The organism is Desulfovibrio sp. TomC (genome assembly GCF_000801335.2).
In the GTDB taxonomy this organism is placed as follows: domain Bacteria; phylum Desulfobacterota; class Desulfovibrionia; order Desulfovibrionales; family Desulfovibrionaceae; genus Solidesulfovibrio.
This window is the reverse complement of the sequence record NZ_JSEH01000017.1, coordinates 57,672-115,342: the sequence shown is the minus strand read 5'-3', so window position 1 is coordinate 115,342 and position 57,671 is coordinate 57,672. Positions and strand designations below refer to the sequence as shown.

Sequence of the window (57,671 nt, the reverse complement as noted above, 5' to 3'; positions counted from 1 at the left end):
CGACAACGGCCAGCCGGCCGGCTTCAATGTCGATCTGTCCAGGGCCGTTGGCGAGGCCATGGGCGTTCCCGTGCGGTTTGTGCTCATGGACTGGTCCCGCCTGCACGCGGCCCTGGCCGACGGCACGGTGGACGCCCTGCAGCGCACGCCCTATTCCAATCTCTGGCTGCGCGAGGCCGAGCTCACCCCGCCCCACACCACCATCAACCATGCGATCTTTGCCCGCAAGGACACGCCGGCCGTTGCATCCCTGGAAGAACTGGCCGGAAAAAAGGTTATCGTCCACCCCGGGGGCAGCATCAACGATATTCTGGACGGCCTGGGCTTTGAAAAGGACCTCATCTTTTCCAAAACCCCGGTCGGAGGCCTGCGTCGTCTGGCCTTGGGCGAAGGGGAGTACGCCGTGGTGGCCATGTTGCCCGGACTCTTCGCCATCGAGCAGGAAAAGCTCGACAATATCCGGGTCGTGGCCAAAAGCGTGACCAGCCAGCCCTACGGATTTGCCGTCATCCACGGCAACGAGGGCGCCCTGGCCCTGCTTGGCGAAGGGCTCACCCTGGTCAAGCAGTCGGGCCAGTACCAGGAACTGCGGCGCAAATGGTTCGGGGTCATGGACACCGAGGCCTTTTCGCCCCGGATGGTGCTCCGTTATGCGGCCGTGGTCCTTGGGCCGCTTTTGCTGTTGCTTGGCGGGGCGGCCCTTTGGACGCGTTCGCTCAAAAGGCAGGTCGACCAGCGCACGCGCTCGCTCTCCGATGCCTTGGCGTTGTTGCGCGACAACCAGCAGCAGCTCGTGCAGGCCGACAAGATGGCGGCCCTCGGCGTCCTGGTGTCGGGCGTGGCCCATGAGATCAACAACCCCAACGGGCTGATTCTGCTCAACGTGCCGATCCTTAAAAAGCTCAACGCCGAGGCCATGCGCGTGCTGGACGAGGTGTACCGGGAGCGGGGCGATTTCCCGCTTGGCGGCGGCGTCTATTCGCGCATCCGGGACAAGTTGCCGCGCATTGTCGACGTGGTCGAGGAAAGCGCCCAGCGTATCCGGCGAATAGTCGACGACCTGCGCGATTTTTCCCGCGTCGCCCCGGCCAGCGCCCATCAGGCTTTCGACCTCGGCGAGGTGGCCGGCAAGGCCGTGCGCCTCGTCGGCAGCTCCATCAACAAGGCGACGTCCTGTTGGCGCCTGGACATCGCCGCCAGCCTGCCGCCAACCTGGGGCAATGCAGCGCGTATCGAGCAGGTGGTGGTCAACCTGCTTCTCAACGCCTGTCAGGCCCTGACCTCGCCGGATGCGGCCATTGCCCTGACAACGACTGTTTCCGACGACAGCAAGGCCGTGGTCCTGACGGTGGCAGACGAAGGCGCGGGAATCAGCCCCGAAGACCTGCCCCGCGTCACCGACCCCTTCTTTACCACCAAACGCGCCACCGGCGGCACCGGACTCGGCCTTTCCGTCTCGGCCGGCATCGTCAAGGAACACGGCGGCAGCCTGGAATTTGCCTCCGAACCGGGCCGTGGCACAACGGTGCGCCTGGTGCTGCCTGTTGCCGCCAGGGAGACCCCATGACCGAAGCGTGCGCCGACGGCCTTGGCATCCTGCTCGTGGACGACGAGGCGGACTGGCTGCAATCCATGACCCTGCTGCTCGAGGTCTCGGCCGGCTTCACCAATGTGCGGGCCTGCCAGGACAGCCGGCAGGTTTTGGATATCCTGGAGGCGGGCGGCGTTGGCCTGGTGCTCCTCGACCTGACCATGCCCCATGTTTGCGGCACGGAACTGCTGGCCGCCATCACCGAACGCCACCCGGACGTGGCCTGCATCGTGCTGTCGGGCCTGAACCAGCTGGCCACGGCTGTAACCTGTATGAAACTCGGAGCCTACGATTACTGCGTCAAGACCGACGACGAGGGCCGCATCGTCGGGGCCATTGTCCGGGCGATGCAGATGCTTGAGCTGCGGGCCGAAAGCCAGGAAGTGGTCAGCCGGGTGGTTTCGGGCAGCCTGCGCCATCCCGAGGCCTTTGCCGCCATCCGTACGCACAGTCCGGCCATGCGGGCTGTTTTCGCCTACATCGAAGCCGTGGCCAAAAGCCCCAGGCCCCTGCTGGTCACCGGGGAATCCGGCGTCGGCAAGGAGGCCCTTGTGCGCGCCGCCCACGCGTTGAGCGGCCGAAGCGGCCCCCTGGTCGCCCTCAATGTGGCCGGGCTGGACGATACGGCCTTCACCGACACGCTTTTTGGCCATGTCCGGGGGGCCTTCACCGGGGCCGAGGCCACGCGCCGGGGGCTGGTCGAGGAGGCTGCCGGAGGGACCCTTTTTCTCGACGAAATCGGCGACCTGGCCGTCGCCTCCCAGGTGAAGCTGTTGCGTCTGCTCCAGGAGGGGGAATACTACCCCCTGGGCTGCGACCAGCCCAGACGGCTGTGCGCCCGGGTCATTGCCGCCACCCATGCCGATCTGGCGGCCCGGGAGCGCGAGGGAATTTTCCGGCGGGATCTCTATTTCCGGTTGCGCACCCACCACGTGGCCGTGCCGCCCCTGCGGGAACGCCCCGAAGACATCGAACCCTTGCTCGACCACTTCCTGGCGGAGGCGGCTGCGGCGCTTGGCAAACGCAAACCCACGCCGCCCCGGGAACTGGCCCCGCTTCTTGCGACCTATGCCTTTCCCGGGAACATCCGGGAACTGGCGGCCATGGTCTACGACGCCGTCAGCCTGCACACCGGCCGGATGCTCTCCATGGACAGCTTCAAGCGCTGCCTCGGAGAGGCCGAAGGCCCGCCCGCCATAGCCGATGACGAGAATCCCTTTGCCGGGCTGACCAGCCTGCCAAGCTTCGCCAAGGCCGAAAAGCTCCTGCTGGCCGAGGCCCTGGCCCGGTCGGCCGGCCGCCAGACCCTGGCCGCCCGGCTGCTTGGCGTCACCCAATCGGCCCTGTCCAAGCGCTTAAAGGCCCTGCGCCAGGGCAACGACTAGCCGTTTTCCCCGCTGCTTCTCCTGCCCAAAGGGGTATGCCGACAGGCACATCATGCCTTTGGGCATGTGCTGCCCAAGCGCCGTGTTTCCGTGCCTGGCGGTCCAAGCCCCCGGGGACTTGCCGTCCGGCATACCCCTTCCCCAGGTCCTTTCCCCTCAGGCAAACGTAATTTCCTATTTTATACAGCCCGTTAAGCGACAAAGCCCGTCCTGGCATCACTCCTGCTCTGGGAACTGCGTCACGAACGAGGGACGGCCCCGCCTCGGAGGCGGCAGCCGGTTCGCGACGCATGTTCGCGGCCCCCGCCGCCTGGTTTCAAACAGAGGAGCGAGTATGAACGGATTACGCAGCATCAGGCTTTACAGCCTGGCCGGCCTCCTGGCCCTGACCCTGTACGCCGGCCAGGCCGCCGCCGCCGATCCCCTGACCTACGAAGGGGCGAGCACGATCGGCCATATGGTCCTGCCCGAGGCCACCAAACTCTTTACCGCCAAGACCGGCATTCCCTTTGGCGTTATCGGCACGGCCGGGGCCGGGGCCGGCTTCAAGGCCGTGGTGGCCGGCCAGGTATCCTTGGGCGGATTGGCCAGCGAACCGACCGACAAGGAAAAGGCCGCCCTCACCGACATTGAGGTCATCGGCTACGACGTCATGGGCATTTTCGTGCATCCGAAAAACACCACCAAAGATCTGACCATGGCCCAGCTCAAGGACATTTTCTCGGGCAAGGCCACAAACTGGAAGGAATTCGGCGGCCCGGACCTGCCCATCACCATCTACAGCGAAAAGCTCGACGGCGGCCGGGCCACGGTCAAGGCCTTCAAGGCCATGGTCCTTGGCGAGGCGGCCTACGGCCCGGTCAAGGAACTCGACGACGCCACCGACTGCGTGGCCGACGTGGCCAAGGACCCCAGCGGCATCACCGCCGCATCCATGTCCTTTGCCGTTCCCGGCGTGGCCGCTGTCTCCGTCGGCGCAGCCAAACCCGAGGCCGCCGCGGTCCAGTCCGGGGCCTACCGCCTCAAGCGCCCCCTGTCGCTCATTGCCGTCAAGCCTTCCCAGGAAGTCCTGGCTTTTTTTGAATTCATGCTGACCCCGCCGGCCCAGGCCATCGTGGCCAAGAGCTTCGTTCCGGCGAAATAGCCGGCCTGCGGGCCGTCTGCTGCAACAACCGACAAACCCAAAGGCTGTTCCGATGACCAAAGACATACACGAGACTGAATCCCCGACCCGCCGCAACTTTATCAAGGCCGGCATGGTGGCCGGCGTGGGGGCGCTGCTCACGCCGCTGATTGTCAAGACCGCCCAGGCCGCAGCCGAGGCCGCCCCGGCCGCCGCTCCGGCCGCTGCCGCCGCCGGAGGAAAGCCCAAGCTTCAAATCGGCGACGTGCTGCGCGTGGCCCGGGAAAAGCTCTACCCCATCTGCCGCGTCTGTCCGGAGTGCGACGGCGTGGCCTGCGCCGGCGAGGTGCCGGGTATGGGCGGAATCGGCTCCGGCCAAGCCTTTAAAAACAACTACAACACGTTAAACAAAATTGACTTGGTCATGCGGACCTTCCATGACGTGAAAAAGCCCGACCTCTCCATCACCCTTTTCGGGCAAAAACTCTCCATGCCCGTGACTTCGGCAGTCACCGGCGGCGTCAGCTACAATATGGGCAAGAAAATGACCGAGGAGGATTACGTCATTTCCATCCTCGGCGGCTGCCAGGATGCCGGCACCATCGGCTGGGTGGCTGACGGCATCGGCGACCAGATGGACGTCTTCGAGCGCCGCATCGCCGTGCTCAAGCAACAGTTTGGCGGCCGGGCCATCGTCACCATCAAGCCCAAGACCAACGAAGAGATCATCAAGCGCTTTCGCATGGTCGAGGAAGCCGGCGGCATCGCCGTGGCCATCGACATCGACTCGGCCGGCCGGGCCGCCCGGGCCGTTCCCGGCCAGACCGTGGAACCCAAAACCCCAAAACAGTTAGCCGAGCTGGCCAAATCCACGAGCCTGCCCTTTATCATCAAGGGCATCATGACCGTGGAGGAGGCCAAGATCGCCGTGGACATCGGGGCCAAGGGCATTGCCGTGTCCAACCATGGCGGCCGCGTCCTGGACTACACCCCGGCCACGGCCACGGTGCTGCCGGCCATTGCCGACGCCGTCAAGGGCAAGGCCGTCATCCTGGTGGACGGCGCGGTGCGCCGGGGCCAGGACGTGCTCAAGTACCTGGCCATGGGCGCGGACGCGTGCCTGTGCGGCCGGCCGCTGGTCCGCGGGGCCCATGGCGGCGGCCGCGACGGCGTGGCCCTTATGATGAACATCATGAAGGACGAGCTGACCGTGGCCATGACCCTGACCGGCGTTCCCAGTGCCCGCAACGTCCCGGCAAACGTCATCACGAAGGTGCAGGCATGAAACGAGCCTGGAGTCTTCTGCTCCTGGCTCTCCTGACCGCCTGGCCGGGGACAGCCCTGGCGACCAGCGGCGGGACATCCCTGCGCTACGGCGGCGGAGGTCAGGGGACCGTCATGTTCGACGGCAGGCTGCACGCGTCCAAGGGCTTTCGGTGCGAGGACTGCCACACCAAGCTTTTCGACACGAAGAAAGTGGCCCATATCACTATGGCCGACCACTTCACGGACAAGGCCTGCTTCAAATGCCATAATAATACCAACAAAACCGATCCGATGGCCGCTTCGAGGGATTGCGCCACCTGCCATCGCAAGGTGGCCTCGAATTACGAGACGTCCACCGACGCCATGGCCGGAATCATTGCCACGGCCTTTACCGGCGACGACACGGCCAAGGCCGTGCTGCTCACCGGCAACCAGGGGGCCACAGCCCAGAGTACGGCCTGCCTGTCCTGCCACGGGGCGGCCACGCCGCCAAAGCCGGTAACCGAACGCGGCAAGACCCTTGATCTGCACGTGGATGTGGCCGACTACCGGCACGGCGCCCATGCCAACCTCCCCTGCGCCACCTGCCACACCGGCCAAAAGGGCGCGGAGAGCTTTACGCAGGCGCCCCACGCCGTGGTCAGGCCCGACAACGCCACCTGCCTGTCGTGCCACAACGTGGGCCTGGCCCATCAGATCAAGGCGTTTGGCCAGAGCGCCCATGCGGAAAAGCTCAAGGACAAGGTGTCCTGCGGCAATTGCCACAACCCCCACGCCCAACCCCAAAAGCCGCAGCAGGTGGCCTATGCCTCGCTGACGGCCATGTACAACGCCCAGTGTCTGGCCTGCCACGACAACGCGGCCAAACTCAAGGAACTGTCGGGCAAGGACGTGCCCGACGCCAAGGCGGCCCACGCCTTCCTGACCAACTGGAGCGCCCACAGCCGGTCCGTTATGTGTGTGGAATGCCACACGCCCGTGGCCGATCCCAACGACCACCTGATCGGCGAGAAGAAGACCGCCGTGCGCGACTGCGCCACCTGCCACACCGACCCGGGCAAGTCGCTGATCGTGGTGCGGGCCACGCCCCATACGGGCGGCGCGGCTCCCGTCACCTCGGGCTACTTCCCGCCAAACCAGGTGGCCCCGGTGCTCAGCGCCGTCGGCGGCACGGCCGTCTCCGGCGTGTTCGCCCTGGCGCTCCTGCACGGCCTTGGCCGGGCCTTGCCCCGCCGCCGCCATACCGGGGCGCTCGTGTCGGAGTATATGTACCCGGCCTTTGTGCGCGCCACCCACTGGGTGAATGCGGCTCTGTTCCTCCTCCTCGGCTACACCGGGCTTTCCGTGCGCTTCACGGAAGCCTCCTGGGCCCTTGGCCTTGAGGCGGCTACGCGCATCCACAACGTGTGCGGCGTGCTTTTGGCGTTAAACTTCTTCGCCTACGTCATCCGGGCCGTGGCCACGGGCGACATCCGCCAGTATCTGCCGGGCGAACAGGGAGGCCTTCGGCCGCTGCTCCTCCAGGCTCGCTATTACTGCCGCGGCATCTTCCGAGGCGAGGCGCATCCCTACCCGGCGACGCTGGAGCGGCGGTTCAATCCGTTGCAACGCATGGCCTATCTGGTCGTGTTCCTCGTCGGCATGCCGGTGCTTCTCGCGTCGGGGCTGCTGCTCCTCATGCCCGAGGCCGCAACCGCGATCATCGCGCCGCGCCCGTTTCTGGTTGCGGCCCATCTGACCATCGTTATCGGCTTTGCCCTGTTTTTCGTAGGCCACCTCTATCTGGCTACGACCGGCGCAACGCCGCTGAGCCTTATCAAGGGCATGATGACGGGCCGGCATGAACATCCGATGGACAAGCCCCTTTCGGAGGGGAAGCCGTCCGGGGACTGAAACACTCCTGATCAACAGATCCGAAGTTGATCGAAAACGGATTGCAGGGCGCTGGGGCAATGGCTCCAGTGCCCTGTGAACAGCCAACCGCCCAACCGCACATTTTTTATTCATTGACAAATTGTCCCGGCATGCCATCACCTTTTGCCTTCCCGGCTGACGCAAAAGAACGACATTCCCCACAAGGCCGGACAGAAACGACTTTATTCCCCCAAAGAGGTCCCGGATGCGCTCGAAACTCGCTTTCAAATTTCTTTCCCCGGCTTTTCTTGTGGTCGTCGTAGGCATGAGCGTTTTGTTCATTGTCAACTCGGTGACCCAGCGCAATGCGTTCGAAAAAATCTTCAAAGAAAATATGGCCCTTCTTGCGCAGTCCATGATCGAAGGCGTTTCCGACGACGTCCGCACCCGCAAGGACCTGCTGACCTATCTTGCAACAACCCCTGAAGTTACGGCCGCGCTCCTGGACCATGCCCAATCCCCGGAAGCCGGAGCATACTTGGACCGTTTTCTGAATTCCGTAAAAAGTTCCGGACTCGGCTACGTCAATCTCTTCGACACCAAAGGAGATCTGGTCATCTCCACGATAAAGGGGACAGGCAAGATCAACGTCGCGGATCGTCCCTTTTTCCAGCCGATCATAAGCGGCAAAAAAGGCCTTTTCCTCAGCTACCAGATCAGCCGGGCCACCCAAAAACCTGTTGTCGCGTACTCCGTGCCCATACGGGGAGCGGACGGCTCCGTCATCGGCCTTATGCTCTCCGGGCAGGAGATGGCCGACCTGACCAAAAGCCTCAACGCCGTGAAGATCGGCACCACAGGCTTCGCCGCGCTGTTGGAAGGGGAAGGCGGCACGGTCCTGGCGCATCCGAACGCCGAACTGATCCTGAAAACCGATTTTGCCAAGACCCCCCAGGGGCAGGCCGTCATGGCGGTGAAGGATCAGGCCATCGTCGAGGCAGACGGCAGGCTGCTGGCCGTCAGCCGCGATGCGGAGACCGGACTGCTGCTTCTCATCTCGGCCCCTGTTGAAGACATGAATGTCCATGTTGCCGCCTCGACCCGGGCCAATCTCCTCATCGGGGCCTGCGTGACCCTGGTCTTGCTGGCGGTTCTGTTCTGGCTGACCAGACGGGTGGTGCTGACGCCGCTTTCCGTTTGCTCGGCGTTCGCCCTGGCCGTGTCCCATGGTCGCTTTGAAGAATCGCTGGCCCTCAAGCGGACCGACGAGATCGGTTCCCTGGCGGATGCGTTGCGCGAAATGCTGCGCAAACTGCGCCAAAGCTTTGAAGAGGTCACGGCTGAGAGAAGCGCGGCCCAACGCCACGCCGAAAAAGCCAACCAGGCCTGCCAGGAAGCCGTTGAAGCGAACGGACAGGCCGAGCGGGCGCGCCAGGAAGGAATGCTGGCGGCTGCGTCCAGGCTGCAAGATGTGGTGGAAGCCATGTCTGACTATTCCCAGGAGCTTTCCAGCCGCATCCATCAGGCCGGACAGGGCACTCAGGATCAAATGGACCGCACCCGAGAAACCGCAACCGCAATGGAAGAGATGAACGCCACTGTCCTTGGGGTGGCAAAAAACGCGACCGAGGCGGCTGCATCCTCAAACGACGCCCGACACAAGGCCCAGGATGGCGCTGGGATCGTCGGAAAGGTTGTCAGCGGTATTGCCGAGGTTCAAAGGCAGGCCCTTGGCATGAAGGAAGATATGGGCGTGCTGGGAAAACAGGCCGAGGGAATCGGCCAGATAATGAACGTCATCTCGGACATCGCCGACCAGACGAATCTGCTGGCCCTCAACGCGGCGATTGAGGCGGCCAGGGCCGGTGAAGCGGGACGCGGTTTTGCCGTGGTGGCCGATGAAGTGCGCAAGCTGGCGGAAAAGACCATGAGCGCGACGAAAGAGGTCGGAAACGCCATCCAAGGCATCCAACAAGGCACCCGAAAAAACATGGACAATGTGGACCGTACGACCAGGACCATAGAAGAAGCCACCGCCCTGGCGAAAATGTCGGGAGAAACTCTCGATGAAATCGTCCGCCGGGTGGAATATGCTTCGGATCAAGTTCGCTCAATCGCAACGGCCTCTGAAGAACAATCTGCCACCAGCGAGGAAATCAATCATTCCATGGAGCAGGTCGCCGCCATCTCTTCGGATACGGCTCAGGCAATGGAGCATGCCTCGCTGGCGGTATCGGAACTCATCAAGCAGACCGAAGTACTTCAAAATCTCATTGTAACCCTGAAATCCGAAGGTGGAATAGCGGCAATTGGCGCTTGAACACGCGGCGTTTGACGAAACTTGCCTCCGTTTGACAGGGATCGCCGTATCACGCTGTGAAGCACAGCTGACAAGCCGGAATCATGCAGCCAACTCTGCATGATTCCGGCTTTTTCTCATGACTATCGTGAGCAAAAGGGCCTCGCCGCTTTGACCATGAACACTTCCAGACCCCAGAATGTCAACCTTCAGCCGGTTCATCAGGGACCATGCCTAAGTCGCCGACTGAGACCTACTTTGACGCACTGAGAGCGTATTAGACACGAGGGGGGGCCGAGAGGCCTCCCTATTTTTTGTTTGTGGCCTACCTGAAAAATTCGATAAGCTTCTGCCGCCGGAACTCGAAAATCTGCTCCAGTCGTTTCGGGACGATCAGTTTTCGGCCATTATTACGACATCAAGCTTATGCCATCGCTCTAATGTGTCCATTTAAATGCATGACAATATTATTCAAGCCAGTAAATATATGACCAGACATAGATTCGATATCGGTTACTAACTTATTTCTACACGCCATGGAAAACGAGCACTCTCCGTGTGCCAATTTATTCCGCAAAGTTTTCACCTCTAGAAAAGATCGCCCATAAGCCTTATCAACGGAATATCGCACGCCATAGACTGCCAAAATCTTATTAATTCTTCTCGCATCAAGATTTCCTGAAAATATCTTTTCTCCATCGGAATAACTTTCAAAACTAGGAAATTTCAATTCCCCTGAAATTGTCAACTCTATATTTTCTTTATACCTTTTCGATCCATTTTTACCAAAATGCATAAGCGCAAATATTTCTTTTTGACAATCACTTAATTCATTAAAATGCTTTGCTTGACACTTTTCGTGTAAAATTTCTAAAACAGAATACATCGTTGATTCAACTGTATTATATAGAACTAAAACTATTGACGACTTCAGAACAGTACATAGCAGGGCATTTCCAACACCTTTTTCTTTTTTTTGAATTTCGGAGAGAAGTATTTCGGCCTCTGCCTTTTTTCTTGTTAAATCAGAAACAACAGAAGCAAGTGGCATCTTCTTACTCACATACCCAAAAAAATATTCTTGATATAATCTATCCGAGAATTAATCTTTGCCTGTGTATGCGTTTTATACTTTCCAGACATATGTTGATAAAATTCAGTATCAGATAGTATTTCAGACGAAGGAATCCTCCGAAAATTCAGGCTACCTTTTTCAGCTAACGCAAGCGCAGCACCGACTGAAAGTGCCTCAAAATACACTCTAGAAACTTGCGGCTTCTCATCCTTAGCAAAACCAAACTCAAACACCTTCTGAATTGCACCTAACATCGACTCAAACTGTGCATATTTTACCTCCTCCTCGTCGTCCGTTAAGGTTTTGTTCTTTTCTATGACATAAGAGTCTAGCAGCCTAGCAACTCCTTGATGTTGTGTGTCGTATTTTGGATACATTTCAAAGAAGGCAAAAAACCTTAAAATCAGCTCTTCCCCTTCTTGCCTAGTTTTCATCATCTTACATATAGGAGTGAGCTGAAGAAAAAGTTTATTCTTTGCACACCTATTATATATAAAATCAATAAACTTTCCTCTAAGTATTCCTTTTCGCTTCTCCATTTCTTTTAATAGGTCACTTCCTTTATTAATCCTTTCAAACAAGTCATTCTTCACATCTTCAGTGGCACTGTCAGATAAAAAGATTAATTTTAAAGCAGTATTCTTTATTTTTCTTTGCCGCGATGCCGGAAGCTCTGAAAAGCGCACCCCATTCAATTCTGTCAACCTTTGAAGATGAGCCAAAGACAACTCGTCAGACAAAAAGGCGGCAAGAGTTCTCACCCTTTGTGATCCATCAACAATCTCACATCGACCATCTTTATTTTCTGCGAAAAACATACTTGGGATAGGAAGCCCAAGTATTATGGATTCGATCAACTTTGACTGCCTATATTCATCCCAAACAAATTCACGCTGATAATCAGGCACAAAAAACTCATTAGTGCCTCTTTCACTATTTTTAATATATTTATCAACTAAATATTCAATAGTAAATTCACGCGTATCATAGTCTACCATTGACTGCTCTCGTTCTATCTCAGCTTCTATACGGCCGTGCTTACCCTCTTGCATACAAACCTCAACAGATAGAATATTATGATCAAAAAAAATCTTACCAGCATTCAACAACAATTTCATGTACAACTATGATTTGCTACCCAAAAACCTATCTGTCTGTCAATACTTATTTCTTGTTTCATAGCTCTAAAGAAGGGTTCACCCACCACCTCAAATTGCATCTCCACTGAGTCGACCTCAGGAAGGATGGCGCTGGTTTGCCACTACCGTCCTTACCCTCAACATCACACCGACATCTTCGCATCTAGCTAAATTTCCAAGATCCTTACCGACCCCCTGACCTCAGGGCAAGGGGTCGTCCCGGATAACCATTCCCCTGGAATCCCAGGCCAATAGGTTATCCACCCGGTTATCCAACAGAAAAAGGGCCTACGATTTTCACCGTAAGCCCTCGAAATCACTGGTCGGGATGAGAGGATTTGAACCTCCGACCCCCTGAACCCCATGGGCCAGGTCCGAAACGTACCCATTGGAATCATTATCCATTTTTGCTTTTTCTGATAACATAGACCCGACATGCTCTGCCCCACTACGAAGGGGAACGGTGATCCAGACGTTATCCAATTTCAGCGCCGGCCCCGGGGGAAATTGTGCGAAGCAGCACAAGCCCAAGAGTCTACTTTGCCTGGGTGTGCTTCATGATTTCGCCAAACAAGTTGACTGCCTCTTTGTATCCAGGCTGGCTTTCGATCACTGGTCGCAGTACTTGGAGCGCCTGATCGGGGTCCTTGGCTCGATACAGAAACAGCGCCAGCGTGTAGGCGTACCTGGGGTTGTCAGGACGAAGCTGGCTCGCTTTGCGGCTCCAGGCGACGGCTTCTATAAGATCAGCTTCGCCGAGCAGCAGACTCAGGTTGTAGGCGGCCTCGGCCATGGCCGGATTGCTGGCCAGAGCCGCACGGAGATGTTTCTCTGCCGCAACCCTGTCCTGGCGTTCGGCCATGACCAGACCGAGGTTGAAATGTGCCGGGCCATCGTTCGGGGCTAGACGCAGCGCTTCCAGCAGTACGCCCTCGGCTTTGCCCGTCTCGCCCATCTGGCTGTAAGCTATTGAGGTGTTGACGAGCGGCGGTACGGCAGCAACATCCAGACTGCGGGCTTTTTCATAACAGACCACAGCCTGTTTGGGGTCGCCTTGCCCAAGATAGTAATTCCCCAGGTTGTACTGGGAGGTCCACAAATCCGGCCGGGCTTGCAACGCCTCCAGATATTCAGCAGTCGCCTTGTCAACAGCCGCCAGATGCTCTTCAGCCAGGGCCTTGCGGGGAATGCCGGACAAGGCCGCCGCCGCCCGGATGCGCACCAGTCGGGAGTCATCGGACACGGCCACAAGCAGGGCATCCAGAGCCTGACGGGACGGCACCTCGCCCAGGGCTTCGGCCGCTGCGGCCCGCACAAGGGGCGACGACGATTTGCTGGCGGCAATGATCGGCCCCCACTTACGCGGGTCGGGACAACTGCGCAGCAGCCGAATCAGCGAGGTTGTGGAGACGGCGTCCGGGTCTTTTATTCCCAGGTACTCCAACATACCCGAAAGATTGCTCCAGTCCCGACGGCGGGCGGCATCGATCAAAGCGGCTTGGCGCACAACCGGGGCCTGATAGTCACGGGCATGCCATTGCCGCACGTGCGTATTGGCCCAGGCAGCGTCCTTGTCGGCATGGCAGAGGTTGCAGGCATTGGGTGAATTGTAAGCCAGGGTTGTTGCCGGGGTCGGCGGCAGCATGGAGTGGTCGCTGCGGCGCATGCGGGCAAACTCGGTCATGGGCATGTGGCAGGAGATGCAGCGGTTGCCGGGGCTGCCCTCGGGGTGATGGGTATGGCTGGAAGCATTGGCCACCCGCTCGGCATGGCAGGGATTGCAGGCCTCGTTGGCTTTGGCTGGATCGTTAAACTTATAGCGGCCGCTGGAGGTGTGGCAGTGCATGCAGTCGAGTTGGCCGGAGAGCGCGCAGGGACTGCGCGACCAGGAGGTCTGGGTGTAGTTTTCCCCGAGATCGCGCCCGTCAGGGTAAAAATCCGGGTTCTCGTAGGTAATGAGGTCGTAGTGGTCGAAATAGCGGTCCCCGGGCGTAAACGAACTGGTGAGCGGCACGGCTTTGGCGTGGCAGGTGGCGCACAGGTCGTTTTGCTGGGCATGGCTGAAATCCCGGCCGCCCCGAATGAGTTTTAAATCCTTGGGCGGCCGGTCCTTGGGGGCCGCCTCGCAGACCCGGACATGCTCCTGGCCCGGTCCATGGCAGGTTTCGCAGTTGATACCGGGCTCGGTCCAGCTGGAGCGGTAGGTGTCGGTCTTGGGATCATAGTTGGTGGCGAATTGGCTGACGTGGCAGCCGTAGCAACCGGTATTAAATGTATAGGGCCACTCTTTCCAATTGACAGCGGCAGTGGCCCCGGTTGGAAAATGGCGCACGCCGCTCCCAGCCATATCGAACCATTCTTTTTTACGGACATCATAGGCCAGGGGCAGGGTCTGGAGGCGGCCCTTCTCCAGGGGCGTGAGGAAATAAAAGACGTTTTTCCCGCCGAGCACCTGGGCGATACGGTATTTCTTTTCAATCTTGCCGGTCTTTTCCACTATAAAACCCTGGCCAAGTCCGATATCGACCCGGTAGGCGGCATCTCCGATGGCTATGGACTGGACTTGGGGCGTCAGAAAGGATTTGGCAAAGGCATCATTGTAGGGACGCATGGCCAGACCGTGGAAGGACGTAGACCAGAGTTGGTAGAATTTCTCATGGCAACTACGGCACCCGGCGGAGCCGGTAAAGGCGGTGGTCGTAGCTGGGGGCGCAGCAACAACGGTTTTTTTGGCAAGAGCCGGGGATCCCGATCCGATCACGAGATACACCGCAGCGCAGGCAAGGCCGACTAATCGTATCATGCTACCGCCCAATTGAAAGAGTTGGGTACTGGTTCGATTCTGTTTGCTTCTGCTTTAGAACTGCTTGGATGTCCCGAACCGCTTATTCCGTCAAGCAGCCGGCCAGGATGCCTGACACGTGCCCCAAGAAGCGTCGCGCTTGCCAGTGTTATTGTCGGGCAAAAAACGGGCGGTCCTTTCGAACCGCCCGTAGCTCAGAAGCACTGGAGCCTATTGCCCTTCGTGGTTCTTGATCGCCTCGTCAACCTTGGCCTTTATGGCGCTCAGATTGAAAGAAGCCGGATCCTGCATTGGCGGATACTCCAGCGCCGTCATGGCCAGCTTGCCAACATATTGCTGCACCATGACGAAACGCCAGAATTCGCGCGAGTAGAAATCGTTGACGTAGCCCATCCCCCCATTGTTCGTCGTCTCGCCGCGTGTGGTCGGCGTCCGTTCAAAGGGATCCTGGCGCAGATTGATGATCGTCGGCATGTCGGTTGTGACTTTCTCACCCGGCCAGCCGTAAGGCTGCTGGATGAACTGAAACTTCATGTCGTTAATGCGTAGCGCCCCGAGTTGGGCTCCAGCGAAGTAGAACAGTTCCTGCCGATTGGATGGCCCCTTGCCGGTCAGGAGATCCATCTGATTGTAGCCGTCGAGGTGGTTCTTGTAGGTCCGGTCGCCAAGCTTCACACCCTTGAGGAGCTGTTCGGTGATGTCCGGGTTGCCGGCAGCAGCGGCAAAGGTGGGGAGCCAGTCGAGGCCGGAGAAGATTCCGTTTTCCACCGAGCCCGGCTTAATCTTGCCCGGCCATTTGATGATGGCCGGTACGCGGAATCCGCCTTCGTAGGCTGTCCCCTTGGTGGCTTTAAACGGCGTCATGCCGCCGTCCGGCCACGTGAACACTTCAGCGCCGTTATCGGTAGTGAAGACAATGATGGTATTGTCCGCTTCGCCGATTTCTTCAAGATGCTTGATCAACGCGCCGACGCTGTCATCCAGCTGTGCCATCCCGGCTTCTTCCAGGTTATAATTATCTTTGGGGTTCATCATCCCCTGATACTTCTGGGAAAGGAACGTAAAGACGTGCATGCGCGTCGTATTGTGCCAGACAAAAAACGGCTTGCCGTCTTTTTTTGCCTTGTCCATAAAAGCCTTGGAGCTTTCGACCAGCACCTCGTCGAAGGTCTCCATGTTGTACTTGGCCGGACGTCCCACTTGCCAGTTTTGACGGTTCTTCATGTCGGCAAACGGGGCCAGCGGCCCTTCGTCCACGATCTTTTGCTTTCCGACCTTGCCCCACCGCGGCATCACAGTCGGATCGTCCACATCCGTGGCATAGCAATGGACCAGATTCCGGGGGCCGGTCTTATCGATCCAGTCCTGCGGATAGTCAAACCAGTACGGGTCCGACATGGCGTCGAGGTGGTACAGGTAGCCGAAGAATTCGTCGAAACCATGGACGGTGGGCAGGTATTTGTTCAGGTCGCCCAGGTGGTTCTTGCCGAACTGCCCGGTAGCGTAGCCCTGGGCCTTAAGCACCGTGGCCAGGGTGACAGCCTGATCCGGCATGCCCACGTCGGCCCCGGCCTGTCCCACCGTGGTCAAACCGGTGCGGATCGGCAACTCTCCAGTGATGAAGTTGGCGCGACCCGCCGTACAACTGGCTTCGGCATAGTAGTCGGTAAACCGCATGCCGTCTGCGGCCAATTTGTCAAGATTGGGCGTCTTGCCGGACATCATGCCCTGGTGATAGGCCCCGATATTAAACCAGCCGACGTCGTCACCCATAATAAACAAGATGTTCGGTTTTTTCTGAGCGGCGGCAGGACTTGCAGCAATGGTGAACGCGGCCATCAAAGTGATCAGCACGGAATAAATTGTTGCGCGACTGTTCATTTTCGCCCTCGACTTGTTGTCAACTTGGCCAAATAATCCAATAACTTTGGCCTTTATAATGCCATCTTCTACTGTCGGATCAGCCTCCTTGTCAAATGCATACAGACCGGACGCATTGGTCTTCCTCTCCGTGCAACTATTGCTCCCAGGGAAAAATGCGCTTCCAGTCGTTCTTCATGCTGATAACCACCCAGTTTTGTTGCTTGGCTTGCGCCATGAGCGCATCGGTAAAGGTTCCAACCTTGGATGCCGGACCATAGGCGTATTCACGCCCAGCGTCGTCATGATGCACCAGCATCATGAGCCTCGCGCCGCTGCCGGCCTGGGTGTATTCAAGCATTTCCCTGTCGCCGACGGAGTTGCCAAAGGCCGCGACCGGACGTCGGCCGATCATGAGGTGGATTCCCTCAGGCTTGCCCGGCCCGTTGTCGTCAAGCAGTAACCGGGGTTCCTCGGTGAGCTTCGGGCGGCCGGCCGCGTCGTAACCGAACGTGGTCGCCCCCATGGTCCCGACCACTTGCTCTGGCGGAATGGCATAGACGGACTGGGCGAATGCGCGCACGAAATCCTGACTGCCGCCGGTGACAAAATAGGTCTTGTAACCGTTTGCGCGCAAATACTGCATCACTTCCAGCATGGGCTGATAGACGAGTTCGGCATAGGACCGTTTCCACCGAGTATCGCGGGCTGTTTCGAGCCACTGTTGCACTTGCCCGGTCAGTGCTTCCACAGTCATGCCGGTCATGGTTGCGCCAATAATTTTTTCCAGATCCGCCATCGGCAGCCCGGCGATGGCCGCTTTGTCCCCGGATAAGACTGTCTTGAAGGGCTTAATATCCTTAAGCTCCGGCTTTTCCTGAGCCAGAGTTGCCACCCGGTCGAAACAATAGCGCGCCTGGGTGTACACGGGATATTCGACCCAGGTCGTGCCATCCTGGTCAAACGTGGCGATACGGGCCTCGGGCGGGACATAGTCCGGGTGGGATGTGTCGGTCGTCGTCTGCACGAAGGCGACAATGGCCTGCTTGGCCGGCCCGTCGTTCCAGGAGGGCAAGGGGTCGGCCTGGGCCAGGACACCCGGCACAGCCAACAGCAGGGAAACAACAACCAGGGAGGCGAAACGGCCAGCCTGCTGCGCTTCCTGAAAAAATAGTTTTATTGTGGATTGTTTACGCATAAAATATTCCTTGGAACTGCCCTGAATGCTGTCGCGCGCGGCGTTACATCGCCTGGACGACAGGGTGGTATGTTGCTCATTTTGCTCTCGGTGCAGCCTGTCCTGTCCACGAATGCAAGCCGTATGCGCGTTCGCGGGGGGCAACGAAAACTCCTTGACGATCTGGTTTGCCCCAATCCTACACGAGGCCTCCAAACCTGCCTATGATTTTCAGCGGGAATGCCCGCGACGTCGGCCGCACGTCCCAGTTCCAAACCTTTGTCACACCTCCCCAAAAAAGATCCCGTTCCTGCTGGAAAGACGAAGTCCGGCGCGGCTTGCGACCCGCCGGCCTTGTGCGTCACGGCAGGCTTATTCGCTTACCTTGGTACTGCCCTGGGCCTGTTCCAGTTTCTTCACGTCTTCCGGCGACAACTTGGGCCGATCAATAGTCAATGTGATCTTGTCGATCTTGCCGGTAAAGGCGAATGGCGGCTCATAGTCGGCGTCGTTGACGCCAGTCAGGGTGTCCAAACCGACGTCCAGGGCCTCGTCCCATTGCAGGATAAACGGCAGGGTGTGCTCCATCTTCTGGGAGTCAACGGTTTGGCCGTCCACCTTGAGCACGCCCGTGCCGCCGCGGCCCACGCCCGAGAAGTTGTTGAAAGCCAGCGTTCCGATGCCCAGGCCGTCGTAGGCGAAATCGAATTCCAGCACATGCTTGCCGGGCGTCAGTTCCGGGCCTTCCCATCGCACGCGCTTGAGATCGACCAGATTCCACAGGAATACGGGTTTGTTTTTGAGCACATAGAACCCATATTCGGCTTATAATAGAGAATATAATCGGCGCGTTTCCCCTTGCCTCGAGACACAAGCTTCCCACGAACGATAATGCGACCTTTGGTAAAGCTCACCTCTTCCCGAACTTGTAGCATCTTATCCCAACCAGCTTTGACCAGATTGGGAGTAATGTACTTCGTACAAATGTCACGTTCGCTCAGGGATTTCTTGTCCATAGAGGAGATCGCCTTTACGCACCAGCGTCTAGATGACGTGCTCGACTTCACAAAATGCCAGATCTCGCGATACTTCCGTCCCTCCGAGTCCTGGGCATCGTCGCCAAGGCGCGTCAGGAAAGGAAGTTCCACCTGCTTGCAAAAACAGTATTAACTATCCGTTTTCCCCGATATTCCGCAAGGAAAACTGAAGTCTGCTAAAATTGAAGCAGTTCTTCGCAGTGCAGACTTCGAACGAGCAAGAGCTTCTGGCATCTCTGCCCCTGTGTCCCAGCCCCAAAGCCCCTCCCCCGGACAGCCCCCTGGTATGCGACCTCCGCCCCCTCCTGGGATTTTTCCAAGGCCCCTGGCTCAAATCCCCACCCCATCCCCAAAATCGCAGGGCGGCCCCGCCCCGGCCCAAAGCCTGATTTTCACCGACGCCCCGTGACCGGGATCCTGGCCCCGGCTATCCTCCCTCCATGGACCCAATATCCCTGGTCCACGAGGTGAGCATGCCGACCGAAGCAGAATCCAACGACAAGGCGCTCGAACTGGTTGAGCAAATCATTCAGCGGTTTCGCCCGATCGAACAGCTTTTTGACGTTATGGGAGCGGCGGACTCTGGAGTGCAGGGCGTCTTTGTGCGCCGGTGGGCCGAAATAGGCATGCAGCTCACGACAAGTTTTCGGGAATATCTCGAACAAATAGCAGCTACTTCCAAAAACGACGACTGAAGTCCTGGTCATTAAACCAGCTTCATGGAGGTCAAAGACATGTGGCTTTTCAAATTATTATCCGGAGTATTCGTCGGTGCTGTAGCTGGTGGAGTCCTCAAGATGATCCTTAGCGGTGGTGGTGTGATCGTTGGCAGAGAAAATGTTCGAAACGCAATTAAAAAAGAAGAACGGAATCTTCGTGGTCGATTCGACAACTTGAAAGTCACCGAAAACGACCCGAAGTTCTACGAGTAACCGCAACCATACCATACAGGAGGACTTCCCATGGACGACTGGCCGATCATTTTCAGCTACACCCGCGCCCAGGCCATCGCGGACGGCGTCTTGGTCGACGTCACCACCCAGGCGGCACAGATTGGTTTCAAGGTGCACACGGTGGTCACCGACCATCTATATAATGAATACGTGGCACCGCCGGCCGGACTGGAGGGCGAAGGGCAATCTGTCGAAGGACGCCTCCAGGACTTGCTCTTTCGCACCCTGCTCGCGGCTAAGGCTATCAGGGATAGTGACCGCGCCGAATTTGACGTCCTGTTTCTCATGGCACCGGGGCGGTGGGACACGGCCCATGTTGTGGCAGCCATCGGCCCAGGCGACCAGGGCGAGCCGGTCATGACTATCATGCTGCCCGAAGACGATTAGCTCAGGCCATCGCAATCGCCTATAACCGCCTATTTTAAAATCATCTTTCTGCCTAGAGGAGATAGTGGAGATATTTTCTGCACAACCTCCACGGCCGCACGGCTGATAGGCCTGGGCGATGGAGCACGGCCGTCAGCAATCCAAAATCCTGAAAAAACACCTCCACCATCTCCACCACCTTCTCTGGTTCGGTCGCCCTTCGTCCGGCTCTAAATCGAGACAGACCAAATCTCTTGTCAATTGTGGTGAAGTTGGGCAAATTAAATTCCTAAAAATTTATTGACGTCATCCCGTGGCCGGCGTAACAGAGATTCGTCGAAACAATACCCGCCCGGATTGCTCCATACTGTTGGGCCATCATTACACGCCCGGCAACGAACGAGACGGCCTATCTTTGGCCCAGATGCCCGATCGTTACAGCCGACCCGAAGCACGATGGAGTTTTCCCATGAGCACCGACCAGAAGCCCGCCTCCACTGACCAGACGCCCGTCCCCACGCCTCCTCCCGCTCGCTCGGCCAAGTCGACCAACAAAACCTCCAAGCTGGACGCTTCCACCAAGAAGGCGAAAAAAATCCGCAAGCTGTCCAAAGAGCAGATCGCCGAAGAGGCCGATAAGTTGGTAGCCGCCGCCAATGCGGATGCGTTCCCTGACAAGATGATTTCCGCGTCGGCCTGGGCCAACAAGATGAACCTCTCCCTCGCCATGGTCGACAAGGTCTTCATTAGCTCCAAATTGGCCCGTGGAGGATATGATCTCGACGACGACGTCAACGTGAAAGCTACCGACAACCGCCCCTATATTGATACGCGCGGCATGCTCATGATCGCGAAAAGCATCTTCACCGCACACAACGCCGGTGCGGCGGCTGACAAGCAGTTCGCCCCCGGACAGCAGTTTGACGTGACGCTTGAAGACGACCGGATCATCCTGACCCGGGCCAGCTAACCCACTCCACCTAGCCACATCTTCCCAGGGAGCCGACAGGGCTCCTTGGGATTTTTTTATCCACCGACTCGACGACCTTGCGTTCTTTGGTTTTGAATCGCCACGCACAGATTGCATACTAAATTAGTCTAGAATAGCCGCGAGTCGCAGCGAACCAGACTTGCGCACAAAAACAGAACGTCGAACAATGGAACTGCCACGACACGCAGGATTTGTGGAGACGTTTCAGCACGCCAGATCGCGGAGACTCCTGCTGCCAAGGAGCCAGCCCTGAAACAGGGAAGATCCATACTGCGGGTCATGCCAAGCACAGGCATTTGCGCGGGGCGGCATCGGCCCAGGCGACCAGGGCGAGCCGGTCGCTATGATCATGTGGCCCAAAGAGGATTGACCAAACAGCAGCCCCGATACTTCTGCAACGCCGGAAATCCTTGGCAATCAAATGTCCGAACCCCGGGGCGTAAGACCATACAATGATACAGATTGTCAGGGCTAGAGCTATTTGCAAAAGAGGGAGCTCTCCCAGCCATGTGCTCCAAACATATTTTTTCCGGAGATGAAAAAAAATCTCGCATGACCCTTGACGGACGGGATATATCTCGTTAAAAATTTAGCCCTGGTTTTGGCAGCACCCCGTTGACCGTTGATCTTTGACATCTACCCAGAGCGCAAGAAGCTCAACGCCACGCACGGCCTTCCAGGAAGCGCCATGCGAAGGGCCTCCTTGGCCGGCGGGAGTACGGACTGATGCTTTGTGTAGCCATATCGGGATGTTGAACATGACACGGTAGCGTTTTAAACTGCCGGTTTCCACAACCTCTAGCATCCGAGGAACGTCAATGCGTTTTCACGTGTTGAATCTCGTCCCTCGACCAAAATATAAAGCTGTCGACCTGTCCTTCGCTGACAGGTCCAGCTATTAGCCTACCCCAATTATCGGGCACTTCTCGCCCACCTTTCCTGAAAAAACGTCTATTTTTTGTTGCCCTTGGCACATGGCCCACTTCGTGCGCCCGCGATATCCGATAGCCAGTCCGTCTTCAGCCGTCATGCCTGCTGATGCCGGGGACGCTCTCGGAAATCTTGTCAAAACCAGTTTGCCGGCCATAGCTGCGTCCTGCGCTTGGCCCAGACCCTTCCCCTCAGCAGTCCACCGAGGCCTCCATGGCACAGTATAACGCCGCCATGGGGGTCTAGCGGCACGGCCTCTTGTGGGACGGCCTGAATCTGGTGCTCACTGTGAGGACGCTGTTATTGGCTTGGCATGGCTAATGCCCTGCTGCACCGCCCTTGGCGGCAGCGACATGCCACCCAATAATGGAGCAAGATATGAACTCGACCGATATGACGCGTACCGTGAGCAAGAAAACGTTAAACAACCTTGCGAATTTGTTCATCCATAAATTCCAGAGCAACAACGGAACAAAGCGCAAAGTTGACGCGAAGGTAGTCAGCAAAGAGCTCAACGTCACAACTGCTCTGGTCGACAAGATATACATTGAAGCCATTCGAAAAGGTTTGGTTGACGTCATTCTCATCTCGGCCAAGCCGGACATTGACAAGCACGGACAACCGTACATCAATAGCAAAGGCAGTCTCGTCATCGACAAAGCTACTATAGCTAGCCTCAATAGAAAGCTTCGAGCCAATGATAAACTTAGCGAGAATGACAAGTTCGACATCGAAGTCGAAGGTAGCTTGATCATACTGAGGAAGAGTTACAGCTAGTGCTGGTCGACCTTCCTATTCCCCTTTGAGCTTCTCGCTAGAGACAGACTGGCAACGTGTGAAGTGGCAGGATTGATAACTACCTGTCACCATACATAAAACATAGCCAGACAAACAAGGAGAGACCACCATGAGCGACGCCCAAAAAACCACGCGTAAGGCCCCGACCGCCAATTCCGGCAAGCAACCGTCAACCCCTCACGGCGAGCCCGATGTGCTTCTCCCGCTGTTAGGCGCGCCGGCCAAAAGCGTCGACGACGACGGCACCGGCAAACCGCTTTCCTCGCTCCCGTGCGACGAAAACGGCAATGTCCTTCTCCCGCTCCTTGGCGACGCGGAAGAGACTCTGGCCCCGGGCAGCTGAGAACACAACCGCAACCATCCTCTATGATTCCTCCCTGTAGCGCGTCGCTCCAGGGACCCGAACCCAAGAATCGGTGGCAAGCCCGCCGACACATTAGGAGACATTATGAACCGAGGAAGCTCACTCCGATGGAGGGGGAGAAATGTCCGAAAACTTACCGGCCATCCACACACCCAGCCAAACGTTCCTGCAAGCCCTTTGGCCCAACTATCAGGGAACCGGGTATCTTAACCTCTGGACCTTACCAGCCAGAACCACGCATCCTTTCGCGCTCGCCGAGGGATTAGATGCGGTCGAGGCGAAGGTCCAGGATCTCACGCGGCAAGGGCAGCACGTCTACTTCCAGATCGGGCTGCAAGCTACGAATGTTGGTCCTCATAGCCGGGGGAAAGAAGCTACGACCGTGGCGATCCCCGGGCTCTGGCACGACACCGACATCGCCGGCCCCGGCCATAAGCAGCCAAACTTGCCGCAAGACCTCGCAGCGGCGCGGGATCTGATCGATTCTCTTCCGCTCCGGCCCACAATGATCGTGCACAGCGGAGGTGGAGCCTACCCTCTGTGGCTGTTCAAGGACCCGTGGAAACTTGCGGACGACGCTGATCGGGAGAAGGCCAAGGCCTTGTCCGTCCGCCTTCAGGCTTTTATCAACGCCGAGGGACGCAAACGTGGCTACGCGCTCGACTCGACGGCCAACTTAGACCGCCTGCTGCGAATCCCTGGCTCTCTGAATGTGAAGGTCCCTGCGAACCCGCGCCCGGTGCAGGTGATCCATTACGAGCCAGCCGATCGCTATACCCCGGACGAAATCGAACAGGCCTTCCCTCCTGTCGCGCCTTCTCCGACGGTGGCAAAGAAGATGACAAACAAGCACATGGCGACGGCCCCGAGTGGGCAGTTCCCCCTCGCCGATTTCGATAAGGTTAAGACGAACTGTGCCTGGGTGCACCACTGCGTGGTCGACGCCGCGTCCCTGCCTGAACCGGAATGGTACGCAGTCGTGTCCATCGGAGGCCGGTGCCAGGATGGCCCTGCCAAAGTGCACGAAATAAGTCGACCTTACCCCGGCTATTCAGCGGCTGAGACCGACAAAAAGATTGCTGATGCCTTAAATAACCCCGGGCCTCGAACATGCGTCGACATCCGCACCAACTGCGGTGGTGAGACGTTCTGTTCAGCCTGTTCGCACTGGGGCAAGGTCACGAGCCCCATATTGCTTGGTACAACCAAGGCAATCGGGACGGTTGAAGTGTTAGCTGAGCTTGCCATTCCGAATGCACCTGTAGCCGAAGGAACTATGATCCCCGCACTGTACAATGTGAGCTACGCCAAGGGAGTATGGCGCTATGACGAGGTTGGCGACACCGGGAAATTCATTCCAATCCGGGTCTGCCCTGTTCCGGTCGTCATCGTAGCACGTTCCAAAGACGTCAACGCTGGCACGGAGTTTGTTGAACTGGGATGGTTTAAGGATAAGCAGTGGAATCATCGCATTGTCAGCCGACGGACCATCGCCGACACCCGCGAGATTTTGGTGCTTACGGGCTTTGGTTTGCCCGTGACCAGTCTGTCCTCCAAAGATCTGGTCCGGTATCTTGAGGACTTCGAAGTCGCCAACGCAGAAGTCACTCCGTTGGAAAAAAGCAGTAGCCACCTCGGCTGGCAGGGCGACGCGGCATTCCTCTGTGGCGAAAACTTACTCGTCCCCACTGGAAGTGACGTTGTGGATATCGTCACATTTCGTGCCCAGGATGATGGTGATGCCCAGATCGCTAAGGGGTTCACGACAAACGGCTCGTTCCATGACTGGCTGAAGATGGCGAACTCTTTGTATGGGTTCACCAAAGTTTTCATCACCGTCATGTCAGCTCTTTCAGCCCCGTTCCTTCGTGTCCTGGAAGCAGCGAACTTCGTCGAGGACATCGCCGGAGAGACGTCCAAGGGAAAGACAATCACCCAGGTCCTGGCCGCCTCGAGCTGGGGAACCCCCGTGCAACGCTTGCCGAACAGCATCCTCAACACGTGGGATGGCACGGACGTCTGGTTCGAACGCACGGCGGCCCTCCTCAACGGGTTACCATTGATGCTCGACGACACCAAAACCGCAAGGTCTGACGATGTCATAGGGGACTTGGTATATCGCTTCACATCTGGCAAGGGCAAGGGACGCGGCACGCCGACCGGGACAAGCGCGACCGGCACGTGGCAATCGATCCTCATCTCTTCCGGCGAACAGAGCATCGTCGACTATGCCAAACGCCATGGCGGCGTTAAGGCCCGGGTCCTGAGTCTTTGGGGTCCACCGTTTGGGAATGGAAACCAGGGATCGTTCGTCAAGAACGTTGAGATGCTGGCTAAGGGCAACTACGGTCACGCCGGCCCCATGGTGGTGCAATTCATCCTTGACCACCGTGACGACTGGCCACTTTGGCGAAATGCTTATATCGAGATGCTGTGGCATTTTTGTGTAAAGGCCGCCGGAGACAGTGTCGCCATCCGCTTGAGCGAAATCCTCGCCTTCTTCGCCGTGACCATCCCCCTCATCCACGCCGCCTTGCCGGGGCTTAACCCCACCCGCCCGATCAGCGAAGTGCTGGATGATCTCTGGCCGACGGTCACGTTGGGCGCGGAACAGGCCGACAAGGCAAAAGACGCCGTCAAGGTTCTCTGGGATTGGGCCGTGGCGAACCAGGCGAAGTTCTGGGGCCGGCACAAGAACGACACCAACGGCACCCCTGTCGAGCCGTCTCAGGGCTGGGCAGGACGATGGGATAAGCAAGGTGTGTGGACCGCTCTCGCGGTAACCAGGGATATGCTTGAACGCGTGCTCAAGGGCTTCGAGGTACAGGCTATGATCAAAACCTGGGCTGACCGCGGCTGGCTGAGCAAGCCCAAGAAGGGATACCAGAAAAGCGTTCGCATCGGGGCTGCTCCCTGTGATGCCTACGTGTTCAAGAAGGAAACCCTTTCGGTCATCCTCGATATAAATCTTGCCGAATTCGACAAGAACATACCCAACGATGAGGACCTGCGATAGCTGGTCAGGACGGTAAGGACTGAGAAATATCCGGTCCTTACCGGAAAATACATAAAAACTATTATATTTTGATATGTTACAGGATTGGTATGGATGGTATGGACGGTATGGACTCTAAAAAGGGTCCTTTCTGGGAATTGGAACACCTAGCCTTGGTCAGGGAAGGAGGGCGGCAATATAGGTACCCCCCAAAAATCCGTCCATACCGTCCTTACCGTCCATACGTGACAATAACCGTTTGAAAAACAACACCTTTTTCTAAAAAGAGGTAGGGAACAGGTCGGAATGGTCAGGACCTGCCCAGGAGGGAAGAAAATGACGAGTTTTGACGAGATGTTGGACAAATACGGGCTGTCCCGAGAGATATTCGGGATTACTTCTGGCGACATGCCGGTGACGCCGGACACAACGGTGGTGCAAGATGCGCACTGGATTCCTGCCGCACAGGATGTGACGGTGGTGCCCGTTGCGCCGGGAATGGCGGCGGCTAAGATCGAAAACGTGCCGGTGGCCTCGGAACCAGAACATGACCCCTCGATGCCGCCGTGGGGTTCTGAGGAAGACGACGTCCTCGCTGGTGCGCCGGATTTAAACGACGACGCGGCGGATTATCCCTTTTAACCTGCGGAACGGTCCAGGCATGGTGGCCTACTCGGGCTGCCATGCCTGAGACCATCATGATCCAGCTTGCAGCCAGAGGATCGAAATATTACATGATGAGTCTGCCGATAGCTCGGTCAGCTCAAAGAAACTTGATCAAGTGACGTCGAATAGATTCGATCGTTCGTGTACTTATAAGTTAGTATTTCTCCAATACGGCTAATCCAAGCCAGAGTTTCCATGCTTATACAACATTCATGGATCGTAGACAGAAATAAGTTCACCATATCATAGTATATTTCAGAATACATACCAGACTTTTCGAGTCTTCAGTTGTCGCACCTAGCGCGAATGATCGAGATCGTTAAGCATTGTTCCGAACTTACGAGTGATTTATCAAATTTAAAGCGTAGTTAAATCGCCATGGGTGCCTTGCATTAGGTCGCTGGTTCGAAGTTGCTCAAATCGCAACCAACATCTTCAACCTAAGTAAATGTTGCAGTCAAAAAATAAACTTGCCTCAGATCCTAAAACTTCTTGTCGACTTCATCGAATAAGACTTCCTGAGCAAGACCTAACCAATATGAAGCAATTCAGTTGAGAAAGGGGTTGAGACTGAAAGACTGGCCCGTATTCGTGAACACCACGAAGAGACCACGGTGGCGCATATGATGAACGAAGTTCATGGCAAACTGAAGTTTACTGAAATTTCCAGTTCTGGAGATATACATAGGTATAATATCTTCTGGTCATATGCACGAGATTAGGTTCGGGACGGTTTTTATAGACCTGACTTGAAACCAAGGGAAGTCCCTATTGGATGCCTTCAATGGCAAAAGCTGTGAAGAAGCTACTACCAATAAGGATGGCTGCGTATCCGTAAGGGATACGGCGAGAGATGTAAATATTTGATGATCATTCCGAAGTTTAAAAACAAGTTTGACGCTATCTCGATTGTTCAAGATGCAATCGTTGAAGAATATCGACTAGCCTCGATCGTTTTGAAACTACATTGATCTTCAAAATCATCTCTTGCTTCAGCTCAATACGGGAAAACCGTATGTTGGGTTGTGAAGGACGCTTGATCCGGCGACGAATCATTCGATCCTGAAATCGCTTCCGTCCCTGGTGGATCATTACCATCGGGGACGGCGGCGGGACTACGTCAATTTATCAGGAGGACCGGGCCTTTGGGCTTGGTCCTTTTCTTGTCTCAGGAATTGAGCTGGATGGCCCTCCCCAGGTTGGACTGGGAGGGAACCAAGACATGGCCCTATATACGCCCCGTCCTGAGCCGTTTGGGCCTCGCCCCATAGTTTACCTCCCCCGTGACCGAAAGCCCCGGAAATTTGACCCTGGGCCAATGCCTGTTTTGGCCCCTAAAAAATCGGGCAGTCCATGCGTAACTACCCAAAAGCATAAACAAGTTCGATACATTTTGAAGTATCTATCCACAAATAGAGAAATTATCAATCAAACCAAACAAAGGAGCTTGTATGAGCAAGAAGAACGATAACGTATCTGCTGATGTTCAAGAAGTCCATGAAAAGAAGAAGATCGAATCGAAGTACAATCCTTCGATGATTCGCGAGTGTATTTTCAATGGAATGGATGCCTCAGAAATACTGGTCAAGATGGATATAAAACATCGCCAGACTCTGAAGCAATACGTTTTGAAGCTCATGAGCGATGACAAGACCTACTACGAAGTCAAGGGGCTTTACCTCAAGAATTCGCGTAGGCCGAAGGTGAACAACAAGATGGAACTCAAAATCTATCTGAAAAGCCTTGACCTTCAAGGCATGGTCATCAGCGACGGCGACGAATTTTCCGTCTTGGTCGAAGATCAGAAGATCATTTTGACCAAGGTCTAGCACGTTTGGCCTTTAGCATAGTCATATCGCAAGATGTGACTATTTTTACTTTCTTTGCGCAAGTAGCATTTAAATTGAGTAACTTCATACAGAAATACCTCTTATAGCGAATGTACGTTTTGCCATAGAAACGTACATTGGAGGCTTTAATATGGACTTCTGCAAGAAATCGAAGGAGTTACCACAACTGGCTTTGAAGCTCAATGGAGCATGGGCGGTTTGAATGTTCGATTCCAGCCTGACTGGAAGAGAAACAAGCATTGGAGGCAAAGATGAAGGTTGAACCCATCATCGACGTAAAAAGCATCAAAAGCATCAAGAAGATCCTTTCTGACAATCCACGCGACAAACTGCTTTTCATCATGGGCATCAATTCTGGACTTCGAGTCCAAGACTTGCTTGCTCTCAAAGTAGGCGACGTTAAGGACGTGAAAGTCGGCGACCGTGTGATCTTGCGCGAAAAGAAGACTGGCAAAGAAAACGTCTTCATCATGAACAAGGAAATCAAACTTGCTCTCGATGACCACCTAAGCCAGTTCGAATCCGGGGACGACCATTTTCTGTTCAAGAGTCGTAAAGGCCGCAACTATCCTTTAACGACCTTCGCCGTCACCAAGTACGTCAAGCGATGGGCAGAAGCAGTCAACCTCAAGGGGAACTATGGTGCTCATACGTTGCGTAAAACGTGGTGCTATCACCAGCGGAAGACCTTCGGCGTGTCCTGGGAGGTCCTGGCCAAACGGCTGAACCACTCGAGCCCGTCGATCACGCGCCGGTATCTGGGCATCCAGGAAGAGGAGGTAGAGGAGATTCTGTTGAACGTAATCTAACCTCAGCCGACGGGGCCGCCCCCGTCTTTTTTGAGCCCTTCGAAAATGCATTTTGTCTGCGCGGCGGTGGTCAAGTCGAAAGACCGTGCTTTTCCCAGTGCAAGGGAAGCTCATCGCCCTGTGTAAGACCTCATTGCTCGAACCATATGATTTTGATGCCATCTATTTTATTTCAAACACTTTTTAGGTCACGATGGCACCTAAACCAAATCGCACGGATGAGGCAGCCCAGGCATGAACGAAAGCATCGGTCCATTTTATAACTGCAAGGAAGCAGCCGACTTTTGCGGCTACTCCCATTCCTACTTCGAGAAGATCGTCAACCGCTTCAAAATCAGGCGGTACGGCCCCAGCAAGAACCGGTTTGCCCGAGCCGACCTTGAGGCGTTTATGGCGAACCCTGAACTCTACGCAACCGGAGCCTCCCGCAAGACCCGGAAGCCCATCACTTTGGAGGTATAGATGTCGGTCCACAAGCGTTCAAACAACGGCACGTATTTCGTGTCATACCGAGATGCCGACGGCAAGCAGCGCACCAAGACCTTCGGCACTGGCCGCGAAGGAAAGCGTCAGGCCAACAAATTCGACGAGGAAATCAAGGCCCGCAAGAAGGTCGAAGCCCCTTTGCCTGTCCTCGTGCCCGGCGCAAAGGTTTACCTCGACCAGCTGGCCCAGGCATACATCAACGCCAAGAAGTCCGAAGGACGGTCAGTCCGGTGGCTCCAGGAGCTCGCCACCCTGCTGAAGAAGCATTTCATCCCCGTGTTCGCCCAACGTCCGGTCGATGAAATTCGCTTCGAGGAAGTCATCGAGATCATCCGTAAAGAATATGCCGACCGTAGCCAGACGACGCGGTCGCGCTATCTGTCCTACCTCAAAATGGTCTTCCAGTATGGGGTGGACTACGAACTGACCCTTAAGAACCCGCTGAAACGCTGGAAGAAACCGAAGGAACGGCCCCGCGATACGAAGCTGACTGTCACTGACCTCATGACCATCAAGGACGTGGCCCGGCCCCATCTCGCCTGGGCCATCGAGGTGGCTTGGAACCTTGGCGTCCGTACCGGCGAGTCCGAGTTGTTGGCCCTGACCTGGAACGACATCGACTGGGAGGGCAGCAGCATCAAGGTCTACGCGACCAAGACGAAGACCACCCGCATCATCCCGATAGCGCCCGAGTTCATGGAACGGCTCAAGGGCGTTCGGGAAAAGGCCCAGTGCGAGCACGTCATCGAGTACCAGGGCAAGCCGATGCGGAAGTTTCGACGCTCGCTGAAGACGGCGGTAGAAAAAGCCGGCATCACCTATCCGGTGATCATGTACGACATTCGGCACCTCTTCGCCACGGTCCTCCTGCGGGAAGGCGGCGATGTCGCGGCCGTGAGCAAGCTCATGGGCCATGCCAGCGTCAAAATGACTGTCGACCAGTACTACCACCTGCTTGGTGATGAGAAGCGGCGGACCATTGCGAAGTTGCCGAGCTTGACCCGGCCGGAGGACGCCCCGCACCCTCAAGCGGCTCCCTCCGAACCTCAACCCCCGGCCTCTACCCCGGCATAGCCGGGATCGAGCAATATGGAGGACCAGAACGTGCGAAGTCCCTGGATCATGGCAACTCCACAACTACACTGCGAGATCGTGGAAGACTTTGACTACAAGCGCATATCAGGCTTGAATCTGCGTACTTTCATCAAGGATTTAATCCAAAGAAGTACGTGTCCAAGCTAGAAAACTAAGGATATTCTCCTAAGTTAAAGCCATCGGATGTGAAGTTCTGAGACCATATTTGACACGAGGGGGGGGGCCGAAAGGCCTCCCCTTTTTTTGGTCTGCGTCCTACCCGAAAAGTTCGATAAGCTTCTGCCGCCGAAACTCGAAGATATGCTCCAGCCTTTTCGCGACGACCAGTTTGTGGACGACAAGTCCGAGGACGCCGTAACTCATGGCATAATGGACGATATCGGTCATCTCGACGCCCTCGTCCATCTCTCGAAAATGGTGCTGGTGGTGCCAGAGCCGGTATGGGCCAAAACGTTGCTCATCCACGAAGTAGTTCGGTGCGGCGACATGGGTGATCTCCGTCACCCAGGCCATGGGCAAGCCGGCAAGCGCCTTGATCCGGTATTCGATGATGAGGCCGGGGTACATGCACGGCGGCACTTCTGAGCGAACATCGAAGCAGAGCCAGTCCGGGGTGATCGCGCCCAGGTTTCGCGGATCGCAGAAAAAGGTCCACGCCTCGGCAAGCGGTATCGGCAGCACTTGGACTTGTTTGATCTGGAAAGTTCGCACCGCCATCTCCTTGATTTTGCCTTTTTCTGCCCAGCGGCGAGCAAATACCGCCTGTCCGGCCGTCGGCTTTATCGCCTAATATAAGGCTGATCGGCAATTTAGGGTTGTTGTGGCCGCCACATGCGGCATCCGGTGCCAGGTACCAGCCGCATGTCGCGAGGACGACGTCGTGGCTTTCGACAAAAGCTATGCATAATCGTAAAAATAGCAGGGGCTACTTGCATCAGAGCCGTTGGCTGCGTATAGAAAAACAAAAAGTCCTTCACGGAGAGCATATGACAGCGACAGACGACCTACGAGCGGAACATGAAGGCATTCTTCGCATGCTGGGCGTCATGCGGGCAATCTCCACGCACATCGAAGCAGGTGGAACCGTTCCCGCCGCCGAGCTCACGGGCATCCTCGATTTTCTCAAAATTTTTGCCGACAAATGCCACCACGGCAAGGAGGAAGACATCCTCTTCCCTGCGTTGGAGGCTGCGGGCATGCCGCGTGAAGGCGGTCCCATCGGGGTCATGCTTCACGAACATACGCTCGGGCGTGGACTTATTCGCGAAATGGACGCCGCCCTGGCAAGCAGCGCTGGCCCCCGATCCTTCGTCGCCCCGGCCTTGGCCTACATCGAATTGCTAACCCAGCACATCGCTAAAGAAAATACGGTCTTGTTTCCCATGGCCGAACGTCTGCTGGGCACGCCCGCCCTGACGACGATGCACGAGGCTTTCGAGCGCTTGGAAGAGGAACGCATCGGACCGGGCAGGCACGAGGCCTTTCACCGGCTCCTGGATGACTTGGCCGCTGAATATCTGCCAGAATGAACCATGAAGGCAGCCCCCGAAAAGGAGAGACAGGCATGAGTTTCAAGGTCACCGACACCGTTACCTGGGTGGGCAAACGCGACTGGGAGTTGCGACGCTTCCACGGCGAGGAATACTCCACGCATCGCGGCTCCACCTACAACGCCTATCTCGTGCAGGACGAGAAGACGGCCTTGGTGGAAACGGTCTGGGCTCCATTCGCAGGCGAGTTCATCGACCAGCTCAAAACCGTCGTTGACCTCAACCGTATCGACTACGTTATCGCCAACCATGCCGAAAGCGACCACAGCGGAGGATTGCCGGAGCTCATGCGGCTCATTCCGAATGTGCCCGTTTTCTGCACGGCCAACGGTGTCAAATCCCTGAGAGGCCACTACCACCAGGATTGGAACTTCCAGGTGGTCAAAACCGGTCAACGCCTCAGCTTGGGAAGTCGAGAACTGCTCTTTATCGAGGCTCCTATGCTCCACTGGCCGGACACCATGTTCTGCTATTTGACAGGTGACGAGATTCTCTTCAGCAACGACGCTTTTGGTCACCATTTAGCTTCCGAAGGCATGTACAACGACCTCGTCGATCCTTGCATGCTCATGGAAGAGTGCATCAAATACTACGCCAACATCCTCACACCCTTCAGCGCACTGGTCAAACGCAAGATCGAGGAGTTCGCCGGACTTGGCCTTCCACTCAAGATAATCTGCCCAAGTCATGGCACCATCTGGCGTGACAATCCCATGCAGATCGTAACCAAGTATTTGGAATGGGCCGGGGATTACCAGGAACATCAAGCCGTTATCGTCTACGACACCATGTGGAACGGGACGCGGCGCATGGCGGAAGCCATTGCCGCAGGCGTGCACGAAGCCGACCCGACCCTAGTGGTGAAACTTTTCAATGCCGCCAAAGCCGATAAAAACGATATCGTGACGGAGGTATTCCGTTCCAAAGCCTTGCTCGTGGGCTCCCCGACCATCAATCGGGGGTATCTGTCGTCCCTGGGCGGGTTCCTGGAGATGGTGCGCGGCCTGGGCTTCAAGAAGAAGAAAGCGGCGGCTTTCGGGGCCTATGGCTGGAGCGGTGAGTCCGTCAAACTTCTCACGGCGCAACTGAAGGAATGCGGATTCGAAGTTGTCTCCGACGGCATTCGTGCCCTTTGGAATCCGGATGACGACGCGCTCGGGCAGTGCCGGGACTTTGGTCGCGTATTCGGCCAGGGCATTGCGGGCTGACGGCAACCTCCCAGGCCCTGGTCCGGGAAATCGACGGCATCGACTTCGGGCGGCTCGCCGAAAAGACGGTCGCCAAGTGCATCACCGCGTTGCCGAATTCCGACGGCACCGAGAAGGCCATGGCCTTCGATTCAAGTTCGCCATCGCCCGGTTCATCCGGGACCATGCCTACATCACCGACTGGAACCTACTTTGACGGACTGAGTGCGCATTAGACACGAGGGGGGGGGCCGAAAGGCCTCCCCCTTATTTTTGGTTTGCAACCTCGGGTTTGAACCAAATGTGGCTGAAAACCATAAAGATGGCACTGCCGGCCATGACCTGTAGTGGATAGACGAGTAGGACTTCTTGCGGCAAGATTGTTGGCAGAAGCGCCAGGGCCATGGCTGGCGGTGAGGCTAGGTGTAGCACCTTGGAAATGGCCAAAGCGCAGGCCAGGGACAGGCCGGCCCCTAGCCACATAGGCCCGGAGAAGGCGCGGGTGACCAGAGCGATGCAAGCCGCGCCGGCCAGGGCACAGCACGTGAACAGAAGAAGTAGGCGCGGCATTGACTTTTGCCGCAAGGCGCTCCCCGGGTGAGTCATCTCGATGAAGGCAACGATGAGCGGTGGGGCTATCATGAAAAGGCCACCCCAAGTGGTAGCGAACAAGGCCACGACCAGGATGAAGAACAGAAGCTTACCGTAATGCCGGCAGGACCAAGCAAGCGATGAAGGCGCGCCCTGACCATGTGGCAGGCAGGAAGGTTCAGGCGGATCACCCTGAAAGTGGGCCTGGGTCACCAGGGCGATGACCCCGGTCATGAGGCACACGGCGGCCGGGTAGGCCCAACTGTGGATGCCAGTGATGATGGGAAGGATGGCCGCCGAAAACGACGGGGACATAGCAGAGCGTGCAAGCTTCAACTGGAGAAGGACAAAAACGAAGGCCAAACCGGTCAGCGCCACCAGGGACAGAGGCAGGAGGCGCATGAGCACAACGCCGGTCAGAGCACCCAAGGTTGGAGAAAACCATATGGTCCAGACCGGCCCCGGCCAGGGGCGCTCTTCCATGACCCAGGCCCCGAAGGCCAATGCCGCGATCTCCGGGAAAATGATTTCCTGGACGCCGAAGTATTCTGCCGTCGCCACCATACCGACCACCAGCAGCATGGCGAGCGCTCCCTTTTTTATATACATATCGGCCACCCTGCATCAGGACGCCCTTGACCGCAAGTCCACCTCTGCGCCGAATCGCGTGCCCACTGAAAACCAGAAGTTGCGCCAGCTGAGGCTAGAGGCAGTGGGGAACTATCGCGCGTAACACACCATACGGCAAACCCAGCGCTGACATCGGCTAGGGTCAAGAGTGACGCCGCCGTGATGGTGAGCCCGCTCGCCAAACATCGCCGATGAGGTCCTCGCGGAAGGGGATGAAGAGCCGGACGCGGCCTTGCCCGATCTCGGCCACGCGGATACCGAGCACTTTCTGAAACAGAAGGCCATTTTCGATCAGATCAGCGAGCGCACTTATTCAAGGAGCCAGCCAGCTTCCCCGTGTTTGATGAAATACCCTTTGTCCACCCCGTCTAACAGTTGAAAGCTCTTCGGCGTTACGCGCACAATGCCGATATCGGAGCGGTCGAGCAACTCAGCCAAGTGTGACCTATGGCCCAGGAACGCTGCACAAATCCTCACTCGCTCGATGCGGGCTGTGATGAATTCGGCCGTTCCGTGGATACTCAGAGCCGTGACCCTCCTCGGGTCGGTGTGACGGCAACGGTTGTCGATAAGCAGCGCGACTTTCGGGTTTTCGAGCATGAGCTTCGCCTTATAAGACCCCGTGGACATGGCCAGATAGACCGTCAGTCCGTCCGAACCGGGCAGATAAGACATAAGCGAGGTCCAGGGGCCATCTGGAGTCATGGAGCTCAGCACCGCGAAATCCATCTCCCCAATAAATGCCGATATGCGCCTGAGAATCTCCATCCGTTTTTCCTTGCCATGATGATTATGGTTACGATCACCCCAATACTAGCCCGATCCTGGGCAGCGGAGCAACCGCCGTCCCGCAGCAGGGATGAACCGCCCCCCTGACTTTCATGAATGGGATCAGCCCGATGACGCCAAAAAGGGTCAGGCCCCTACACCTACTGAGCTAAAATCTAGTTATCTTAGGGCAATATCTTCCTCAACATAGCGGGCAATGGCTTCCAGCAACGCAACCCGGGTGTAGGCGTTTTCTCTGCCGGCGCTCTCCTGTCTGATCCAATAGAGTACAGGATTTTATACTAGACTGAGGGATGTGAAGACACAGACGGAAAGACCATGGCGGGCATAACCGGAGAGCCGGGCCAAAGGAGGGAGCTGAGCACCAATAGGATTTTTTAACGAAAATTTAGCTGGTTACGTCAGTCTTACAAGCCCATCCTCAGAGAAACCTTTCCACGAATCGTACAAGATCTTGTACCCATACTTGAAGGAGCGCCAACGTGGAGCAAAAATTTGTACCCGGTCCTACTTCGCCGGTTGTGTAGCAGAGGTGAGTATCGCGGGATCGTCCAGCAGAATGATCTCAACGAAAGGGGGTGGGCAGAAAAGGCCTATTCCCCTTTGTGGCGGTCAGGGTGCCGATAGTGGCGACATCCTCTTGCCCGCGTGGTCGGTTGCAGCTATCATCACAGAATCAGGGGGATGTATGAACAAGAGCGAACTTATCAAGGTTTTTGGTGAACGGTTCAACACGCCTGACAACGAGGCGGCCGACTTCGTAAACGTCTTCTTCGAGAAAATCAGGCAGGCGCTCATCGAGGGCGACCGGGTGGAGATTCGCGGGTTCGGCTCATTCGCTATGAAGGATTACGAGGGCTATACGGGCAGGAACCCCAAGAGCGGTGAAGCGGTCACAGTGGAGCCAAAGAGGTTGCCGTTCTTCAAGGCGGGCAGGAGGCTGAAGGCGCTCCTCAACGAATGACGCGCTTATCCTCGCTCCACGTTGACGTACTCCAGCACTAGGTTCAACATTTCGTGGAAGGACTGAATGCCCTGGCCACGCTCCTGGAATTCTCGTACCTCATCCTTGAGGCCGGTTTTGCGTAGCCAACTATAGGCCCATGGGATCACCGCCGTGGCGAAAAGTGATAGTGGGCTTGGTCATAGCTCGACCCTAGCGGAATTTTCTGCGGATGATAACCCCCAGGCCGATCAGCATGACGATTCCCTGGCACATGCAGGCGCAAGCTCGCCGGATCACCGAAACTTGGTCTTGTCGAACAGCCCACGTTTGGATGTCTCCAAGCCCTTGTGTTGGTCAAAGCGGAAGTCCCCGTGAACGCTGCCGGGCTGATGTTTGGCCTTCCAGACGAGCAGACCGGCCAGGGCTAAGCCGACAAGCACGGCGACGCCGATAATGACCCACTCCATGAGCTACTCCACCTTCCCAAACATCGCTTCGACCAATTTTTCGGCGTCGACATCCCGGTGGCAGTGGTCCACGAACCCATCTGGTAGGCTGGTGAGGAGTTCCTCGAATTTCTGGCGTGGCATATTGGCCGCGACCCACGGCCTTTTCGTTTCGTACTGCCGGCGGGAGACTTTCAGGATCGCCCAGGGCTTTTCGTTCTTCAGGCGCTGAAACATTGCGACGGGGTAGCATTAACGCTGGTTGCCCTCAAGCGTCATCTCGACGGCTATATAGGCACTCTATAGCCGTGTAGAGTCGCTCCTGATTCCGATGCACCCCAAATTCAGATAGTTACCCTGTCCACCTCCGCCCTTGGCACCTTGACGAGTGGAAAACTATACGATGCCTCGTGGGTACTCTATCTGGCAACGAGCGACTCCAAGGCGATAGATTCTGTTCGCAAGTTCAACCCCGATGTTTCGTGCCCCCCGATCATTCTCGGCGAAAAGGTCATCGTCGGTTTCCGTCCTAAGGCGAGAACGTGCTGTTTTTCTTTACAAACTGTCGGGGGAGCTTTCAGACGAGTTCCCGGTCGATCAATTCCTTCTTGAGATAAGCGTAATAGATCGGGGCGACCACCAGTCCAGCCAGCCCGAATGCGGACTCCATAACCAGCATGGCCAGCAGCATCTCCCAGGTCCGGGCATGGATTTGGCCGCCGACGATCCTGGCATTGAGGAAATACTCGAGTTTGTGGATGATTACGAGAAAAGCCAAGGACCAGACAGCAATAGTAAACGAGACGCTGAGGCTCACGACAACGATGATGCTGTTTGAGACAAGATTGCCAACGACCGGGAGCAACCCAACCAAGAAGGTGATGACCACCAGGGTCTTTGCCAATGGTAAATGGTACCCCAGGGTGGGCAGGACCACGAGCAGGTAGATGAACGTCAGCGCAGTATTGACGGCGGATATCCTCACCTGGGCGAAGACGACGGCCCGAAACGCAGCAGAGACGCGGCGTACGCGCTCCAGAAGAGCTGCAGCCAGTGGACGGTGCTCCTCCTCCGAGGATTCGCCAATCAAAGCGACCACGGCCCCAAGCACTAGGCCAATCAGGACATGTGCCAGAAGCTGCGCTATGCCCTTGCCAGCCTCCTGCATGGCTGTCGCTCGTTCTCGCAGGATCGTCACCACTTCCTTGCCAATATCCTCAGTGTTATCAGGCAAGACAGCAACCATCCAATCGGGCAATCTGACGCGCAGACTCTCCAGGACTTCTGCCATTTTCTGAAGCAAGGTCGGGATGCTGGTGGTTTCGCTGTGAAAAAGGACTATAATTTTCCAGGCAAGCAAGGCCAGGACGGCGACGATAAGGATGGCCAAGCCGCCCACCACAACCTGTTTAGCGCGCCTATGTCCGATCCTGGTAACGCGTAACGACGGGGCGACCAGTTGTACCAGCTCAAAGACCAGCAGGCCGGACATCATAGCGGAGACCAGATGGAGCGGGAAAACCAGCAGCAGGCCCAAGCCGGCGAGGCTCCAGGCAACCACATCATATACTGAAACTTTCTGACGAAGTGGATGCATGCTGACTCCTTGGATACTCGGATCAAGGTGATGCTGCTCTTTTACCCTGTGCTCCCCCTTAAGAGAGCCGGCAATTCTGTCACTGGCTGCGTCGAATATTGTAGACGCCACGCCCTTCGGCCACATGTTCGTCCGGGCTACCATCCGACCACAGCACCACCTGGGCGTTGCCGACCCGATTACCGAGCAGGCGCACGGTCGCCTCGGCGTAGAGGTCATGGGCCGTCGCCGGCCGCAAATAATCTACCCGCAGATCGATGGTGGCAATACGGTCATTAAGGCGGCAGCGAGTCCAGACGGCAAACCCGGCGCAGACGTCGGCCAGGGTGGAAATGACGCCGCCGTGGATGGCGGGCCGCCTTGCGTCGCCGATGAGATCCTCGCGAAAAGGAATAAAGAGCCGGACGCGGCCCTCCGCAATCGAGGCAACGCGAATGCCGAGCATTTTCTGGAACGGCAGGCCATTTTCGATCAGATCAGCAAGCACCTTGAAGTCCATGTTCTCCTCGCAATAGCGAACACGCTGAATTTCCAGGAGTATTCTCCGACCCCTTGATTTTAGGGAAAACGGGGCAGACCTTCAACCTACCAACTGAAGCCACTGGTCGCATGAGCGGATTTAACAACACCCCTACGGCGCACCCGCATCGTCATTTTCTGGCAAGATCTTCCTCGACATACCGGGCAATGGCTTCCAGCAACGCAGCCCGGGGATAGGCGTTTTTATTGATGATGGTGCGCAGCAGACCCCGCTGGGTGAAGGGCATGGCCACGGCTAGGTGGTCGGCGTTGGGGTAACCAAGCAGGGTGGCACCGGGGAAAATGGCATCAGAGGCAATGACCAGACCATCGTTGAGGGGATCGGTCTTGGCCAGGATGTCGTAGAATGGCTTAAGTAACAGGGATATATCCTCGCGAGTGGCGAAGGCGGGCAAGGAATAAAAACGTATCGTGACGGGCAGTGGGTGTTCGGCCAGAAAGCTCAACCGAACGGGTCTGCGCAAGCTGTCGAATGCCTCCGTGCCTTCACCCGGAGGACACGAGGATAGGGGCATGGATTCGGCGAGGCGGAACAAACCGTCGCTGAACGTGTCGGCCAAGGGGGAGCCATTTATTGCGCCTGCCACGCTGACTACGGCCACAGTGCGAGGGATGATTTCAGGGAAATAGGTCAAGGCCTCCAGAACATCCACGGCACCTTTGGAGTGGGTCACGAAGACAAGTTTGTCCTCCTTGGGCAGGACAGCTACGGAATCACGGATGATGGCCGCATTGTGTTTGCTGCTTAACCGCCCGCCAGTACTTACCAAGGTGGTGGAATAGCCCCGAAGCTCGACATTAGCCCGTGCGTCCTCGAAGAGCAGCGAGCTTTGAGAAACACATTGAGCCAATACCCCCGGCACGAGCACCAAACGCAAGCCAGCAGATGAAGGGGCCAGCGATACGCTCTTACCCGAAGGAGGCGCTTCACCGCCCAAATGCCAAAGGATATTGTCATCGTCGGTGGGGCGATTATCGGGCAGGCCAGCTCCATGGTCGGCCATAATGGCGTTCATTATTTCCCGGAAACGGGCGCGGTCATCACGGATGCCGGCCTTGTCGACGAGGCTGAGAATCGCCGGCGGTGAAGCATGGGCCACTACGGGGATCAAAGGCTTTGCACAGGCGGACAGGTGAACGGCTAACAGCAATACGGCGCAGAGAAGGAACCGCCAGCGAGGGGGAGCAGAGAAATCTCTCATCATAACAGATATCTCCATGCTATTGCGATGTTCTCGGCACTTTGCCCGCATCACCGATCCTGTTTCCCGCTGAAATATCCACTTCTCCGAGGATAACATCGGAAGTCACTCATCATACTGATTTCCCAGACAAATCTTACCGACCCCCTGTTTTTGGGGATAAGGGGTCGGGCCGGTGATCCATGCCCTTGGAATCCCTGGCCAAAAGGTTATCCAGGCAGGTTATCCAACAGAAAAAGGGGCCAGACCTTTCGATCTAACCCCTTGAAATCACTGGTCGGGATGAGAGGATTTGAACCTCCGACCCCCTGAACCCCATTCAGGTGCGCTCCCAGACTGCGCTACATCCCGACGCGAGGAGCGGAAACTAGAACCCAAACGCGGTTTTGTCAACACCAATTCCGGCCCGTTCGCCATTTCATGAAAATAATCTGGTGCGTTGCCTCATACACGGCCCCCTGCTAGGATCGGGTCGCCCCAAAAAGGACGCTCCAATGACCGACGCCCCCATTCTCGTCACCGGCGCGACCGGCTATGTCGGCGGCCGGCTAGTCCCGGCCCTGCTCGCCGCCGGCTATCGCGTGCGCGCCGTGGCCCGGTCGCTCGACAAACTCGCCTGCCGCCCCTTTGCCAGCCATCCCAACATCGAACTGGCCCAGGCCGACAGCCTTGATCTGCCGGCCATGCGTGCCGCCGCCGCCGGCTGCAGCGCCGCCTACTACCTTGTCCATTCCATGCACCCGGGAAACCGCGATTTCGCCGCCACCGACCGCGAAGCCGCCATGGTCATGGCCCGGGCCGCCGACGACGCCGGACTCGCCCGCATCCTCTATCTCGGCGGCCTTGGCCGCGACGACGATGCCGCCCTGAGCCATCATCTCAAGTCGCGCCACGAAGTCGGCAAAATCCTGCGCTATGGCCGCGTGCCGGTCACCGAACTGCGCGCCGCCATGATTCTCGGCTCGGGCAGCGCCTCGTTTGAGATCATGCGCTACCTCGTGGACCGCCTGCCGGCCATGATCGCCCCGCGCTGGGTGCAAAACCGTTGCCAGCCCATCGCCATCTCCGACGTCGTCGGCTATCTCGTCGGTTGCCTGGCCGAACCCCGCACCACCGGCCAAATCCTGGATATCGGCGGCCCGGACGTGCTGCCCTACGGCGACATTTTCGCCATCTACGCCGAGGAAGCCGGACTGCCCCGACGCCGGATCATCCCGGTGCCGGTCCTGACCCCGCGCCTTTCGACCTACTGGCTCCAGCTCGTCACCCCGCTGCCCCGCTCGTTGATCGTCCCGCTGGTCGAGGGCCTTCGAAACGAGGTCATCTGCCACGACAACCGCATCCTCGAGCTTGTGCCGCGAGCGCGCCTCACTACCCGGGAGGCCGTGCGTCTGGCCCTGGACAAGGTCCGCCAGCACGCCGTCGAGACCACATGTACCGACGCCGGCGACGCTGCCCCGCCGGAATGGGCCGGCTGCGGCGATGCGCCCTATGCCGGCGGCGCCCTCTACGAATGCGGCTACCGGGCCACGATCGGGGCCGACACGACCCGGACCTGGGAGGCGCTGACCCGCATCGGCGGTGACACGGGCTGGTATTACGGCAACGTCCTGTGGCGGATTCGAGGCCTTTTGGACCAGTTGGCAGGCGGGGTCGGTCTTGGCCGGGTGACCATCCGGCGCGGGACGCTCCGGGTGGGCGATCCGCTCGATTTCTGGCGGGTGGCGGCCCTGGACGAGGGCAAGCGGCTGGTGCTCCTGGCCGAGATGCGCACCCCGGGTGATGCCCTGCTCGAATTTCGACTGGCCCCGGCCGGAAGCGACGCCACCGAGATTGTGGTCCACTCGAAGTTTCTGCCCCGGGGACTGGCCGGACTGGTGTATTGGTATGCCCTGCTCATCCCGCACAACCTGGTGTTCGCCGGGTTGCTGCGCGGCCTGGCCAAGGCCATGGGCGCGCCCCTTGTGTCGCCGCCTGTGCGTTTCACCCCCCACCGGCCGGCAGCCTGCTCCCTGCCCCGTTCCCGGTAACGAAGCGACATGGAACCACTGTGTATCCGGCCGGCCACTGGGCAGGACGCTTCGGCCCTGGCCCGGGTGTTTGCCGCCGCCATCGAAGACAAGGCCCGGGAGGCCTACGGTCCCAGGGAACGCGCCGCCTGGGTGGCCCGGGGAACAAAGGAGCGGTTTGCCGCCATGCTGGCCGATACGCGCAACACCATCCTGGCCGCCCTGTGCGGCGGGACGATCTGCGGCATGGTCTCGCTGACCGGTTTCGAGGTCAGTCTGCTCTATGCCGCGCCCACAGCTCCGTCCGGGACCGGCGCGACATTGCTTGCCGCCATCGAGGCCCTGGCCCGGGAGCGCGGGATCGCAGGGCTTCAACTGTGCGCCTCACGAAACGCCCTGTCGTTTTATCTGCGCCACGGCTACGGCATTGTCTCGGCCGCCCGCCGACCCCTGGCCGACGGCATCGCCCTGTCCGTGTGCCTCATGGCCAAGACGCTGGAGGCCTGACGCCTGAGGTCGGCCCCGCATTCCCGGACCGCTCCCGGCGCGGTGGCCCCATGCAGGAACTCCCCGGGAGGACTCTGCCTCCGTTGTCGCCAACCGCAGGGTCGGCCCCCCCCAAAAAAACAAAACGGGCCGCCGCTTCCCAGGGAAGCAGCGGCCCATTGTCTTTTTCAAACCGCCTGACGGCAGCGTCGGCTACCGGATGGGCCGGAAATCCGGCGTGCGCTCCACCGGGACCATGCCGGCGGCCTCGATGGCGTGGCGCAGGGCGGCCAGCGTCAGGCCCTTGGGACTGGCGGCTCCGGCGTCATGGCCGATGCGCTCCTCGATGATGGTGCCGTCGAAATCGTCCGCCCCGGCCCACAAGGCCATTTGCGCCGTCTTGATGCCGAGCATGACCCAATAGGCCTTCAAATGCGGGATGTTGTCCAGGAACAGCCGGGACAGGGCCATCACCCGCAGCACGGTCACCCCATCCGGGCCTTTGGCTCCGAGCGCGTTGTTGCCCGGCTGGTAGGCCAGCGGAATAAAGCAGGTAAAGCCGCCGGTCAGGTCCTGCAAATCGCGCAGGGCCGAGAGATGGGCCACCCGGTCCGACCAGCTCTCGATATGGCCAAAAAGCATGGTGGCATTGGTGGGCAGCCCCATGCCGTGGGCCGTGGCGTGGATCTGCAACCAGCGTTCGCCGGAAATTTTTTCCGGGCACAGCTTCTCGCGCAGGCTCGGCGAGAACACCTCGGCCCCGCCGCCCGGCAGCATCATCAGCCCCGCAGCCTTGAGCGCCGAAAGGATCTCAAACTCCGAGACCCCGCGCGTATCGGCCAGATGGGCCACTTCCACGGCGGTAAAGGCCTTGATGCCGGCGTCTGGGCACTGGGCGGCAATGCCGCGCAGCATGTCGAGATAATATTCCAGCGGCAACTCGGGGTTAAGCCCGCCAACCACGTGGATCTCGCGGATGGGGGCGTCGCCGTGGGCCGCCAGTTCGGCCACGATGTCGGCCACCGACAGGGTGCGCGCCCCGGCTGCGCCCTTGGTCTTGCTAAAGGCGCAAAACCGGCAGGCATTGACGCAGACATTGGTGAAGTTAATATGGACGTTATGGACGTAGTAGGCATCCTTGCCATGCCGGGCCAGACGCACGTCCATGGCTGCCGCGCACAGATCGTGCAGGGGTGCGGCCAGGGCCAGGATGAGGGCCTCGTCGGGGGTGATGCGGCTGCCGGTCCGGGCCTTGGCCAAAATGGCGGCGATATCGTCGCCTTGGGTGGGTGTCGTTGCGTTCATGGCTATCGCACGGTAGAATTTTTCGGGGCGAAAAGCCCTCTACCCCTTTTCCGTTTCGTCCGCCAGGGCGGGGCGGGCGCGGAGGCTCCTCATGTCGCGATATTTTTGCCGGTTGTTGCTGACCGTTCTGGCCGGGTTGGCCTGGGTCCTGGCCGGGACCGCCCTGCCGGCCCGGGCCGCTGACGACTCCGGCCAGACCCTGTCCCGTTTTTTCCAGAGCAAGACCAAGGACCTGCCGGCCGCGCCCATCGATTTCCAGATCAATGCCGGCTACGCCATGCTGCGCACCGGCAATCCCGAAAGCACGGGCCGCTACGCCATGACCTCCATCAATCTGGTCAAGGTGGCCCCGGACATTTACCGGGTGGACATGGCCCTGGAAAAACCGCTGGCCCGGGACATCCCCACCTATGAGCCGCCGTTCTTCTTTACCGAAAACCGCACCTATTATTTCTGGTACCAAAACGGCACGGAAATCCTCTTCAAGGTCGGGAGCAAACGCGTGCCCGTGAAACTCGGGCGCAAGGACGTCACCCGGGTGGACATCCACCCGCCCGACACCTACACCGTCAACCGCCAGTCCATGCTGCAAAACATTTCCTTTGAAGACGGGGCCACCACCATCCACCTGCAACTCAAATTCAACTGAGAAGGGACCGCCATGGGCATTGTCCACCCCGGAGCGCCGAAGCCGCTGCTTGAGGCCGTCAAAAAGACCGGAAAATTCCGGATATTCGTGGAGACCGGCACGGCCGCCGGGGATACCGCCCTGATGGCCGGGGACCTCTTTGACACGGTCATCACCATGGAGGCCGATCCTGCCCTGGCCGAGGCCGCCCATGAGCGCCTGTCCGGGCGCAAGGGCATTTTGCCGCTGGCCGGCGACAGCCGTGAACTGCTGCCGCAGTTGCTCCCCCGGCTGGCCGGGCCGGCGGTTTTTTGGCTCGACGCCCACTACTGCGGCGAGGCCAGCTTCGGGCGCGGCGACGAATGTCCGCTGCTGGCCGAAATCGCCGCCATCGTCACCTCGGACACGCCGCACGTCGTCTTGATCGACGACGCCCGGCTGTTGACCTCGCCGCCGCCGCCGCCCCACGACGCCAGCCACTGGCCGAGTCTGGACACGGTGCTGGCCGCCCTTGGCGCGGGAACCGACCGGGACGTGGTTCTCCACGAGGACGTGCTGATCGCCATTCCCCGGGCCTCGGCCTCGCTGTGGGAAACCCTCTTTCCCCACGGCCGCCCGGAAACCCTCGCCCCGTCCCATGGCTGACCCTTGTCTGCCTGATTGGGCCAAGCGCGTGCGGGCCGGGACCGCGCGCCTGGAAAAGAGTCCTGAGATGCTGGCGGCCCGGCGTTTTTTGCGGCCCGGAGCCGTGGTGTTCGACGTGGGCGCGCATATCGGCTGCTGGTCCGTGGCGGCCCTGGCCGGCCAACCGGACGCCGCCGCCCTCAATCTGCATCTCTTTGAACCGGCCCCGCAAGCCTATGGCGTCCTGGCCAAGACGGCCGCCGCCCATTTCCCCGCCGCCCGCCTGAACCCTCTGGCCCTTGGCGGCTACAGCGCCCGCCGGCGCTTTCATGTCTACCAGGACAGCCCCTCCTGGAGCGGCTTTTTCCGGCGTCGCGGCGAGGAGGCCCGGGGCAGCGTCGGCGCGCCAGAGCCCATCGAGGTGGCCTGCGCCACCCTGGACGCCTACTGCGCCGAGCACGGGATTCACCACATCGACTATCTCAAAATCGACGTGGAAGGAGCCGAGGCCGAGGTGCTGGCCGGGGCCGCCGGGTTGCTCGCGGCCGGGGCCGTGGACGCCCTGCAGTTTGAATACGGCGGCACCTTTGCCGATGCCGGCATGACCCTGGCCGGGGTTTTTGCCTTCCTGCGTTTTCGCGACTACGTGCTCATGGCCTGGCGCGACGGCCGGTTCGTGGCCATCGAATCCTGGGACGAACGCCTTGAAACCTACGGCCACGACAACTTTCTGGTCCTCCATCGCCGCCATCTCGGCTGGTTTCGCGGCGATGCCCCGGCCATGCTCGCTCTGCCGGCACTCCTGCCCCAAAACGGGGTGACGCCCCGGGGCGTCATCCACATCGGCGCGCATGAGGGTCGGGAACTGGCCCTGTACCGGAAGATGGGCGCGTCACCGGTCCTTTTTATCGAGGCCAACCCCGAGGTGGCCAACCGGCTGCGCCAGGCAGTGGCCGGCCAACCCGACGTCATCGTGGCCGAATATGCCGTCACCGACGGCAGCAGCGACGCGGTCACGCTCCATGTCGCCAGCATGGACCAGAGCAGCTCGGTCCTGCCCTTTGGCGAACACCTGACGCTCTATCCCGGCATTGTGGAGACCGGGACCATCACCGTGCCGGCCCTGTCCCTGGACGCCCTGCTCCACCGCCTGGGCCTCGACCCGGCGACGTTTAATCTGCTCAATATCGACATCCAGGGCGCGGAGCTGCCGGCTCTCTGCGGCGCGCTCGGGGTCCTGCCCCACATCGAAGCCATCAATACCGAGATCAATTTCCGGGAGCTTTACCGTGGCGGGACGTTTTTCCACGAATTGGCCGCCTTTCTGCACGACCAGGGTTTTGTCTGCGAGGCGTCGGTGTGCCCCTACGATCCGAGCTGGGGCGACGCCCTGTTCGTGCGCCGCCGCGAACTGCACCTGACCAGCCTTGGCCACAACGGCCGTTTTGCCAACCAGCTCTTCCAGTACGCCTTTGTAAAGCTCCAGGCCGCCCGCCACGGCCTGACCGCCTTTCTCCCGGCCTGGGTCGGCAATGTCCTTTTTGCAGCCAGCGATCCGCTGCCGCGCCGGGCTTTGCCCCTGCTGCGCCAGACCTCGCCGGTTGCGGCCGAAGACGCCGTGGCCGGGTCCGGCAAACCGCTGCAAAACGTCGATCTGTGGGGCTATTTCCAGTACCATTCCAGTTTCTACGCCCCGGACCGGGACGCCTTCCGGGCGCTTTTGGCTCCGGTTGCCGCCGTGGCCGCCCCCCTGGACGCGGCCCTGGCCCGGATCATGGCCGGAAAAAAGACCCTCGTTGCCCTGCATCTGCGGCGCGGCGACTACGGCTGCGGCCATTTTTTCGTGGCCCCGGGCCGGTGGTACCGCGACTGGCTGGCGACCATCTGGGACACGCTTGCGGCCCCGCTCCTCTACATCGCCAGCGACGATCCCGAGGCCGTGCTGCCCGAATTCGCCGACTACGCCCCGGCCTCCCGGGCCGATCTCGGCGATCTGCCGGGCCTGCCTCCAAGCGCCGATGAGGCCTATCCCGACTTCTACGTCCTGACGAAGGCCCAGGCCCTGGCCATCTCCAACAGCTCCTTTTCCTTTGCCGCCGCCATGCTCAACACTGTTGCCACGGTCTTTGTGCGCCCGCGCCTGAGCCAAAAAAAACTCATCCCCTTTGCCCCGTTTGACGCCCCGGTCATCTTTCGGGACGAAACCGCGGAGGCGTTCCCGGAGACGGGCGCATGAGACGGCCCCGCGTGACCTTTGGCGTCATTGTCCTCAACGGCGAGCCGTTTACCCGCTACTGCCTGCGAAGCCTCTATCCCTACGCCCACCAGATCATCGTGGCCGAAGGGGCTGTCGTCCGGGCCATGGGCCAGGCCCGGCCCGACGGCCATTCCCGGGACGGCTCCCTGGAGGCGCTTTATGCCTTCAAGGCCAAGGAGGACCCGGACAACAAGCTGACCATCGTGACCAGGGACGGCCCCTGGGAGGAAAAAGACGCCATGTTTGCAGCCGTGGCCGCGCGGACCACGGGCGACTACCTCTGGCAGGTGGACGTGGACGAGTTCTACCGCGACCGCGACATGGAGCTGGTGTTGGAACTGTTGGCCGACGATCCCGGCTGGACCGCGGCGGCGTTTCGCCAACGCAGTTTTTTTGCCGCGCCCCAGTTTGAAAACGGCAGCGCCTATCTGCTGGCCGGCGGCGACATCTTTCGCCGGGTGTTTCGCTTCGCCCCGGGCAGCCGCTACGCCAGCCACCGGCCGCCCACCGTCATCGACGCCCGGGGGCTCGACCAGTTCGCCGTCAATCCCCTGCCGGCCGAAACCCTTGAACGGCTGGACGTGCGCCTGTTCCATTATTCGCTGCTCTTTCCCGGGCAGGTACGCGACAAAACAGCCTACTACGCCACCTGGGACGTCCCCCACTGCAAGCGGCTCCCGGACTGGGTCGAGACCCACTACCTGGGCCTTGGCGATCCATTTAACCTCTTTACCGTGTGCGACCAGCCCGGCTGGATCGAACCGTACCACGGCGACCATCCGGCCCAGGCCCAGGCCCTGTGGGACGACGTCCTGGCCGGCCGCCTGGACGTCGCCCCCTACCCGGTCGACGGCCGGGCAACACTGGCCCGACTGGCCGCTCATCCCGACTACCGCCGCCGCATCCGCACCCTGACCGGCGAGCTGGCCCGCCGTGCCCCGGCCGAGCGCAACATGGGCCTGACCGACCCCTTTTTCGTCAAGCGCGTCCTGGGCCGGGTGGACGGGCTGCGGGTGACCCTGGTCAATCAGCTCGACACCTACGGCGGCGCGGCCCAGGTGGCTTTTTCCCTGGCCAAGGGGCTCAACGCCGGTTCCGATGACGCCACCTATCTGGTCTGGAAGAAAAAACGCCGCGACTACTGGATCGAGACCGTCCCGGCCTACGCCGACCACTCCCCCCCCAAGGGGAGGGACGAGGCGGCCAAGGCCGCCGGCCTGCCCGACTACGACCTGACCGGGGCCTTTGTCTGGCCCGAGCAACAGGCCATCGGCCGTTGCGACGTCGTCAACTGCCACAACCTGCACACCGGCTACGTCCATCCCTTTGCCGCCGCGCTCTGGAGCCTTGAAAAACCGCTGGTCTGGACGCTCCACGACATGCAGGCGCTCACCGGCAACTGCGCCCACGCCTTTGCCTGCGACAAATGGCGGACCGGCTGCGGCCACTGCCCGGATCTGGCCATCTACCCCGGCCTGTCGGTGGATACGACCGCCCGGCTGTGGCGCGACAAGCAGGCCGCCGGGCAGGTCCTCGACGCCCATATCGTTGTGCCGTCCCAATGGCTGGCCCGTCTGGCGGAAAAAAGCTTCCTGGGCCACCTGCCCATCCACGTCATCCGAAACGGCATCGACACCGCCATCTTCGCCCCCCGGGACCGGGCCGCCGCCCGCCAGAGCCTGGGCCTGCCGCCGGAAGCGACCATCCTGTCCTTTTGCGCCAGCGGCGGTCTGGCCAATGCCTGGAAGGGCGGCGGGCATCTCATCGCCGCCTTGTCGCGCCTCGTTTCGCTCCACCCGGGCCTGACCCTGCTCAATATCGGCGGCGCAACGGAGGACTCGGGCCTGCCCATCGTCAACCTGCCCCACACCGACGACCCCGGGCTCCTGGCCACGGCCTACGGGGCCTCGGATATTTTCGCCTATCCCAGTCTGGCCGACACCTTCGGGCTGGCCGTGCTGGAGGCCTTGTGCTGCGGCGTGCCCGTAGTCTGTTTCGACACCGGGGCCTTGCCGGAACTGGTTTTGGACGGCGAAAACGGGCTGGTGGTTCCCTGCGGCGACGACGAGGCCTTTACTGCCGCCCTGTCCCGGCTGGCCACTGACGCGGCCCTTCGCCGCCGCCTGGGCGCGGCTGGTGCGACGCTTCGGGAGAGGTATGACACGACGGCCATGGTCGCGGCCTACCGCAGCCTGTTTCAGGCGGTGGCCAACGAACGGGCCAGCCGCACCCCGGCTGAACGCGCCGTCGTGGCCGCCCGCCAACGGGCAGCGCTTCCCCTGCTTCTCCAGGCCGTTGCGGATGTCGACAACGCCGTGGCCGCCGCCGCCCTGACCGACGCCCTGGCCCGGTTGTCCGGCTCCTGAAGGGATTGCGCCACGCCCGGCCATGACGTAAAAGGGGCGGCCAAGCACTTTGCGCAGGAGTATCGCATGAAACGCACCCTCATCGTCGCCGTCGCCGTCTGCCTGATTCTTGTCGGATCGCTCTTTGCCTTTGCCCGCACTGCGCCGGGCGAGTCCTACGCCGCCTTTGCCGACGCCGCCTCCGGGGCCTCCTGCTGCGAATTCGCCTCCTGCGGCTGCCTTGGCACCAAGTGTTCGTGCTTCGAGTGCGGCAAGTAGCCGGGGTCTTTCCCGCACCCCATGGGCGCTTTCCTCGCCTTCGTCCTGTCCCGGGCCACGGGCCTTTCCGCCTTTGCCATTCTCCAAGCCGGCTATCTGGTTCTGTCCCTGGTCGGGATGGGGCTGGTCTATGCCTTTGCCATGCGCGAGCTGGCCGACAACCCGGCCCGGCCGCGCTATCGGCTGCTCTTCCTCGCGGCCCTGCCCGTCGGCCTGTTCGGGGCCAGGATCATCCCCATCGTCCAGGACGCCGTGCTGGCCGGCCGGCTGACCTGGGGCCTTGTCGCCTCGGGCGGACTGGTCTTTTACGGCGGCGCCCTGGCCATGCTGGCCGCCATCGCCCTTGGCTGCCGGCTCTCCCGCCTCTCGCCCTGGCCGCTGTTGGACGCCGTGTGCCTCTATGCGCCGCTTGGCCATGCCTTTGGCCGGCTGGGCTGTTTTTTCGGCGGCTGTTGTTTTGGCGCGCCGACCCAGTGCGTCCTGGGCATTCCCTTTCCGGCCGGTTCCCCGGCCTTTTTGCAGCAGCGCAGCCAGGGGCTCTTGCCAGCCGGAGCCGTGGCCTCCCTGCCGGTCCATCCCTCCCAACTCTATGAAACCCTGGGCAACCTGCTCCTTTTTGCCGCTTTGTTGCTCTATTCCAGACGCGCCGCCCCGCTGTCGCCCGGACGCCTGACCGCCGCCTATCTCATGGGCTATGCCGTATTGCGGTTTCTCCTGGAATACTGGCGCGGCGACGTGATCCGCGGCCTCTACTACGGCCTCTCCGCCTCCCAGTACGTCGCCCTGGCTGTGTTCTCGACCACGGCCCTTGCGCTCTTTTGGCCGCGAAAGCGCCCGGATTGACGCGCAACAACGGCAAGGCCGGACGCCGCCGGTTCACCTGCGCCGCTCTTCTGCGGCCTCTAGGCAAAACCGCATGAAAGGACTATGCGAGAGTCCATGCTGCGCGGAAAATGGCGATATTATCACGTCTGGACCATCCTGGCCGGGCTGTTTGCCTTGGCCCTGGCGAGTGCTGCCTGCGCTGCCGAGCCACTGAAAAAGGCCGCACTCATTCCCCAGTGGGAACCGCAGGCCCAATTCGCCGGCTATTACGTGGCCCTGGCCAAAGGCTTTTACACCCGCGAAGGGGTGGATCTGACCATCCTGCGCGGCGGCCCGGGGCAACCGCCCTCCCGACTCCTGCGCCAGGGCACGGCCCAGTTCGGCACCTTTTTCCTGACCACGGCCATCGAGGAACGCGCCGCCGGCCTGCCGCTGGTCAATCTGGCCCAGTTCGTCCCCCATTCCACCCTGCTGCTCATCGCCAGGAAGGCCGACGGCATCCAGGCCCCGGCCGACCTCGACGGCCGCCGGGTGAGCCTTTGGGGACCGGAATTTCGCATGGCCACCCAGGCCTTTTTCCGGCGAAACGGCCTCCGCGTGACCACCGTGCCCCAGGGCTTTACCGTGGATCTCTTTCTGCGCGGCGGCGTGGCCGCCTGCTCGGCCATGCGCTACAACGAATACCACGCCATTATAAACGCCGGGCTTGATCCCGAGGAACTCACCGTGTTCTCCATGGCCGACCATGGCCTCGACCTGCCCGAGGACGGCCTGTACACCCTGGAGGAAACCGCCCGAAACGACCCGGAACTGGTCCGGGGCGTCACCCGGGCCTCCCTTGCGGGCTGGCGCTATGCCTTTGCCCATCCCGACGAGGCCCTGGACATCGTCATGAGCCATGTTTCGGCCGCCCATCTGCCCACCAACCGGATGCACCAGCAATGGATGCTGGCCCAGATCAAACAGGCCATGACCTCCGAGGCCGATCCGCTGGGAACGCTTGCCAGGGAACGCTACGAGACCACGGCCCAGGCCCTGCGCCGTGTCGGGCTGATCACCGCTGTCCCGGAATATGAGGCTTTCCATGTCCCCCTCCCCTGACGTGCGCCTCTCGCGCGGTCTGGCCTTCCGGCTGGCCTTTTGCATCCTGACCAGCGCCACGCTCATTTTCACGGCGGCCTTTGCCTATTACTACCAGTCCTCCAAGGCCATGATCCTGGCCGGGGTGCGCGAGAACGCCAAGAATCTGCTGCGCGGGGCGGTGTATCGCATCGAAGCCCCCCTGTCCGGCATCGAACGCATCCCGCGGTTTCTGGCCCGGGGTCTGGCCCGGGAGCTGCCCCCGGCCGAGGACCTTGAGCGGTCGCTCCAGGATTTCCTGCAAACCAACCCCGACGTCTTCGGCACGGCCGCCGCCTTTGAGCCGGGCGTTTTTGCCGGCCAGTCCCGGTTCGCTCCATACTACTGTCGCCGGGGCGACGCCGTGGTCCGGGTGCCGCTTGGCTACGAGGACTATTACCAACTCGAGAACTGGTACCTCATCCCCAAGGAACTGGGCCGCCCGGTCTGGAGCGAACCGTATTTCGACGAAGCCGGCGGCGACATCGTCATGACCACGTTTAGCGTCCCCATCATGCGGGCCGAAGACGACACCACCGCCGTTCTCGGCGTGGTCACGGCCGATGTCTCCCTGGACTGGCTGCGCCGGCAGGTGGCCAAAATCTCCCTGTACCATTCCGGCTACGCCTTCCTCATCAGCCGGGGCGGCACCTATGTCTCCCACCCCGACAACCGCCTGCTTATGCGCGAGAGCATCTTCAGTCTGGCCGAGGCGAGCAGCAGTCCGCTGTTGCGCGCCATCGGCCGCCGCATGATCCAGGGCGAAGAAGGCTTTGCCCGCCTGCCCGACTTCATCCTCGGCAAGCCCGCCTGGCTGGCTTTCGCCCCCATGCCGGTCACGGGCTGGTCCATGGGCGTTATCGTGCCCGAGGACGAACTGTTTGCCGATCTGCGCAAGCTCGGCCGCGAAGTGGCCATTCTCGGCGGAGCCGGCTTTACCGTCCTGCTCCTGGTCATCGCCTTTATCGCCGCCACCATCACCCGCCCCCTGTCGCGGCTGGCCGCCACCGCCGCCCAGATCGCCCGGGGCAACCTCGACACCCCGGTGCCGGTCGCCTCCGGTTCCGACGAAGTGGGCGCGTTGTCGCGCTCCTTTGAGCAGATGCGCCTGGCCCTGCGCGACTACATCGCCGACCTGACCGCCACCACCAAGGCCAAGGAACGGCTGGAGTCGGAACTGAAAATCGCCCGCACCATCCAGATGAGCTTTCTGCCCAAGAAATTCCCTCCGTTTCCCGAGATCAACGCCTTTTCCCTGCACGCCGACCTCGTGCCGGCCTGGGAAGTGGGCGGCGACCTGTACGACTTCTTTCTCATCGGGCCGGGCCGGCTGCTCGTGCTGGTCGGCGACGTCTCGGGCAAGGGCGTGCCGGCGGCCCTGTTTATGGCCGTGACCAAAACCCTGGTCAAAGGCATTGCCGAGCAGGAGTCCGACCCGGCCGAGATCCTCACCAAGGTCAACCGGGAACTGTGCGTGGACAACGAGTCCATGCTCTTTGTCACCATGTTCCTGGGCATCCTCGATTTCACCACCGGCCAGCTCACTTTTTCCAATGCCGGGCACAACCCCCCGGCCCGCATTGCCCCGGACGGCACGGTCTCCTGGCTGGCCCTGCCGCGCGGCCTGTTCCTCGGCGTCATGGAAGACAGCGTCTACCGCACGGCCACGGTGACCCTGGCCCCCGGCGAAAAGCTCGTGGCCTTCACCGACGGCGTCACCGAGGCCATGAACCCCGGCCTGGAACTGTTCGGCGCCGACCGGCTCCACGACGCCCTGGCCCAGGCCGCCGCCCTTTCCCCCCAGGCCCTGGACGAAGCCGTCATGCAGGCCGTGAATGCTTTCGCCGGGGAAGCCGAGCAGGCGGACGACATCACCGTTTTAACCTTGCTGTATCATCATGCCGATGAGGCATGAGTCCGGGCAGGCCGGGCACTTTGTTCATTCAGTAACAAGTTCAATTCCTGTATTGTAAATTTAGTTGCAATTCAGCTTTGATCATTTTATGGGGTTTCAAAGTCATCAGCAGGAGATGCAAATGGAAGACTACTTGAAAGCCGCCTTGGAGATCGTCAAGGCCCAGGCTTCGGTCAGGACCATGACCGACGATGAGATCACCTCGATGCTGCGTAATGTGGCAGCGGGCATCCAGGCCGTAGCGGAAGCGGAGGCCGCTCCGGCCGAACCCGCAGCCCCGGTCCTTGACCCGGCCAAAGCCATCAAGGAAAGCAGTGTGGTGTGCCTGGAGTGCGGCAAGGCCTTTAAGGTGCTGACCAAAAAACACCTTGCCGTCCACAACCTGACGCCGGAAGAATACCGGGCCAAGTACGGCTACAAGAAGGGCGCGCCGTTGGCCGCCAAGTCCCTGCAACGGGAACGTCGCAAAAAGATGAAGGACATGCGTTTGTGGGAGAGACGGCGCAAGGTCGTCGCCGAGTAACACCGGCCGATCTGTTCGACATCCAGGCGCGGCCCGGCGCCCGGCAAAAGCCGGGCCGGGCCGCGTTCGCAGGCGACCCACCCCGGCCGCCCGCCTCCGGCAACCTGCCGTCTCCGGCCTTTCCCTTGTCCCTGTCCCCGGTGTCACGCCATCTGAAGCCGCTGTTGCGAGGTCCCCTGTGCCCTGTGTGGAAGACGCCATTGCTTCTGTCCGGCAAAGCCTGACCTGGGCCGTCGAGGAAATGCCTTCCGACGCCGACCTCGCCGAAGGCTGGTCCAACCCCGATACCCGCACCCACGTCTTTGTCTCGCCGCGCCAGCCAGCCCACCGCCTCGACGTCCTGTCCGAACTGGCCCACGCCGCCCTGTGCGAGAAAATGCCCCGGCTTTTTTCCTCAACCAAGGTCTGGGGCGTGTCCCTGCATGGCCACGCCGTGGCCCGCAAACACATCCTGCGCGCCGCCGGCAACTGGTTTGTCGGGGCTGCTGTGCGCGCCCTGTGTCCCGAGGCCTTCGACGCCGCCCTCGCCGAGGCCATTCAGGCCGCCGCCCTCCGCATCAACACCCCGCGCCCCTTTGCCCTGGACCGCTACACCCTGGGCCAGGAGGAGCTGGAACGCCTGGCCGACGCCCGCACCCTGGCCGGCTCACGCCACTACCTCGGCCAAGAACCGGCCGCCACCCCCGATCCCATCACCGACGCCCTGGCCCGGGCCTTCACCGCCATCCCGCCCGAAACACCAACCATGCCGGGCTTCCTGGCCGTGGCCAACGGCCTGTGCAGCGCCCTCGGCCGCCGCCCCTTCACCCCGCAGCCGCGCAAAGGCTACTGGATGGTCAGCGACGCAGGGTAATGGGAGCAAGAGGGGAGAAAAGGCGAAGACAAAGGTGAAGAGGCCTCCGGCGGCCAAAGGGCTGAGCCCTTTGGAATCCCACCTGGGGTTCCTTTGATTTGACTGGCCCATAAGCGAAAAGCGAACGTGGAGCAGGGAAAAGACGGAAGAGTGCCTCCGGCGGCCGGGGGGATGATCCCCCCGGACCCCTGCACTTGGAGAAGTTTTTAAGCTGTCTTGCGGCGCAAGGCACACCCCAGGAAGGCCAAAAGGCTCTCGTTCCCTTTGGCCGCCGGAACACCTGTTGTCTCCATCACCCTTGCCCGACAGCATGGCTCGACCGACGTGCATATTGCACGCTCCCGTCCAGCGTCGCTGCCACGCCGTCCCCCTATACCCAGTTGGGGGGTCCGGGGGCCTCAGGCCCCCGGCCGCCGGAGGCCCTCTTACGCCTCTTCTGTCCCCTCTTTTCGCACGTCCCGGCCGCCGCGCTCGACCAGCCGCTGGATGCCGCAGTAGAGCGCCGGCACGAAGTACACACCCAGGACCGTGGCCGCGATCATGCCGCCAAAGACGGCCGTGCCCAGGGCATGGCGGCTGGCTGCGCCGGCCCCGGTGGCGGTGAGCATCGGCACGACGCCCAGGATAAAGGCGAACGAGGTCATGAGGATGGGCCGGAAACGCAGGATGGAGGCGGTCACGGCCGCCTCGGCCGGACTGTCCCCGGCCTCGCGCCGGGCCTTGGCGAATTCCACGATCAGGATGGCGTTTTTGGCGGCCAGACCGATCAGCATGACCAGACCGATCTGGGCGTAGACGTTGTTTTCCAGGCCCCGCAGCATCTGTCCGGCCATGGCCCCGAAAACGGCCAGGGGCACGGCCAGGATGACGGCAAAGGGCACGGCCCAGGACTCGTACTGGGCGGCCAGGACCAGGAACACCATGAGCAGGGCCAGCCCGAAGATGAAGACCGACTGGCCGCCGGAGCTGGCCTCCTGGAAGGCGATGCCGGTCCAGGAGTAGCCGTAGCCCTGGGGCAAGGTGGTCTTGGCCAGATTGGCCATGGTGGCAATCGACTGGCCCGAGGAAAAGCCTTCGGGCGTGCCGCCGGCGATCTCCACCGTGCGGAACAGGTTGAAGCGGCGGATGTATTCCGGCCCCCGGATGTCCTTGGTCAGCCCCAGGGTGGACAGCGGCACCATCTCGCCCGTGCCGGAGCGCACGTAGAAGCGTTCGATGTCGGCCGGGCTGCCGCGAAAACGCGGCTCGGCCTGGAGCATGACCCGGTAAGTGCGGCCGAATTTATTGAAATCGTTGACGTAGAGTCCGCCAAGATAGGTCTGCAGAGCCTCGAAGACCGTGCTTGGCGGAATGGACATGGTCTGCACCTTGTCCCGGTCGAGGTTGTAAAAGAGCTGGGGCACGTCCACGCTGAAGTCGGTAAAAAGCCCGGTAATGGACGGCTGACGCCTCGCCTCGGCCATGAAATCGTAGGCCGTGCGGGCCAGGGCGTCCACCGGGCCGCCGGTGCGGTCCTGGAGTTCGAACTGGAAGCCGCCGGTGGTCCCCAGGCCCGGAATGGGCGAGGGGTTAAAGGCCATGACGATGGCTTCCTGGACATCGGCAAACGACGCCTTGGCCCGGCCCATGACGGCGTCCAGGGACAACTCCTGGGTTTTGCGCTCGTTCCAGGGCTTTAAGATCACGAACATGGCGCTGCTGTACGAGCTGTAGGCGCTGGTCAGCAGGTTGTAGCCGCCAAGGGCCAGCACGTCGGCCACGGCCGGATCGGCGGCCATGCGCTCCTCGATGCGTCTCACCACGGCGTCGTTGCGCTCAAGCGACGCACCCTCGGGCAGCATCATGTTGACGATGAAATAGCCCTGGTCCTCGTCGGGCACAAAGCCCGTGGGCAGGGTGGTCAGCAGATGCCAGGCCCCGCCGCCGACCGCCGCCAGACACACGACGGTGACGAGCATCCGCTTGATGGCCACGCGCACCCCCGAGGCATACCCCTTGGTGGTGACGTCAAAAAGCCAGTTGAATCCCCGGAAAAAGGCCCCGAGCGGTCCGCGCGGCATGGAGGCCGGCCGAAGGATCAGCGCGCACAGGGCCGGCGAGAGGGTCAGCGCGC

Annotated in this window: 49 protein-coding genes, 1 tRNA gene and 1 pseudogene (2 of these 51 cut by a window edge); 33 read left to right on the top strand and 18 right to left on the bottom strand. The window is 59.7% G+C overall.

The features are described 5' to 3' along the window. The 6 genes from NY78_RS15995 to NY78_RS15970 all read left to right on the top strand — a co-directional run. Positions 1–1,567: the 3' portion of an ATP-binding protein gene (locus tag NY78_RS15995; protein WP_047960229.1), read on the top strand. The gene continues 110 nt to the left of window position 1, outside the view; the window shows 1,567 of its 1,677 coding nt (coding positions 111–1,677); its start codon lies off the left edge, out of view; its stop codon occupies positions 1,565–1,567. Then, positions 1,564–2,976, top strand: coding sequence for a sigma-54-dependent transcriptional regulator (locus NY78_RS15990; RefSeq protein ID WP_043638001.1), 1,413 nt, complete (start codon positions 1,564–1,566; stop codon positions 2,974–2,976). The genes NY78_RS15995 and NY78_RS15990 overlap by 4 nt, the downstream gene beginning before the upstream one ends. Positions 2,977–3,310: 334 nt before the next feature. Beyond that, the gene (locus tag NY78_RS15985) at positions 3,311–4,120 is read left to right on the top strand and encodes a substrate-binding domain-containing protein (RefSeq protein ID WP_043637999.1); all 810 of its coding nucleotides are present in this window, start codon (positions 3,311–3,313) and stop codon (positions 4,118–4,120) included. A gap of 52 nt (positions 4,121–4,172) precedes the next feature. After that, positions 4,173–5,384, top strand: a complete 1,212-nt coding sequence (locus tag NY78_RS15980; RefSeq protein ID WP_082140068.1) for an alpha-hydroxy-acid oxidizing protein — start codon at positions 4,173–4,175, stop codon at positions 5,382–5,384. Beyond that, complete coding sequence (locus NY78_RS23210) at positions 5,381–7,258, top strand: cytochrome c3 family protein (protein WP_053062248.1); 1,878 nt, start codon at positions 5,381–5,383, stop codon at positions 7,256–7,258. The genes NY78_RS15980 and NY78_RS23210 overlap by 4 nt, the downstream gene beginning before the upstream one ends. Before the next feature lie 226 nt (positions 7,259–7,484). Continuing rightward, a complete protein-coding gene (locus NY78_RS15970) occupies positions 7,485–9,539 on the top strand; it encodes a methyl-accepting chemotaxis protein (protein WP_043637997.1) in 2,055 nt (684 codons plus the stop codon). A gap of 403 nt (positions 9,540–9,942) precedes the next feature. Here the strand turns inward: NY78_RS15970 and NY78_RS24815 are convergent, their stop codons facing one another. The 7 genes and pseudogenes from NY78_RS24815 to NY78_RS25895 form a co-directional block, all read right to left on the bottom strand. Then, the gene (locus NY78_RS24815; protein ID WP_156180965.1) at positions 9,943–10,569 is read right to left on the bottom strand and encodes an MAE_28990/MAE_18760 family HEPN-like nuclease; all 627 of its coding nucleotides are present in this window, start codon (positions 10,567–10,569) and stop codon (positions 9,943–9,945) included. 8 nt (positions 10,570–10,577) lie between these two features. Beyond that, complete coding sequence (locus NY78_RS15965) at positions 10,578–11,711, bottom strand: DUF262 domain-containing protein (RefSeq protein ID WP_197084266.1); 1,134 nt, start codon at positions 11,709–11,711, stop codon at positions 10,578–10,580. A 556-nt stretch (positions 11,712–12,267) separates the two neighbouring features. After that, positions 12,268–14,535 (bottom strand): multiheme c-type cytochrome, encoded by a 2,268-nt coding sequence (locus NY78_RS15960; RefSeq protein WP_082140067.1) that lies wholly within the window; start codon positions 14,533–14,535, stop codon positions 12,268–12,270. A gap of 210 nt (positions 14,536–14,745) precedes the next feature. Continuing rightward, positions 14,746–16,416, bottom strand: coding sequence for an arylsulfatase (locus NY78_RS15955; RefSeq protein ID WP_043637993.1), 1,671 nt, complete (start codon positions 16,414–16,416; stop codon positions 14,746–14,748). Between the two features lie 136 nt (positions 16,417–16,552). Further along, positions 16,553–17,593 carry an HAD family hydrolase gene (locus NY78_RS15950; protein WP_082140066.1) on the bottom strand — a complete coding sequence of 347 codons (1,041 nt, stop codon included), beginning with the start codon at positions 17,591–17,593 and terminating at the stop codon, positions 16,553–16,555. Between the two features lie 351 nt (positions 17,594–17,944). Further along, the gene (locus tag NY78_RS15945) at positions 17,945–18,379 is read right to left on the bottom strand and encodes a hypothetical protein (RefSeq protein ID WP_043637991.1); all 435 of its coding nucleotides are present in this window, start codon (positions 18,377–18,379) and stop codon (positions 17,945–17,947) included. Positions 18,380–18,387: 8 nt separating this feature from the next. Beyond that, positions 18,388–18,588, bottom strand: a pseudogene (locus NY78_RS25895) (hypothetical protein); the annotation flags it as partial. Positions 18,589–19,082: 494 nt separating this feature from the next. Between NY78_RS25895 and NY78_RS15940 the strand changes: the two are divergent. The 12 genes from NY78_RS15940 (at position 19,083) to NY78_RS15885 (ending at position 30,891) form a co-directional block, all read left to right on the top strand. Then, on the top strand, positions 19,083–19,304 hold the full coding sequence (locus NY78_RS15940) for a hypothetical protein (protein ID WP_043638041.1): 222 nt from the start codon (positions 19,083–19,085) through the stop codon (positions 19,302–19,304). Between the two features lie 39 nt (positions 19,305–19,343). After that, positions 19,344–19,541, top strand: coding sequence for a hypothetical protein (locus NY78_RS15935; protein ID WP_043637989.1), 198 nt, complete (start codon positions 19,344–19,346; stop codon positions 19,539–19,541). 30 nt (positions 19,542–19,571) lie between these two features. After that, entirely contained in the window at positions 19,572–19,949 is a 378-nt protein-coding gene (locus tag NY78_RS15930) for a DUF6573 family protein (RefSeq protein WP_043637988.1), read from the top strand. 448 nt (positions 19,950–20,397) lie between these two features. Next, on the top strand, positions 20,398–20,898 hold the full coding sequence (locus NY78_RS15925; protein ID WP_043637987.1) for a hypothetical protein: 501 nt from the start codon (positions 20,398–20,400) through the stop codon (positions 20,896–20,898). A 1,329-nt stretch (positions 20,899–22,227) separates the two neighbouring features. Further along, positions 22,228–22,626, top strand: a complete 399-nt coding sequence (locus NY78_RS15920) for a hypothetical protein (protein ID WP_043637986.1) — start codon at positions 22,228–22,230, stop codon at positions 22,624–22,626. A 130-nt stretch (positions 22,627–22,756) separates the two neighbouring features. Then, a complete protein-coding gene (locus NY78_RS15915) occupies positions 22,757–22,990 on the top strand; it encodes a hypothetical protein (RefSeq protein WP_043637985.1) in 234 nt (77 codons plus the stop codon). Positions 22,991–23,132: 142 nt separating this feature from the next. Next, the gene (locus NY78_RS15910; protein WP_043637984.1) at positions 23,133–26,027 is read left to right on the top strand and encodes a DUF927 domain-containing protein; all 2,895 of its coding nucleotides are present in this window, start codon (positions 23,133–23,135) and stop codon (positions 26,025–26,027) included. A 315-nt stretch (positions 26,028–26,342) separates the two neighbouring features. Further along, a complete protein-coding gene (locus NY78_RS15905) occupies positions 26,343–26,648 on the top strand; it encodes a hypothetical protein (RefSeq protein ID WP_043637982.1) in 306 nt (101 codons plus the stop codon). A gap of 1,475 nt (positions 26,649–28,123) precedes the next feature. After that, positions 28,124–28,501, top strand: coding sequence for a hypothetical protein (locus tag NY78_RS15900; protein ID WP_043637981.1), 378 nt, complete (start codon positions 28,124–28,126; stop codon positions 28,499–28,501). A 272-nt stretch (positions 28,502–28,773) separates the two neighbouring features. Next, entirely contained in the window at positions 28,774–29,331 is a 558-nt protein-coding gene (locus NY78_RS15895) for a tyrosine-type recombinase/integrase (protein ID WP_043637978.1), read from the top strand. A gap of 234 nt (positions 29,332–29,565) precedes the next feature. Continuing rightward, entirely contained in the window at positions 29,566–29,793 is a 228-nt protein-coding gene (locus NY78_RS15890; protein WP_043637976.1) for a hypothetical protein, read from the top strand. After that, the gene (locus NY78_RS15885) at positions 29,794–30,891 is read left to right on the top strand and encodes a tyrosine-type recombinase/integrase (protein ID WP_053062246.1); all 1,098 of its coding nucleotides are present in this window, start codon (positions 29,794–29,796) and stop codon (positions 30,889–30,891) included. Positions 30,892–31,167: 276 nt separating this feature from the next. Here the strand turns inward: NY78_RS15885 and NY78_RS15880 are convergent, their stop codons facing one another. After that, complete coding sequence (locus tag NY78_RS15880; RefSeq protein ID WP_082140065.1) at positions 31,168–31,629, bottom strand: SRPBCC family protein; 462 nt, start codon at positions 31,627–31,629, stop codon at positions 31,168–31,170. Positions 31,630–31,898: 269 nt separating this feature from the next. On the opposite strand from NY78_RS15880, the gene NY78_RS15875 reads away from it, so the two are divergent. Continuing rightward, positions 31,899–32,441: a hemerythrin domain-containing protein gene (locus NY78_RS15875; protein ID WP_043637974.1), complete on the top strand. Its 543-nt coding sequence runs from the start codon at positions 31,899–31,901 to the stop codon at positions 32,439–32,441. A 35-nt stretch (positions 32,442–32,476) separates the two neighbouring features. Next, positions 32,477–33,670: an anaerobic nitric oxide reductase flavorubredoxin gene (locus tag NY78_RS15870; RefSeq protein ID WP_043637971.1), complete on the top strand. Its 1,194-nt coding sequence runs from the start codon at positions 32,477–32,479 to the stop codon at positions 33,668–33,670. Positions 33,671–33,916: 246 nt separating this feature from the next. Here the strand turns inward: NY78_RS15870 and NY78_RS15865 are convergent, their stop codons facing one another. Both NY78_RS15865 and NY78_RS15860 read right to left on the bottom strand, forming a co-directional pair. Next, positions 33,917–34,849: an HPP family protein gene (locus tag NY78_RS15865; protein WP_043637969.1), complete on the bottom strand. Its 933-nt coding sequence runs from the start codon at positions 34,847–34,849 to the stop codon at positions 33,917–33,919. Between the two features lie 330 nt (positions 34,850–35,179). Further along, a complete protein-coding gene (locus tag NY78_RS15860) occupies positions 35,180–35,638 on the bottom strand; it encodes a pyridoxamine 5'-phosphate oxidase family protein (protein ID WP_043637967.1) in 459 nt (152 codons plus the stop codon). 709 nt (positions 35,639–36,347) lie between these two features. On the opposite strand from NY78_RS15860, the gene NY78_RS15855 reads away from it, so the two are divergent. Further along, positions 36,348–36,623 carry an HU family DNA-binding protein gene (locus NY78_RS15855; RefSeq protein ID WP_043637964.1) on the top strand — a complete coding sequence of 92 codons (276 nt, stop codon included), beginning with the start codon at positions 36,348–36,350 and terminating at the stop codon, positions 36,621–36,623. Positions 36,624–36,898: 275 nt separating this feature from the next. Here the strand turns inward: NY78_RS15855 and NY78_RS25285 are convergent, their stop codons facing one another. The 6 genes from NY78_RS25285 to NY78_RS15830 form a co-directional block, all read right to left on the bottom strand. Then, positions 36,899–37,072, bottom strand: a complete 174-nt coding sequence (locus tag NY78_RS25285; protein WP_197084265.1) for a hypothetical protein — start codon at positions 37,070–37,072, stop codon at positions 36,899–36,901. A 3-nt stretch (positions 37,073–37,075) separates the two neighbouring features. Beyond that, entirely contained in the window at positions 37,076–37,288 is a 213-nt protein-coding gene (locus tag NY78_RS25280) for a hypothetical protein (RefSeq protein ID WP_043637963.1), read from the bottom strand. A 340-nt stretch (positions 37,289–37,628) separates the two neighbouring features. Then, a complete protein-coding gene (locus NY78_RS15845) occupies positions 37,629–38,648 on the bottom strand; it encodes an AI-2E family transporter (RefSeq protein ID WP_043637961.1) in 1,020 nt (339 codons plus the stop codon). A 79-nt stretch (positions 38,649–38,727) separates the two neighbouring features. After that, entirely contained in the window at positions 38,728–39,147 is a 420-nt protein-coding gene (locus tag NY78_RS15840; RefSeq protein ID WP_043637958.1) for a PaaI family thioesterase, read from the bottom strand. Between the two features lie 151 nt (positions 39,148–39,298). Then, positions 39,299–40,393: an alpha/beta hydrolase gene (locus NY78_RS24810; RefSeq protein WP_047960228.1), complete on the bottom strand. Its 1,095-nt coding sequence runs from the start codon at positions 40,391–40,393 to the stop codon at positions 39,299–39,301. 271 nt (positions 40,394–40,664) lie between these two features. Next, positions 40,665–40,741, bottom strand: a tRNA-Pro gene (locus tag NY78_RS15830). Positions 40,742–40,884: 143 nt separating this feature from the next. Here NY78_RS15830 and NY78_RS15825 point away from each other — a divergent pair. After that, positions 40,885–42,420, top strand: a complete 1,536-nt coding sequence (locus NY78_RS15825) for an SDR family oxidoreductase (protein ID WP_043637955.1) — start codon at positions 40,885–40,887, stop codon at positions 42,418–42,420. 9 nt (positions 42,421–42,429) lie between these two features. After that, positions 42,430–42,906, top strand: a complete 477-nt coding sequence (locus NY78_RS15820) for a GNAT family N-acetyltransferase (RefSeq protein ID WP_043637953.1) — start codon at positions 42,430–42,432, stop codon at positions 42,904–42,906. 192 nt (positions 42,907–43,098) lie between these two features. On the opposite strand, the gene NY78_RS15815 is transcribed toward NY78_RS15820, so the two are convergent. Next, positions 43,099–44,190, bottom strand: a complete 1,092-nt coding sequence (locus tag NY78_RS15815) for a radical SAM protein (protein ID WP_043637950.1) — start codon at positions 44,188–44,190, stop codon at positions 43,099–43,101. 91 nt (positions 44,191–44,281) lie between these two features. Between NY78_RS15815 and NY78_RS15810 the strand changes: the two genes are divergently transcribed. The 10 genes from NY78_RS15810 to NY78_RS15765 all read left to right on the top strand — a co-directional run bounded on the left by NY78_RS15810 (position 44,282) and on the right by NY78_RS15765 (position 55,558). Beyond that, positions 44,282–44,839, top strand: a complete 558-nt coding sequence (locus NY78_RS15810) for a hypothetical protein (protein WP_043637949.1) — start codon at positions 44,282–44,284, stop codon at positions 44,837–44,839. A gap of 12 nt (positions 44,840–44,851) precedes the next feature. Further along, positions 44,852–45,463 carry a hypothetical protein gene (locus tag NY78_RS15805; RefSeq protein ID WP_043637947.1) on the top strand — a complete coding sequence of 204 codons (612 nt, stop codon included), beginning with the start codon at positions 44,852–44,854 and terminating at the stop codon, positions 45,461–45,463. Beyond that, positions 45,456–47,678, top strand: a complete 2,223-nt coding sequence (locus tag NY78_RS23200; RefSeq protein WP_053062244.1) for an FkbM family methyltransferase — start codon at positions 45,456–45,458, stop codon at positions 47,676–47,678. The genes NY78_RS15805 and NY78_RS23200 overlap by 8 nt, the downstream gene beginning before the upstream one ends. Further along, positions 47,675–50,065 carry a glycosyltransferase gene (locus tag NY78_RS15795; protein WP_043637945.1) on the top strand — a complete coding sequence of 797 codons (2,391 nt, stop codon included), beginning with the start codon at positions 47,675–47,677 and terminating at the stop codon, positions 50,063–50,065. Before NY78_RS23200 ends, NY78_RS15795 begins: the two co-directional genes overlap by 4 nt. A gap of 66 nt (positions 50,066–50,131) precedes the next feature. Further along, the gene (locus NY78_RS15790; RefSeq protein ID WP_043637943.1) at positions 50,132–50,323 is read left to right on the top strand and encodes a hypothetical protein; all 192 of its coding nucleotides are present in this window, start codon (positions 50,132–50,134) and stop codon (positions 50,321–50,323) included. Positions 50,324–50,344: 21 nt separating this feature from the next. Then, the gene (locus NY78_RS15785) at positions 50,345–51,166 is read left to right on the top strand and encodes a prolipoprotein diacylglyceryl transferase (RefSeq protein WP_043637941.1); all 822 of its coding nucleotides are present in this window, start codon (positions 50,345–50,347) and stop codon (positions 51,164–51,166) included. A 96-nt stretch (positions 51,167–51,262) separates the two neighbouring features. Next, positions 51,263–52,249, top strand: coding sequence for an ABC transporter substrate-binding protein (locus tag NY78_RS15780; protein WP_043637939.1), 987 nt, complete (start codon positions 51,263–51,265; stop codon positions 52,247–52,249). Further along, a complete protein-coding gene (locus tag NY78_RS15775) occupies positions 52,233–54,182 on the top strand; it encodes a SpoIIE family protein phosphatase (RefSeq protein WP_156180964.1) in 1,950 nt (649 codons plus the stop codon). Before NY78_RS15780 ends, NY78_RS15775 begins: the two co-directional genes overlap by 17 nt. A gap of 121 nt (positions 54,183–54,303) precedes the next feature. Continuing rightward, on the top strand, positions 54,304–54,705 hold the full coding sequence (locus NY78_RS15770) for a MucR family transcriptional regulator (RefSeq protein WP_043637935.1): 402 nt from the start codon (positions 54,304–54,306) through the stop codon (positions 54,703–54,705). Between the two features lie 178 nt (positions 54,706–54,883). Next, entirely contained in the window at positions 54,884–55,558 is a 675-nt protein-coding gene (locus NY78_RS15765) for a hypothetical protein (RefSeq protein ID WP_043637933.1), read from the top strand. A gap of 425 nt (positions 55,559–55,983) precedes the next feature. Here the strand turns inward: NY78_RS15765 and NY78_RS15760 are convergent, their stop codons facing one another. Continuing rightward, positions 55,984–57,671, bottom strand: the 3' portion of a protein-coding gene (locus NY78_RS15760; RefSeq protein WP_043637932.1) for an efflux RND transporter permease subunit. 1,453 nt of this gene lie beyond the right edge of the window; 1,688 of the gene's 3,141 nt are visible here — the last part of the coding sequence; its start codon lies beyond the right edge, outside the window; the stop codon is at positions 55,984–55,986.

Bases quoted from the DNA above. Each gene is read 5' to 3' on its own strand.
- NY78_RS15990 (WP_043638001.1), top strand. From the start codon at position 1,564: ATGACCGAAGCGTGCGCCGACGGCCTTGGCATCCTGCTCGTGGACGAC.
- NY78_RS15985 (WP_043637999.1), top strand. From the start codon at position 3,311: ATGAACGGATTACGCAGCATCAGGCTTTACAGCCTGGCCGGCCTCCTG.
- NY78_RS15980 (WP_082140068.1), top strand. From the start codon at position 4,173: ATGACCAAAGACATACACGAGACTGAATCCCCGACCCGCCGCAACTTT.
- NY78_RS23210 (WP_053062248.1), top strand. From the start codon at position 5,381: ATGAAACGAGCCTGGAGTCTTCTGCTCCTGGCTCTCCTGACCGCCTGG.
- NY78_RS15970 (WP_043637997.1), top strand. From the start codon at position 7,485: ATGCGCTCGAAACTCGCTTTCAAATTTCTTTCCCCGGCTTTTCTTGTG.
- NY78_RS24815 (WP_156180965.1), bottom strand. From the start codon at position 10,569: ATGCCACTTGCTTCTGTTGTTTCTGATTTAACAAGAAAAAAGGCAGAG.
- NY78_RS15965 (WP_197084266.1), bottom strand. From the start codon at position 11,711: ATGAAATTGTTGTTGAATGCTGGTAAGATTTTTTTTGATCATAATATT.
- NY78_RS15960 (WP_082140067.1), bottom strand. From the start codon at position 14,535: ATGATACGATTAGTCGGCCTTGCCTGCGCTGCGGTGTATCTCGTGATC.
- NY78_RS15955 (WP_043637993.1), bottom strand. From the start codon at position 16,416: ATGAACAGTCGCGCAACAATTTATTCCGTGCTGATCACTTTGATGGCC.
- NY78_RS15950 (WP_082140066.1), bottom strand. From the start codon at position 17,593: ATGCGTAAACAATCCACAATAAAACTATTTTTTCAGGAAGCGCAGCAG.
- NY78_RS15940 (WP_043638041.1), top strand. From the start codon at position 19,083: ATGCCGACCGAAGCAGAATCCAACGACAAGGCGCTCGAACTGGTTGAG.
- NY78_RS15935 (WP_043637989.1), top strand. From the start codon at position 19,344: ATGTGGCTTTTCAAATTATTATCCGGAGTATTCGTCGGTGCTGTAGCT.
- NY78_RS15930 (WP_043637988.1), top strand. From the start codon at position 19,572: ATGGACGACTGGCCGATCATTTTCAGCTACACCCGCGCCCAGGCCATC.
- NY78_RS15925 (WP_043637987.1), top strand. From the start codon at position 20,398: ATGAGCACCGACCAGAAGCCCGCCTCCACTGACCAGACGCCCGTCCCC.
- NY78_RS15920 (WP_043637986.1), top strand. From the start codon at position 22,228: ATGAACTCGACCGATATGACGCGTACCGTGAGCAAGAAAACGTTAAAC.
- NY78_RS15915 (WP_043637985.1), top strand. From the start codon at position 22,757: ATGAGCGACGCCCAAAAAACCACGCGTAAGGCCCCGACCGCCAATTCC.
- NY78_RS15910 (WP_043637984.1), top strand. From the start codon at position 23,133: ATGTCCGAAAACTTACCGGCCATCCACACACCCAGCCAAACGTTCCTG.
- NY78_RS15905 (WP_043637982.1), top strand. From the start codon at position 26,343: ATGACGAGTTTTGACGAGATGTTGGACAAATACGGGCTGTCCCGAGAG.
- NY78_RS15900 (WP_043637981.1), top strand. From the start codon at position 28,124: ATGAGCAAGAAGAACGATAACGTATCTGCTGATGTTCAAGAAGTCCAT.
- NY78_RS15895 (WP_043637978.1), top strand. From the start codon at position 28,774: ATGAAGGTTGAACCCATCATCGACGTAAAAAGCATCAAAAGCATCAAG.
- NY78_RS15890 (WP_043637976.1), top strand. From the start codon at position 29,566: ATGAACGAAAGCATCGGTCCATTTTATAACTGCAAGGAAGCAGCCGAC.
- NY78_RS15885 (WP_053062246.1), top strand. From the start codon at position 29,794: ATGTCGGTCCACAAGCGTTCAAACAACGGCACGTATTTCGTGTCATAC.
- NY78_RS15880 (WP_082140065.1), bottom strand. From the start codon at position 31,629: ATGGCGGTGCGAACTTTCCAGATCAAACAAGTCCAAGTGCTGCCGATA.
- NY78_RS15875 (WP_043637974.1), top strand. From the start codon at position 31,899: ATGACAGCGACAGACGACCTACGAGCGGAACATGAAGGCATTCTTCGC.
- NY78_RS15870 (WP_043637971.1), top strand. From the start codon at position 32,477: ATGAGTTTCAAGGTCACCGACACCGTTACCTGGGTGGGCAAACGCGAC.
- NY78_RS15865 (WP_043637969.1), bottom strand. From the start codon at position 34,849: ATGTATATAAAAAAGGGAGCGCTCGCCATGCTGCTGGTGGTCGGTATG.
- NY78_RS15860 (WP_043637967.1), bottom strand. From the start codon at position 35,638: ATGGAGATTCTCAGGCGCATATCGGCATTTATTGGGGAGATGGATTTC.
- NY78_RS15855 (WP_043637964.1), top strand. From the start codon at position 36,348: ATGAACAAGAGCGAACTTATCAAGGTTTTTGGTGAACGGTTCAACACG.
- NY78_RS25285 (WP_197084265.1), bottom strand. From the start codon at position 37,072: ATGGAGTGGGTCATTATCGGCGTCGCCGTGCTTGTCGGCTTAGCCCTG.
- NY78_RS25280 (WP_043637963.1), bottom strand. From the start codon at position 37,288: ATGTTTCAGCGCCTGAAGAACGAAAAGCCCTGGGCGATCCTGAAAGTC.
- NY78_RS15845 (WP_043637961.1), bottom strand. From the start codon at position 38,648: ATGCATCCACTTCGTCAGAAAGTTTCAGTATATGATGTGGTTGCCTGG.
- NY78_RS15840 (WP_043637958.1), bottom strand. From the start codon at position 39,147: ATGGACTTCAAGGTGCTTGCTGATCTGATCGAAAATGGCCTGCCGTTC.
- NY78_RS24810 (WP_047960228.1), bottom strand. From the start codon at position 40,393: ATGATGAGAGATTTCTCTGCTCCCCCTCGCTGGCGGTTCCTTCTCTGC.
- NY78_RS15825 (WP_043637955.1), top strand. From the start codon at position 40,885: ATGACCGACGCCCCCATTCTCGTCACCGGCGCGACCGGCTATGTCGGC.
- NY78_RS15820 (WP_043637953.1), top strand. From the start codon at position 42,430: ATGGAACCACTGTGTATCCGGCCGGCCACTGGGCAGGACGCTTCGGCC.
- NY78_RS15815 (WP_043637950.1), bottom strand. From the start codon at position 44,190: ATGAACGCAACGACACCCACCCAAGGCGACGATATCGCCGCCATTTTG.
- NY78_RS15810 (WP_043637949.1), top strand. From the start codon at position 44,282: ATGTCGCGATATTTTTGCCGGTTGTTGCTGACCGTTCTGGCCGGGTTG.
- NY78_RS15805 (WP_043637947.1), top strand. From the start codon at position 44,852: ATGGGCATTGTCCACCCCGGAGCGCCGAAGCCGCTGCTTGAGGCCGTC.
- NY78_RS23200 (WP_053062244.1), top strand. From the start codon at position 45,456: ATGGCTGACCCTTGTCTGCCTGATTGGGCCAAGCGCGTGCGGGCCGGG.
- NY78_RS15795 (WP_043637945.1), top strand. From the start codon at position 47,675: ATGAGACGGCCCCGCGTGACCTTTGGCGTCATTGTCCTCAACGGCGAG.
- NY78_RS15790 (WP_043637943.1), top strand. From the start codon at position 50,132: ATGAAACGCACCCTCATCGTCGCCGTCGCCGTCTGCCTGATTCTTGTC.
- NY78_RS15785 (WP_043637941.1), top strand. From the start codon at position 50,345: ATGGGCGCTTTCCTCGCCTTCGTCCTGTCCCGGGCCACGGGCCTTTCC.
- NY78_RS15780 (WP_043637939.1), top strand. From the start codon at position 51,263: ATGCTGCGCGGAAAATGGCGATATTATCACGTCTGGACCATCCTGGCC.
- NY78_RS15775 (WP_156180964.1), top strand. From the start codon at position 52,233: ATGTCCCCCTCCCCTGACGTGCGCCTCTCGCGCGGTCTGGCCTTCCGG.
- NY78_RS15770 (WP_043637935.1), top strand. From the start codon at position 54,304: ATGGAAGACTACTTGAAAGCCGCCTTGGAGATCGTCAAGGCCCAGGCT.